Below are 57671 nucleotides of genomic sequence, written 5' to 3' on the forward strand. Positions count from 1 at the left end.
GTGTTGCTTTTGTATACACTTTTTACACTAAACTTTAGTCAAAAATAAAATAATTTCCTTATTTGGATTACGAGACACAAAATATTTTTCGTCAAATACCTTGATGAACTTGACAAATGGTAGAAAAAACGCATCAGCTTAGAATCTTAAAGGAAGAAGTCTGATGATGTGTTTATGGTATTATATTTCAGCTAATAAAAATTGGAGTGAATACCTTTGAATTATAGCTATTAAAATTAGGGAGGTTAGTCGATATTAGAAATAAAACGATTCTCCTTTCTAGACAATCTGTAACCGCAATGTTGACAACGATAATAAGTCCGATCAGCTTCATAGAGCATTGCAAACATAGCTTCCTCTATGCCATTGATTGCATGACCAATCATACCGGCTTTACGAGAATATCTTTTTTGTGTTGGAACGTAAGTTTGCAGTTTTATTGACTTACATTTTGGACATTTGAGCGCTTGTTTAGTGTCCATATTATTAGGATGGCATCTGCGATAGATGCTGTAAGAGATTATTAGTACTATGAGGATAATCGGACCGATATATTCTATTAAGGTATTCATAATCTTATTGTAAATCTTGTCCTTATTTTATTCAAGGAAAATGAATATTATTTTTCTAGAATAACTGATCCTATGGCTATAGTTGTTAACTATATATATATCTAATATTTAAGTATTAGTCAAGATGGTAAAAATGAGGTAGAATACAGAAAAAGACCAAAGGAGTACCTTTATGACTAGAGAATTTTCATTTGAAACCCTTCAACTCCATGCTGGACAGGAAGTTGATCCCGCGTCAAAATCACGTGCGGTACCTATCTATCAAACTACTTCCTATGTTTTTGAAGACGCTCAAGAAGCAGAAGATTTATTTGCCTTGCGTAAATCAGGGAATATCTATACTCGTATCACGAATCCCACGGTCTCTACTTTTGAAAATCGCGTAGCGGCTTTAGAAGGAGGGATTGGTGCCTTGGCCACTTCTTCAGGAATGGCAGCCATCACATACACTATTCTAGCATTAGCACATGCTGGCGATCACATTGTTGCAGCAACGACTCTCTATGGCGGGACTTTTAACCTATTCAAAGAAACCCTTCCTCGCTATGGTATTACAACAAGCTTTGTCGATATTGATGACTTTGAAGCAGTAGAAGCTGCCATTCAAGATAATACAAAACTTGTATTTATTGAAACCTTGGGAAATCCTGTTATCAATATTCCTGATCTTGAAAAATTGGCAGAAATTGCACACAACCATCACATCCCGCTTGTTTCAGATAATACCTTCGCAACTCCATATTTGATTAATGTATTTTCTCATGGTGTTGATATTGTAGTCCATTCAGCAACCAAGTTTATCGGTGGGCATGGTACGACCATTGGCGGTGTGATTGTCGATAGCGGTAAGTTTGATTGGGCGGCATCTGGTAAGTTTCCGCAATTTGTTGAAGAAGATCCAAGCTATCATAACATTAGTTATACTCGTGATATTGGTGCAGCTGCATTTATTGTAGCAGTTCGTGTACAATTACTTCGTGATACAGGTGCTGCCCTTTCTCCATTCAACGCCTTCTTGCTTTTGCAAGGGTTAGAAACCTTGTCTCTCCGTGTAGAGCGTCATGTGTCAAATGCTGAAAAAATTGTTGACTTTTTACTTAGTCATCCTCAGGTAGAGTCGGTCAATTATCCATCACTTCCAGCTAGTCCTTATAAGCCTTTGGCGGATAAATACCTGCCTAAGGGAGTTGGCTCTATTTTCTCTTTCCAAGTAAAAGGCGGAGCAGAAGAAGCGCGTAAGGTTATTGATAGTTTAGAAATCTTTTCCAATTTAGCAAACGTTGCCGATGCTAAATCACTAGTAGTTCATCCAGCTACAACCACGCATGCTCAGTTAGCTCCAGAAGATTTACTTGCTGCTGGGGTCACACCAAATCAAATCCGCCTATCTGTTGGTCTTGAAAATATCAATGATTTGATTGAGGACTTACAGCTTGCTCTTGATAAATTATAGGTTGTGAATCGAATAGCATGACTTCATTCTTTATTAATAAATAAAAGGAAATTTGGCGTGTGTGCCATTTTCCTTTTTTATATCTGTTCCAGTTCTTCCAGTCCATTCTCAGTTAGTCGGTAGATTCTTTGACAAACTTCTTTCAAAAAACGTCTGTCGTGTGATACACATACCAAGCCACCTGGATAATTGGCAAATAGTTGACGAATATATGGCTGAGAAGTAGGAGAGAAGTTTCGACTGGGTTCATCTAATAAGAGAAAATTGGCTTGATCAAGAACCATTTTTAACAAGAGTAACTTGGCTTTTTGTCCCCCCGAAAGTTCACAGATCTTGTGATGAACTTCTTGTCGTGTAAACTGCAGACTGGCTAGATGTGTTAAGATAAGTTGTTCCTGCTCACAATTGCCATTTTCTAATAAAATATCAAGTGGAGTTTTAGACTCATCAAGGACTTCTGAATAGTGCTGGGGCATGTAGCCCAAGTTTATGTCCGCTCGTTGCCTGAGTTCTTGATAGATTAACTTTAGAAAACTGGATTTACCAATCCCATTTTGTCCAATGATGCCAACTTTCTCTTGTCCATTTAAATTGAAATGGATATTTTGAACTAATTGTCGCCCTCTAATGTTCAATTGGAAGTTTTCTAAGTGAAGCACTTGTTTTCTAGCTGGTAGTGGTGAAATGTCTGAGAAGAAGAGGGAAATGGCATCTTCATGAAAAGGAACTTGTGTGAGATTTTCCTTCATTTTTTCATAGCGTTTTTCACGTGATAAGACATTCTTCATTTTCTTGGCTATGAGCCGTCCCAATGTAGCATCATGGGTGCTGAGCAAGGTATGACGAACCTGTGATTTTTGACGTAGGTGCTTGTTCATAGCCTTGTCAAATTCTTTTTTGTCGTTCCGAGCTTGTTGGACTTGCTTCTGATAGGCTTGTTGGCGTCCCAATGCGTAATCCTGGTAGTCCAGTTCTTCAACCTTGGTTTGAGCAAGTGTTTTCTTCTTTACTGATTCTAGGTGAATGATTTTTGTAGCTGTTCTGCTAAGGAAGTCTTCATCGTGAGAAACGAATAAAATGGTTTTAGGACTAGTAATGATATAGTTTTCAAGCCACAGTAAGGTATCTAAATCCAGGTCATTGGACGGCTCATCTAGAAAAATAATATCAGATGGAGTTGCTAGAGATTTGATTAACTGAATTTTTAATTTTTCGCCACCTGACAGGCTTCCAATCAATTGTTGACTGGCAAATCGCTCACTGTCAAACTGGAGCTGGTCAGCATAGAGGTAGAGTAGACCGTAATCAATATTGCTCTCTATATCTCCGAAGAAGTAGTCATTCAAAGTTAGCTCTGCCATTTCCAGTGAAAGACTTTGGGGAATGTAGACTGGCGAGTGAAAATATCGGTGAATGCTGCCTGATATGAGCAGGTAGTCGGCGACAAGAGTTGAATCCATCAAGGTGAGTAATAGACTGGATTTTCCATTTCCTTCTTCGCCGATGATTGCTATTTTATCGCCAGGGTTAACAATGAGGTTTAGGTCATGAACCAGATTTCGCAAATCTTTTTGATGGTCGAGGGTTAGGTGTTGAGTGGTTAGTAGCATAAGGCCTCCTTTACAAGAAAAAACACACTACCTATTTAGTAGTGTGTCGAAATCTGCTCAAAAAGACCCTATTCAAGGAATAGAGGGAACAGAAAAATGGACGCAAGAAAACTACTAAATAAGTATAGAACTTAAATTGAGTTTACTTGTTATTGTCCATTTCTCCTTACCTCGCATACTTTATTTGTTTTAATATAGCATATCGATAGAAGCTTGTCAATCGCGTGCTATAATATTCATAGATTTTGATAGAGATATATGTTAAAATGAACTTATTGTAAATGAGAGAGGAACCGAAATGGCAATCACTGGAATTGAGCAAGCAGATATTTTAGAAATAGACAAACAAGTCCGTTTACGTCGGTATGATGGTCAGCATGATTTTGCTTTTGAATGGCACCAAGATCTAGAATTAGTATGGCTGATTGATGGAAATAAGGAATCTTATACTTTGGATCGGCTCGATCGTATGTATGATTATTTGTCTAAAAATGGCGAATGTTACTTTATTGAAATTTTTGAAGACGATCAGTTTATCCCAATTGGTGATGTGACGCTGTTTGCAGATGATTTTGCCATTGCCATTGGAGATAAGCGGTATTGGAACAAAGGAATTGGAACCAAGGTATTGCAGCGAATGGTAGAACGTGCAAGGGAGCTTGGCTTTGTGGAAATACTTGTCGAAGAAATTTACGATTGGAATCTTGGTTCACGAAAGCTGTTTGAGAAATGTGGTTTTGAAGTTGTAGAGAAGACTAAGAAAGGGTGTTCTTACAAAAAGATGTTATAGGTATTAATTGTGAGATGTTAAAAAGCCTCTGACACACTTGGTCAAAGGCTTTTTGTATTTTTACACGTTCAATACCTTATCTAGGAAGTCTTGTAAACGTGGATGTTGTGGGTTGTCAAAGATTTGCTCTGGTGTACCATCTTCAAGGAACTCACCGCCATCAGTGAAGATAACGCGGTTAGCAACCTTGCGGGCGAAGCCCATCTCGTGTGTGACGATCAACATGGTCATACCTTGCTCAGCCAAGTCTTTCATAACGTTGAGTACGTCCCCAACCATTTCAGGGTCAAGGGCGGAAGTTGGTTCGTCAAAGAGCATGATGTCTGGGTTCATAGCGAGGGCACGAGCGATGGCAACACGTTGCTTCTGACCTCCTGAAAGGCTGTCTGGCATAGCGTCGCGTTTGTCTGCCAATCCAACTTTTTCCAATAATTCCATGCCGACTTTTTCAGCTTCAGATTTGTCCATCAATTTGTGTTCGATTGGCGCAAATGTGATGTTATCAAGTACAGACATATGTGGGAAGAGGTTAAAGTGTTGGAATACCATTCCGACATTTGAACGGAAGGCGTCAACATCTGTCTTAGGATCGGTTAAGTCATATCCATCGACTGTTACTTGACCACTTGTAATGGTTTCAAGTAAGTTCATTGTACGAAGGAAGGTCGATTTACCTGAACCAGAAGGACCGATGATACAAACAACATCGCCTTCATAGAACTTAGCAGTAATACCTTTGAGGACCTCGTTTTTACCATAAGACTTGTGTAAGTCATGGACGTTGATTTTTAATTGAGCCATTATTTGCCTCCTTTTTCGAGTTTGCGTGCTAAGCGAGTCAAAAGTGTGATAACTACCAAGTAAATGATGGCAAGAATTGCATACATACGGAAGGATTGGTAGTTACGTGCAATAATGATTTTACCTGCTTGGAAGAGTTCGACCAAACCAATCGCAGAAATGATAGTAGTATCTTTCAGAGTAATAACAAACTGGTTGATAAAGTTAGGCAACATAATTTTACCAGCCTGTGGCAAGATAATCTTACGCATGGTTGTTCCGTATGAGATACCCAAACTACGAGATGCTTCCATTTGACCCGCAGGAACTGCCTGAATACCACCACGAACAATCTCGGCAATATAGGCACCAGAGTTGAGGGATAGGGCAATGGTACCAGCGACAAAGTCATTGATCGGTGACTGTTGGCCAGTAATTGATTCAATCAAGTTTGGAATCCCCCAGAAGATGAATGCAGCGACAATCATGAGCGGAATACCACGAACAACATCTACAAAAACAGATGAAGTAACACGGAGTGCTTTAACAGGGCTGACAGCAAACATACCGAAGATAATACCGATGACAATTGCAATAGCAAATGATAGAAGGGCAAGTCCAATTGTGATACCAAGACCTGAGAGCAATTGACCGTAGTTGTTTTTCAAAAGACCAACAATTGTTGTCTCATCAACGGTTGAAGTTGTTGTACTTGCTTCTTCAGTTGAGTTGAAATACTTATTAAGGATTTCATCATACTTGCCTGATTCAACTAGGGCAGCTAAGCCGTTGTTAAACATTTCAATTAATTCTGGGTTGGCACCTTTTTTAACGGCAAATCCGTACTCACCTGATTTTTCGCCAGGAATTGGTGTTGCAAAGTTGCGACCTTGTTGGATGGCATATAGAAGAACGGCTTCGTCATCCATAAGAGCATCGATAGAACCAGAGTTTAAACTGTCATACATACTTGAAGCTCCGTCGAAGGCTTTTAGGGTGTAACCATATTTTGCCTTGTTTTCTTCTAAGAAACTATATGAAGCAGTACCATTTTTAGCTCCAACAGTTTTCCCTTTTAAGTCTTCGTAAGAAGCGATGTCACTACCATTTTTAACAGCTAATAGGATGTTTGAAGTATAGTAGGCGTTTGAGAAGTCGAAGATTTCCTTACGAGCATCTGTGATAGACATACCTGCAATAACTGCATCAGCTTGTCCAGCTTGAACAGCATTTAGTGCAGCGTCGAAACCAGGGTTTTGAATGGTAATAGTAAATCCTTGTTGTTCAGCGATTGCCTTGATTAATTCCATGTCAATCCCGACATAGTTACCTGATTCATCTTGGTATTCAAATGGAGCAAAAGAAGAATCTGCCACAATTGTATAGCTTGATTTGACAGGTGTTGCTTTAGCTGATGCGTTTCCTGTTAAGCTTAAACGAGATGAGTAGTCGGCACTTTCGGTAGAAGTGGTAGAAGCTCCCAACCATTTGTTCATGATTGTTTCGTAGGTACCATCCTTTTTCATCTCAGCTAAAGCTTTGTTAAAGTCTTCAACAAGATATTCATATTGGCTACCTTTTTTGACAGAGAAACCGAATGAACCGATGGCTTCGCCGTCAATATCAATGCTTAGATCTTGACCTTGTTGAATAGCGTACTGAATAACCGCTTCGTCGTCCATTACAGCATCAACAGCACCAGCAGAAAGGCTATTATACATCAAATCGCCAGTATCAAAAGTTTTTACGTTGTATCCGTACTTGTCTTTGTTTTCTTCTAGGAAGTTTTGGGCTGCGGTACCGTTTTTGACACCGACAGTCTTGCCTTTAAGGTCCTTATATGAAGAGATGGTATTTGCCTTTGTGGTAGCGATAACGATTTTGGTGTCGAAGTAAGGGTCTGAGAAAGTAAATACTTTCTTACGCGCTTCGGTGATAGTTGTACCTGCCATCAGGGCGTCCGCAGATCCAGCCTGTACAGCGTTGACAGCTGCATCAAATCCTGGGAAGCTTTGATTCATGGTCCAACCTGAGCGCTTGGCTACTTCGTTGATGATGTCAACATCTAATCCTTTATAAATTTGATCTGAGTCTTTAAACTCGAATGGGGCGTAAGCATTGTCAAATACGACATCAATAGTATCGTCAGCTTTAACGCTAGTAAAAATAAAGAATACCGGCAGAATGCTTGCCAATAACATGAGTAGTTTTTTCTTCATTTCCATACTCCTTCTATTATAAAATAACTGTCCTAGTATATCATATTCTGAAAATTAATGCAAAATTGAGGTTTTTGCAATGTTAGAATTTCTGACATACAAAGTCATTAAAATGTGAGAAAATTTAATATTTTGGACATGGTCGTGAATGGTTTAGAATGTTTCTCCATTAGTCGAACTTATGATAAAATAGGAGTATGATCAATCGAAATACTGAAAACCAATTTAAACTTGTGTCAAAATATGCACCGTCTGGTGACCAGCCTCAAGCCATTGAAACCTTGGTTGATAACATCGAGGGGGGCGAAAAAGCCCAGATTCTCATGGGAGCAACAGGTACTGGTAAGACCTACACCATGAGTCAGGTCATTGCCCGTGTCAATAAGCCTACCTTGGTTATCGCCCACAACAAGACCCTGGCTGGTCAGCTCTACAGCGAGTTCAAGGAATTCTTCCCAGAAAACGCGGTCGAATACTTCGTGTCTTACTATGATTACTACCAGCCAGAAGCCTATGTACCGTCTAGCGATACCTATATTGAGAAGGACAGTTCGGTCAATGATGAGATTGACAAACTCCGTCACTCAGCGACGTCAGCTTTGCTAGAACGCAACGATGTCATCGTCGTGGCCTCCGTTTCCTGTATCTACGGTTTGGGATCGCCCAAGGAATATTCAGATAGCGTGGTCAGCCTCCGCCCAGGACAGGAGATTTCCCGTGACCAGTTGCTTAATTCTCTGGTAGATATCCAGTTTGAGCGCAACGACATCGACTTTCAACGGGGACGCTTCCGTGTGCGTGGCGATGTGGTGGAGATTTTCCCAGCTTCTCGTGATGAACACGCCTTCCGTGTGGAGTTTTTCGGGGATGAAATCGACCGCATTCGTGAGATTGAGAGCCTGACAGGTAAGGTCTTGGGGGATGTGGATCACTTGGCGATTTTCCCTGCCACCCACTTCGTGACCAACGATGACCACATGGAAACGGCCATTGCCAAGATTCAGGCGGAACTGGAAGAGCAGCTCAAGGTCTTTGAAGCAGAAGGAAAACTCTTAGAAGCTCAGCGATTGAAACAACGAACCGACTACGACATTGAGATGCTTCGGGAAATGGGTTACACCAACGGAGTTGAGAACTATTCACGACACATGGATGGGCGAAACGAGGGCGAGCCTCCATATACTCTGCTGGACTTTTTCCCTGAGGACTACCTGATTATGATTGACGAGAGCCACATGACCATGGGGCAGATTAAGGGGATGTACAATGGTGACCGCTCACGCAAGGAGATGTTGGTCAATTATGGTTTCCGCCTCCCAAGTGCACTGGACAACCGTCCGCTGCGCAGGGAAGAATTTGAGAGTCATGTCCACCAGATTGTCTATGTATCTGCGACGCCGGGTAACTATGAAATGGAGCAGACTGATACCGTTGTCGAGCAGATTATTCGGCCGACTGGGCTTTTAGATCCAGAAGTGGAAGTCCGTCCAACCATGGGTCAAATGGATGACCTTTTAGGTGAAATCAATGCCCGTGTTGAGAAAGGTGAGCGGACCTTTATCACTACCCTGACTAAGAAAATGGCAGAGGACTTGACCGACTACCTGAAAGAAATGGGCGTCAAGGTCAAGTATATGCACTCGGACATCAAGACCTTGGAGCGTACGGAGATTATCCGTGATTTGCGCCTGGGTGTCTTTGATGTCCTGATAGGGATTAACCTCTTGCGTGAGGGGATTGACGTGCCAGAAGTCAGTCTGGTGGCTATTCTAGATGCTGACAAGGAAGGCTTCCTCCGTAATGAACGAGGGCTCATCCAGACAATTGGTCGGGCGGCTCGTAACTCTGAGGGCCATGTGATTATGTATGCGGACAAGGTCACCGAATCTATGCGCAAGGCCATGGAGGAAACAGCCCGCCGCCGTCAAATCCAAATGGCTTATAATGAAGAACATGGTATCATTCCACAGACTATTAAGAAGGAAATCCGTGACCTGATTAGCGTGACCAAGGCTGTCACTCAGGATAAGGAAGAAGTGGTGGACTTCAATGCCCTCAACAAAGACGAACGCAAGGCCATGATCAAGAAACTGGAAGGTCAAATGCAGGAAGCAGCAGAAGTGCTTGACTTTGAACTGGCAGCCCAGATTCGTGATATGGTCATCGAGTTGAAGAATATGTAGTAAGAGTTGCTAAGTTCAGTGATTTAAGTAGAATGAAATTACAAGAGGCGGCAGGTAGAAATTGACCTGCCACCTTTTATAATACTTAAAATTTTTAATTGGGGACTTAGGGACAAAAAAATTGTCCCTATCCCTATAAAAGGTTATAATGGTTTCTATACTATTTAGGGAATAGGGGAGTTTTTATGAAAAATATTTTTGGTGAAAAACGACAGCGGTTCGGTTTTCGGAAACTGTCAATTGGACTTGTCTCGGCAGCTGTAGCAAGTTTGTTTTTTGCATCGTCGGTCGCAGCAGCACCGTCAGCTAGTGCTCAGTCTATCAATTATTCCTATGTGACAGAGCAAGAATTAACAAATGCAGAAAAGGAGTTGATTATTCGTGACTTGCCTGGCTTAGCTCAGGAAACGGATGCAAATTATTACTTGATTTATCGTCCAGCTACTGGCACAGCATCTACTCCATCGACAAGCACATCTCAAGTTTTGCCAAATACTGGCTCCGTAGAAACTGGACTATTGGTGGCGGGCGGAGTGTCTCTCCTATTATTGGCTGTTAGATTTGGTAAAAAAGGTAAGAAAGAGTTGGCGGGCGTCATCCTTTTGACAGCTACAGGAGCAAGCTTCTTGGGTCCAACTAGCTCAGCATTGACGAGTCAAATTTTGGCTCAATATAACCATGCTATCGAAATATCTGCCGGACAAGCGTTACCGACCCCAGCTGAGATTGATGGCTACGTTTATGTAGGATATTTGAAGGATAGCAAAGCTATTGAACAACCTACTTCGGAAGAGGAAAAAACAGCGGAATTCCCAGATTCAGAAGGAATCCGTACAGAAACCATTGTCAACAAGACAGAGGCCATTCCATTTGAAATTCAAACCGTAGAAAATCCCCAATTATCTGCGGGGACAGAGCGAGTGGTACAAGAAGGACAGGATGGGGAGCATACTGTAACGATTAAACAAGTCCATTCAAAAGGTCAAATTATTTCGGAAGAAGAGATTTCCTCGACGGTTACAAAAACTGCTGTTCCAAAGATTGTTGAAGTTGGTACAAAACAAGCAACCGATGATATTGTTGCAGAAGTACCAGATACAGAACCAAGTTATGAAAACTCGACGAGTTCTTTAACAGAAGAAACAGTTACTCATACCGAAGTCTTTGCCTTTGATGTGCAAGAAATCTATGATGTAAACTTGGTGGAAGGTAGTCGTGAAGTTGAACAGAAGGGACAAGATGGTGTTCGGACAATCGAGACTAAGAATTATTATGCCGATGGTGTACTAATCAAATCCGAACAAGTTTCAGATGTAGTGACAAAAGAACCAGTAACAGAAGTTGTAAGAGTAGGCACGAAAACAACAGATGTTATTGGATCTGAAACCGTTGTAACAACAGAAGAGCTTCCGTTTGAAACGACAGTCACAGAAACAGAAGAACTTTATGTTGGAGAAGAAAAAGTTGTTAATGAAGGTAAGGTTGGTTCTAAGGAAGTTACCACTACTTATCAGACAATCAACGGAGTCCGTCAACCAAACCCAACAGTGACTGAGAAAGTCCTTGAAGAGCCAACAACCAAAGAAGTTCTTAAGGGCACCAAGCCAATCGAGGGTACTGAATCAGAGACAGAAACAGTTGATATCGCCTTTGAAACAGAGTATGTTGATGACCCGACACTGCTAGAAGGTAAGACCAAAGTTGTAACGGCGGGTGTAAATGGCTCTAAGACAGTTACAACAACTTACCAGACTATCAAGGGGGTTCGTCAGGAAAATCCTACTGTAACAGAAGAAATCACCAAACAACCAGTCAAGCAAGTGATTGCGCGTGGTACAAAAGTTGAAAAAGTCCCACAAGTGATTATCACAGACTTGGTTGAAAATGACGATGCCAAGTCAGCGACAATTAGCTACAAGTTGACAGATGAAACTGCCAACTTCCAACGAGCTGTTGCTCTCCTCTATGATAATACAGGTGCCTTGGTACAGGAACAGGCCATTACAGATCCAAATGGCCAGTTGACACTTGAAAATCTTGATTTCTACACAGACTACACTGTTAAGACTAAGATTTTCTACACAATGGCAGAGCAGGAACAAAGCTCAGAACAAGAAGCTATTCTTGAAAGCATGCGCAAATTTGATTTGGTCTACAAGAAGATTGAAATCAAGGATATTGATGCGGTGACTGTTTACCGTCGTAAGAATGGTAGCTACATCGGTCAAGAATTCTTGGAAGAATTGCCAACATCTACAGATGAATTGTTTATCAAGGTGACTTCAGACCGCTTCAAGGAAGTATACCTACCAGTATCAAGCATTGAAGAAACTACCTTGAATGGCAAGGCAGTCTTCAAACTAGTTTCATCCTTTGATGAATTGGTGCAAGATAAGGATGCCCAATACGTTGCCAACCGTGAATTCTACATTCCGAAGATGGCGACTGATGCAAATACCTACACATCCTTCAAAGCTTTGATTGATGCTATAAAGGCAAATCCAAGTGGTACCTTCAAACTAGGAGCGCATTTGGACGCAAGTGAAGTTCCTGTTGGTGACATTCCTTCTTATGTGAATGGATTTAGTGGTACCTTGGATGGATTAAATGACGGCTATGCCTTTTCTATCAGCAACTTGAAAGCACCATTGTTCTTTAACTTGAGTGGTAAAGTTCAAAACTTGGATATTAAAAATGCAAGCTTGAATACAACCTCTAAGAACCCACTTGCGACTATTGCTATCAATGCCAATGGAGCAACCATTACAAACGTAGCAGTAGAAGCTAGCCTTAAAGGTCCGCAAAACGTTTCTGGTCTAGTACATTCAGCAACCAACTCTACTATCAAGGATGTATCCTTCAAGGGTAGTATTGAAGTAACTGGAACCGATGCCAGCCTAACTGGTGGTATCTTGGGTAATGGTACGATGGCAAGTGTTGGAAATGCCAAGGTTGATGCGACCATAACCCTCCCAGGTACAGCAAATCAAGTAGCTGGTGGTATTGTCGGTCGTACCATGCTTGTCTATGATGTACCAGGAAGTGTCTATAATGCATACGCAACTGGTTCCATTGTAACGATGGGAACTGGAGCGATTATCGGCGGAATTGCTGGTGCCAACCAAGTAACAGGTACCTATGCTCCACATAGCGGTAATATCAACAATGTTATCAGCGATATGACTGGTGCGAAAAGCATTATCGGTCAACCAGCAAATCCAACCGGTAAGATTAAGGACGGTTTCACTACAACATCTGATAGCTTGAGTAATGTTACTGTTATCACCGATGAAGAAGCGCAAGCAAAAGTGGAAGCTATGGCTATTCAAGCGACAATTGATGATACTGTTTCGCTTAACTTAAACAATTATTCAGTAGACTACTTGACCCTGAAGCAAGCTCAGGCTGACCACGCAACTGCCTACTACAACATGGAGAAAATCTTGCCATTCTACAACAAGGAACTTCTTGTCTATTATGGAAACAAGATTGCGACAGATGATAAGCTCAACAAGGTTCGTTTGCTGGATGTTGTTCCAATGAAGGATAACGATGTTGTGGCTGATGTCTACGTTGAGAAGGCAAATATCAATAAGATTATGCTTCACTATGCAGATGGCACTGTGGATTACAAGACAGTTTCTTATCTAGAAGATTTCAAGAATAATCATGTGGTCGAGTACACTATTTCAGGTACGGACTTGATTTACACGCCAGAATCATTCTTGAATGACAGAAGTGCCCTTGTCAATGACTTGGTAAGCAGCTTATCTACGGTTGCCCTTGACTCGGATGCTATGAAGGCCATTATCAATTATCCTACAAAATTAAATGCAGATACTCAGACTGGCACAGCTAAAGACTTCTACTTTGGTGAGAGCTATGACCAAGTGATGGCCAACCTAGAGAGCAATGTTCGTAAGATTTTGGTTGCTAGTCTAAATGGTCAAGGTCAGGCTTCTGAAGACTACATCAAAGAGAAAATCACCAATAACAAAGAAGCCTTTGTGCTTGGTTTGACCTATTTGAATCGTTGGTATGACATCAACTTCGGAGAGATGAATACCAAAGACTTGACCATCTTTGAACCTGACTTCTTTGGAAATGATGCAGCATCTGCCCTTGATATGATTCTTGCAATTGGTAATGGTGGCTATGATGTTCTTCGTGCCCACAATAACGTGACCACTTTTGCATCTATCATTGGTAAACAAAACAAGCAGACCAAGCTTTTTGATATGCTGGAAGACTATCGTCAGCTCTTCTTGCCAGAAATGACCAACAATGAATGGTTCAAACAAACCACTAAAGCCTATGTGGTTGAAGGTAAGTCCTTGATTCCAGAAGTGGCTGCTAAGCAGGAAACGACAGATACTTACAGCAAGTACAATGTCGGTGCCTACAGCAAGATTGTGAATGATACGGTGTCTAACCCAACTTGGAAGTACAACCACATGCTCTTGCCACTCTTGACCCTGCCACAAGAAAATATCTTTATCATCACCAACATGAATACCATCGCGATTGGTTCATATGAGCACTATGTAGATGATTATTCAACAGTGGAAAATCGTGATAAGGTTCGTCAGATGATTGATTTGGCGGCAGAACGCCAACGTGACAATGCGGACTTCTGGTATAAGATGTTGGACGAAACCAATCGTGACAAGCTCTTCAGATCTGTCCTCAATAACGAAGGTTACGTCATGTACGGTAAAGATGGTACGAAGTCATATCGCAACTTGACAGCCGATGTTGATGCTATCCAAGATTTCTACGGCCCTATCAACAAGTGGTACCGAGAGCATCCGTCTATTAAGACTGCCTTTGCGGATGGAAGTGAAACCTACTATATCACTTACGATATGCTGACAGATTATGGTACAGCCCTTTATACCCACGAAATGGTCCACAACCAAGATGGCGATATTTATCTGAAAGGCTATGGCCGCCGTATTGGTCAAGGTATGGAAGTTTACGCCCAAGGTCTTCTGCAAAATGTCTTCAATGTCACTGAGATGAACCTTGGATTCAACGCAGTCTATAATAGCGATGAAGCCAACCGTGTCCATGTCGGAGCCCCAGTTGCACGTTTCAACAGCGAGGCTGATTTCAATGAGTATTACCATAACCAGTTCGATGTGCTTTACTTGCTGGATTACCTAGAAGGTACAAATATTTTGGCTCAATCAGATGCTAACAAGAAAGCTTGGTTGCGTAAGATTGAAAACTACTATGTCCAAAATAATGGTGTTGATACCCATGCTGGAAACTCTGCGCGTGCATTGACAGATGACGAAGTTGCAAGCTTGAAGTCCTTCAATGATTTGATTGATCAGAGTATTATCGTTCAGCGCCAATATGTCAACAATCCAACTAACACAAGCAAGAAGTGGGATCGAAACAGTTATGTCAGCGTTCCAATGTTTGCAGCTAACTTCTCAGCCCTTTCAAACTCAAACGGTTCACCAGGTGACATCATGTTCCGCCGTATGGCCTTTGAATTGATTGCAGCTAAAGGCTACACAGATGGTTTTGTGCCGTATGCTTCTGGGCAGTTGTCTGACCTAGCTATGGAAAAAGGTTCTAAGATTTACGATACATGGACTAAAAAAGATGTTGGTTTGATTACAGACAATCTTGTCTTAGACTATGTATTCCAAGGTCAATATACTTCATGGGCTGATTTCAAGAAAGCCATGTTTACTGAGCGTTTGGAAAAAGCAGCAGCGGGCCAACTCAAACCGTTTACCATGCAGTATGAACTTGGTGTAGCTAATTCAACCAAGGAAGTAACCATCACAAGCTTTGAACAGTTGCAAAACTTGATGAAAGAGGCAATGGAAGCAGACATCCAAGCAAATAGTTTAAACTTGAACAACAGTCGTGTTCATGCACTCAAAGTGAAAGTTTATCAAGCCCTGATGAACTCTACAAATGATTTCAGAACATCGATTTTTAATTAAATAATCAAAAACAAGTTGGTCTTGTGCCAACTTGTTTTTTAATGTATACTAGAGGAAAAAATTCGGAGGTACATTAGATGATGATTAAACCACTGGAAACGGAAAGTGAAATGCTAGGCAAGGCCTATGTACATTGGAAGGCTTGGCAGGAAGCCTATGCTGACTTGTTACCTCAGGAATTTTTAAAGAATACTTACACCTTAGAACGCTGTCAAGACTGGGCGGTTCGGTATCCACAGAATATCCTGATTGCTGTGATGGATGATAAGGTGGTTGGTTTTGCCTGTTACGGCTCGACTAGTCAGGAGGATTTGCAAGGGGCAGGGGAGCTCTACGCCCTTTATGTCTTGGCGGACTATTATGATCAGAAGATAGGCTACCAGCTCATGCAGGTGGCTTTGGAAAAATTGCAGAGCTACGAAACAGTTACTCTCTGGGTATTGGAGGGGAATGCGCGTGCCATTGCCTTCTATGAAAAAGTAGGTTTCCGATTTGATGGTGTCAAAAAAACGGTCAATTTAGGTGCAGAACGTACAGAATATAGAATGATTTTAAAACAGAAAGAGAGAGAAAATGGCTAGAAAAGAAATGGTCACTTTGACCAACATGTGTCTAATCGAAGACAAGGAAGGGAAGGTCGTCGTGCAAATTAGGGAGCCTGAACGCTATCGTTGGTCTGGTGTTGCCTTTCCAGGTGGACATATTGAAGAAGGCGAGAATTTCCATGATTCGGTTGTTCGTGAGGTCTTTGAGGAGACTGGTTTGACGATTGCAAATGCACGATTAGTCGGAATAAAGCATTGGCCGGACAAGGAAGGGCATCGTTACATCGTATTTCTCTATAAGGCAACGGAGTTTACAGGAACTATCCGATCAACCGAAGAAGGTGAGGTATGTTGGGTCAAGAAGTCGGACCTGCCTCAGATGGATTTGGCCTATGATTTGCTAGAAATACTGAAAGTCATGGATGAGCCAGATTTGTCCGAGTTCTTTTATACTAGAAAAAATGAAGATGGAGAGTGGGATAAGAATTTTAGGTAGAAGCTAGAAATAGCTTCTTTTTTACGTTGTTTGAATAAAAATACAATAAATAAGTTGGCAAATGTATAAAAACGACATAAAATGTTTTTATCTTTCAAAAAAGGAGAAAAAATATGCATTTTACTACAATGAAAGTCCGATGTTTTATATAAAAATGGTATAAGTATGCACAGGATTGTTTTAAAGGAGAATATGATGATGAAAAAATATATTATGACAGGCTTGGTTTTACTGGCAACGATGCCCCTAAGCGCTTGTAGTGGAAATGCTACTCAAGAAGATACTTCTTTGAAAGATGTTCAGGAAAAGGGAAAATTAATTGTTGCATTGAATCCAGAATTTCCACCATTTGAGTTTAGAACACTGGTTGATGGCAAAGATACAATCGTTGGAGCTGACATTGAGCTTGCAAAAGCCATTGGTCAAGAATTGGGTGTAGAAGTCGAATTTTCAGCGATGAGTTTTGATAATGTTTTGAACAATGTCCAGTCAGAGCAATCGGATATTGCTATTTCAGCCACTGAAGAGCGTGCAAAAGTGTATGATTTTTCCATTCCTTACTACACCTCAACCAATAAAGTTATTATAAATAAAGAGGATCTTGCACAATATACATCGCTTGATTCTCTAGCTGAGGCAAATATAGGAGCACAAAAAGGTTCTATTCAAGAACAAATCGTTAAAGAACAGCTTCCGTCTTCCACGGTTATTGCTCTGGCTTCGAACGGAGAGCTGATTAATCAATTAAAATCACAGAAGGTAGAAGCAGTTATTTTTGAAGAGCCGATTGCGAAAGCCTATGTTGCCAAAAATGATGATTTGGTTATTTTAGATACTGAGATAAAAAGTAGCTATTCAGATGCCTATGCTATTGCCTTGCCAAAAGGAAGTACAGCCTTAAAGGAAAAAGTTGACTCTGTCATTACAAAACTAGTGGAATCTGGACAGATGGATCAATTTGTTCAAGAAGCCTATGAATTATCCATTGCCAACAATTAAATTTTATACAATTAAAGTGAATAAAAATAACAATTTCTTGACAAATGTATAAAAATGAATTAAAATGAGAATACATTCTGAAAAACCGCAAGAAAATACAATGAAAATCAAAAAGCTTGTGTTTTTTAGAATAAGTATTTTATTAAAATAAAGAGAAGGTATTTAGGAAATATGAAAAAAATCTTGGCATTAGTAGCAACAGTTTTAGCAGGACTGACATTGGCAGCTTGTTCTTCGACGTCATCACAATCCGCATTAGATAAAATTAAAGAAAAAGGTACATTGGTAGTGGCAACTAGTCCAGACTATGCTCCATTCGAGTTTCAGGCACTAGTTGATGGAAAGAATGAAGTTGTTGGTGCAGATATTATGTTGGCTCAAAAAATAGCCGACGAACTTGGGGTCAAGCTTGAAGTTTCAGCAATGAGTTTTGACAATGTATTGTCTAGCGTTCAAAATGGCAAAGCTGATATTGCAATTGCTGGTCTATCGTATTCGGAAGAGCGTGCAAAAGTTTTTGATTTCTCTGAAAGTTACTATCAAATTTCTGATGTCTTACTTATCAAAAAAGATAGCGCCAATTCACTCACTTCAATTGATGCTATGAGCGGGAAGACTCTTGCGGTACAAAAGGGGTCAACACAGGAAGCCTACGCACAGGAAAATATTAGTCAAGCTAACCTAATTTCTTTAACCTTGATGGGTGAAGCTGTAAATGAGCTCAAATCAGGAAAAGTTGATGCTATTTTAATGGATTCTCCAGTTGCTGCTGGTTATGTTTCACAGAATTCAGATTTAGCCGTTGCATCCGTTGAATTTCCAACGATTGATGAAAATTCGAAAGTCATTGCTTTGCCAAAAGGTAGTACAGAACTAAAAACTGCGATAGACAAGGTTATCGCAGAAGTAAAAGCAAGTGGTGAGTTTGATACTTTCCTTGAGAAAGCTGCAACATATACAAGTGTTGAATAAGAGAAAGGAACAATCATCGGAAACGGTGGTTGTTTTTTCATGCAAAAAGAATGGAATAAGTGAGCCACACCCCAAAAGTTAGACAGAAAATTGGGGTCGGTTCAATACTCCATTCTTTATAGATAATTATTTCACACGCTCTAGATAAAAACTGGTCAAACGTGGTACAGTAATTCTAGCTCCATTTTCATCGGGATAGAGGCTAAATGTGTTCATTGGAATAGCATTAGATGAGAAGACAAGTTTATATTCGCTGTCAGCTGGCAAATCCAAGTGTACATCAAATAGTTCTTGATCATTAAAGTTATGAATGGTCAAGATTTCTTGCTCATCGCTAGTGCGAGAAAAAGCATACAGGCTTGCTTCTTCATCTATTTTTACCCAATTAAATCCTTTTTCATAGGCTTGATAGTCATATTTCCAGAAAGCATCATGTTCTTTATAGAAAGTAGATAATGTTTTCATCATTTGATAGAAAGAATGGTGGATTGGAAATTGTAGCAGTCCCCAGTCCATTTCTGTATATTCGTGCCATTCACGGATATGCCCCCATTCATTTCCCATGAAGAGTAATTTCTTTCCAGGATGGGCAAAGTAAAAGCTGTAGTAGACTCGAGCCAGATGGAACTTATCTTCGTAGTCGCCATTCATCTTCTCGATAATGGAGTGCTTCCCATGAACAACTTCGTCGTGCGAAAGTGGTAGTAAGAATTGCTCGTTTTGGTTATAGTACATACCAAAAGTGATTTCATTTGAGTGATATTTTCGATAAATAGCAGGGCGTTCCACGAATTTTAGTGTATCATTCATCCAGCCCAGATCCCATTTCATGTCAAATCCAATACCGCCATCTTCTAGAGAATGTGTGACTTTAGGGAAGCTTGAAGAATCTTCAGCAATCATCAAGACTCCCTTATAGTCGGTATGGACCATGGCGTTGACACGTTTGATAAAGTCAATAGCGGCATGATTTATCTTATCTTCATCTGTTTCACCACGCCAATAGAGGAGATAAGATAGTGCATCAACACGGATGCCATCAAAATGGAAATATTCCAACCAATATTTTAAATTAGAAAGAAGGAAAGAACGAGTCAGTCCTTTTCCAAGGTCAAAATTAGCAGTCCCCCACTGGTGGTTTTCACGGTCTTGTTCGTAGGAGTATTCGTATAGCCAACTACCATCAAATTGGTAGAGCCCATGAGCATCTTTACAGAAATGAAGTGGTACCCAGTCAAGAATCACTCCGATTCCTACTTGGTGACATTGGTCAATTAAATACTTAAGTTCATCTGGCTTGCCATAGCGACTAGTTGGACTGTAGTAGCCTGTTACCTGATAGCCCCAAGACGCATCGAGAGGATGCTCGGTAATTGGCAATAATTCAATATGTGTGTAGTTATTTTCCCTGATATGTTCGATGAGAAGTGGAGTAATTTTCTTATAACTATTGAAAGCTTCTACAGGAGCTCCTCCTTCATTCTTATTAGCAAATTTTTGCTTCCACGAACCTAAGTGCACCTCGTAGATGGATACTGGCTGTTCTTTAAAATCATAGTTAACACGATTATACATCCAGAGGTCATCTTTGAATTTATAACGCGAATTGTAGGTTGTAGAGGCAGTGTCTGGACGAACTTGGCTGAAAAATGCATAAGGGTCAGCCTTATATATTTCACGTCCATCGTGTGTGATAATCAGGTATTTATAATCTTCAAGGGATTTTAATCCGTCTACATAAAGTTGAAACACTCCATCAATTTCACGCTCCATAGAGTGACTGCGTTGCCACTCATTAAAGTTGCCAACTAAGAATACTTCTCTGGCATTTGGGGCATAGACACGAAATTGGGTTCCGATAATTTTGTTTCCTTCTTTTATAATATGAGCACCCATTTTTTCGTAAAGAGTGGTATGCTCACCAGCATTCATATAATATAAATCTAGGTCAGTAAATTCTGTCATAGCAATCTCCATCGCCGAAAAGGAGTGGACTAGGATCACACTCCGATTCAGTTTATTTTTTCATCTTATTTCCTAACCACTAATTTCACGGTAGAGCCAGATGTATTTCTCTGCCGAAGCTGTCCAACTAAAATCACGCTTCATAGCTTGTTCAACCATGGCATGCCAGTCATCGGGACGATCATAGTAGGTTTGAAGGGCTAAATCATAGACTTGTCGCATATTGTAAGCGTCACGCCCTCCAAAGCTAAAACCAGTTCCTTCCTTGGTAGACATATTGTATGGTGCTACAGTATCAACCAATCCACCTGTTTCACGCACTAGAGGGAGCGTTCCGTAATGCATTGAAATCAACTGGCTAATGCCGCATGGTTCAAACATAGAAGGCATGAGGAAGAGATCGCTTGCTGCATAAATTTGGTGGGCAAGTGGTTCATTGTAACCACGGTAGAATGCAAATTTATCAGGATAAGCGTGTTTAAAGTGATTAAAGGCATTTTCAATGTCTTCCTCACCATTGCCTAAGATAACAAATTGGACATGGGCTTGAAGAAGATGGCCAAGTACCTCGGTCAAGAGATAGAACCCTTTTTGCCATGTCAAACGAGAGACGATACCTATCAATAGGACATTCTCATCTTGTGGAAGGGCAAATTGTGCTTGCAGGGCCAGTTTATTAGCCTTTTTACTTTCAATCGTTTCAAGACTATAATTTCTCACAAGGTACTGGTCTGTTTGACTATCCCAACTATCATAGTCGATACCATTGACAATGCCAACCAAGTCATATTTGCGTAACTCTAGTACATGTTGCATGTTTTCGCCGAATTCTTCCGTTAGGATTTCGCGAGCATAAGTTTCAGAAACTGTAGTAACCTTGTCAGCATATAGGATACCAAGCTTCATGAAGCTGATACATTCATCATGAAAACGTGCAATACCATCCAAATAGTAGCTATAGTCCATGCCAAGCGCTGACCAAAGCGCTTGTTTATGGAAAATTCCCTGAAAAGCCAAGTTATGAATAGTGAATACATGCTTGATATTGCGGAATTCTTCGCGGTAGCTATAGAAAGTACGGCAAAGAAATGGAAGGGCAGCAGTGTGCCAGTCATGTGTGTGCATGACATCCGGGAAGAAATGAAGTGCTTCCAACAGACGACATGTAGCATGTTGGAAATAGCCAAAACGCATGGCATCATCGTCATATCCATATAGTTCATCGCGTTCAAAGAAATCGCGGTGCTCAATAAAATAGAATGTTACTCCATCAACAACCTGACTGTAAACATTTGCCATAGATTGGATGTCGCCAGCCCGCACATCAAAACTTGATACGTAATCGAAATCAGAGTGATTGTTTACTGCAATTTTTTTGTAGAGTGGTAGAACGACTCGGACATCTAAACCCTGTTTTACCAATTCTTTTGGCAAAGAGCCAATAACATCAGCCAATCCGCCAGTCTTGATGAACGGAAGCCCCTCGGATGCTACAAAGAGAACAGATTTTTTTGTCATGTTAGCTCCTAAATGATTTGGTGTGGTTTCAAGTATGAAGGCGAAGTTTCGCTTCCCTTGATGTCAATTGGGTGAATAATTTTAGTTGCTTTATCGATAATTGCATTTTCAATATTTGCTCCACTCTTGATTGTCACGCCGTTGAGAATGATTGAGTTTTTGATAACAACGCCTTCTTCGATGATAACATCGCGGTCAATGACTGAATTTTCGACTTGACCATTGATGTTCGCCCCGTTTGAAATTAGGCTACGTTTGACCTCTGCCAATGGACCATACAAACATGGTGAGCTATCACTTGTTTGGGTATGGATTGGCCAATCATGTTTGAAGAGGAGTTTGCGGGTATCTTGGTCGATCAATTCAATTTGAGTATTGAAGTAGGAAGCAGTCGTATTGATACATGCGACATAATCACGATGTGCATAGCCCATAATCTTATACTGGTCAACTGTATCACGTAAAATATCTTTTAACCAGTAGAGAGATGACACTTTGTTAGCGCGTTTAATCAAGTCGATAAATGTAGTCCGTTTCATAATGTAGGCTTCAAGGGAAACGGGACGGTTTTTATATTTACCATGGTTTTCCTCAAAAGCTACGATACGACGGTCTTCACCAAATTTGAGAGTTTGGCAGCCGATGAAATTTTCTTTAGCATCTGAAACGTTTTTATAAAGAACGGTAATATCAGCATCCGTTGCGATATGGTCATCCATGACTTTTGAAAAATCCTGGCTATAGATGAAGTAAGATGGAGCAACTAGCACATAATCTTTTGTAGAATTTTCGATGTAGTGGATGTTCTCTGTGAAGGCATTAATATCATGACGATAGACGCTATTTGGGTCTGTTGCACTATTGAGCAAGCGAAGGGTACCGCGTTTGCTGTTGATATTATAGTGTTTTCCTGTACCAACGTGCTGAATTGTTGAACGCATTTCGGCAGGCATGTACACTTGGAATTCTGTAATTCCAGAGTTTGACATATTGGATAGAGCAAAGTCAATTAGGCGATAACGACCTAAGAAACCGAAAGCTTGTACGCCACGGTGCTTCATCACGTCACCAAAATGTACGTTGTTTCCTTCAATATTTACAATTCCGAGAGTATTTCTTAGCATAGCAGTCCTTTCTTACTTGGTTACATTCTTGTCAATCAAGAGGATATGATCGATGTCTCCTGTGAGTTTAACTCCGTCAGCAATTTTAATATTTTCAGCGACGATGACGTAGTCAAGCTCAACACCTTCGCCGATAATAGCACCAGGCAGGACGACAGAATTTTTTACGACGGCATTTTGGTTGACCTGTACATCTGTTGAAATAACAGAATGTTCTACTGTACCATCAATAACTGCTCCTTTATCAATATAGGCAGATTTAACAGTTGCAGTCGCACCAATGACTTGGGCAGGAGATCCCTTATCCTCTGAATAGATTCTCCATGAGCGATCAGAAAGGTCCAAATCTCCAGCGTGATCAATCAAGTCCATATTGGATTCCCAGAGGCTGTTAACGGTTCCTACGTCTTTCCAATAACCACGGAATGGATGGGCAATGAGAGTGCGGCCATCTTCTAAGTATTTTGGAATGATGTCGTGCCCAAAATCGTGAGATGAAGTGTCCAATTTGTCATCTTCTTGAAGGTACTTTTTCAAGGTCTTCCAAGTGAAGATATAGATACCCATTGATGCCAAATTGCTCTTAGGATTTTCTGGTTTTTCTTCAAATTCTTCAATACGGTAATCTTCGTCCGTATTCATGATACCAAAACGTGAAGCTTCTTTGATTGGAACTTCGATAACCGCAATCGTGGCATCTGCTTTTTTCTGAATATGTGTATCAAGGAGTTTGTCGTAGTTCATCTTATAGATGTGGTCACCAGACAAAATCAATACGTACTCTGGATCGTGAAGATCAATGAAATCAATGTTCTGTGTAATAGCGTCGGCTGTACCTTTGTAAAGTCCGAAACCTTCGATTTTTTCACTCGGTGGCAATACAAAGACACCAGATCCTTGTACATCAAGCCCCCAACGTTGAGATTGAGCAACGTATGAGTTCAAGAGAACAGGCTCATACTGAGTCAAAACTCCGACAATATCAATACCTGAGTTGGCACAGTTACTGAGGGGAAAGTCAATAATGCGGTACTTTCCGCCAAATGCGACCGCTGGTTTGGCGACTTTTTTTGTCAACCCTTCTAGACGTGTTCCACGTCCACCAGCAAGAATCATAGCTAACATTTTATTTTGAGCCATCTAACCACTCCTTAATATATATGATACATGTATTATAGCATAGAGTATAAAAAAATGAAAGCGTTTCCTTAAAGAAAAATGAATTATTTTCATTTTTCTTTTCAACGTCTTTCATAAATGTATCATAACATATTGTATTTTGCTTGTATATATAAAATGGTATTTATTTTTGGTCGAATTTTACCTCTTCAAGTAGGTAATTGATAAATTTTTCTCCCATGTCGGACAGCAATGCCTTTTCGTGTTGGATATAGACCAATTCGATTTCATCGTCAAATTCCAGAGGAATGGATACAATATTATCTCCGTTAAGATTTGAATTGAGGATACCTGTTGCGATTGTATAGCCATCCAGACCGATTAAGAGATTGAAGAGAGTGGCACGGTCAGATACGACAATCGATTTTTTATGGTGTTCCTGGGCTAGAATTTCTTCTGCAAAGTAGAAGGAGTTGTGAATACCTTGCTCGTAGCTGAGATAGGGGAAATCTACCAAATCATCGAGAGTGATTGACTTTCTTTGTGCCAAAGGATTGGTTTTGCTGACAAATACATGTGGTTTGGCAGTGAAGAGAGTTGTATAGGATAGTCGATTGTCATCCAAAAGTTTCAGCAGGACATCACGGTTGAAATGGTTGAGGAAAAGCACTCCGATTTCTGAGCGGAAATTCTTAACGTCATCAATGATTTCCCAGGTCCGTGTTTCACGTAGGAAGAGTTCATAATCTTCCATTTCAGTTTCTTTCAAAAGCGAGACAAAGGCGTTGACGACAAAGGCATAGTGTTGAGAAGAGACGCTAAATAGTTGACGTTTTGCATTCGGATTTTTATAGCGGTCTTCCAATAGTTCGGTCTGCTCAACAATTTGACGAGCGTAGGAAAGAAACTCCATGCCATCCTTTGTCAGGGTAATGCCCTTAGAATTACGGAAAAAGATTTTAATTTTCATTTCTTTTTCCAAGTCTCGTACAGCGTTGGAAAGGCTGGGTTGGGTAATGAAAAGTTGCTTGGCAGCCTCATTCATACTGCCTGTTTCTGCAATTTTGATAATATAGTATAATTGTTGGATTCTCATACCTCTATTGTAACATGATTTGACAAATTATTCTAAAAAATGTATAATGCTGAGAATATATCCTTTAACTGAGTCCAGAGAGGCGAAGAAGGGAACGTGATAAATAGGGCAAATGCTGCCTTCTTTTCGTGTAACCTTGCTAGCCAGCAAGGTTTTTTTCTCTATATCGACTTTCTTGTTTTCTGTGTCATTGTTATATAGAATAGGAGAAAAGATGATTTTAAAAGAACGGGTGTTACTGGTGGACCAAGTCCAACTAGCGCCGCGAATTTTTGCTATGACCTTGCAGGGGGATATGGTCCAAGATATGAAAATGGGGCAGTTTATCCATATTCGTGTCCCAGATGATTCCATGCTCTTGCGGAGACCAATATCTATTTCCGAGATTGATAGGAATAAGGCTCAATGTCGGATTATTTACCGAGTGGAAGGTCAAGGGACGGAAGTCTTTTCGAAAATGACTGTTGGGCAGTATTTGGATGTTATGGGACCGCTTGGGAAAGGGTTTGAAATAGGCTTTCTCAAGGAAGGAGACCAGATTCTCATCATTGGTGGAGGTATCGGAGTTCCTCCTTTAGTTGAGGTTGCCAAACAGGCTGCGGAACGTGGTGTCAAGGTCACGTCAGTCATTGGCTTTGCCAATAAAGAGGCTGTCATTTTGGAAGAAGAATTATCAAATTATGGCCAAGTCCAAGTCACAACGGACGATGGTTCCTATGGGCAGAAAGGCACGGTTGCACGTGTGGTGGAAGAGCTAACAGACGAGTTTGCGGCTATCTACTCATGTGGGGCGCCTGCTATGATGAACTATGTTGACCAACGATTTCAGGACCATCCTCATGCCTACATCTCGCTGGAAGCCCGTATGGCCTGTGGCATGGGAGCATGCTACGCCTGTGTGGTCAAACCTAAAGAGGGCCAGGAGCATGAAAACAAGCGTGTCTGTAAAGAAGGACCTGTTTTCGCGACAGGCAGCTTGATTTTGTAGGAGGTTAAAATGACAAAACGATTAGCGATTTCTCTGCCTGGTTTGGACTTGAAAAATCCGATTATTCCAGCCTCAGGTTGCTTTGGTTTTGGTCAGGAGTATGCAGACTACTATGACCTTAACCAGCTTGGTTCCATTATGATTAAGGCGACTACTCGGCATCCTCGTTATGGCAATGCGACTCCCCGTGTGGCCGAAACGCCAGCAGGTATGCTCAATGCCATTGGACTTCAAAATCCAGGTGTTGACGCCGTCTTATCCGAAAAATTACCCTGGCTAGCGCAACATTTTCCAGACCTGCCAATCATTGCCAATGTAGCAGGTTTTTCCGATGAAGAATATGCTTATGTGTCAGGGAAAATTTCAAAGGCTCCAAACGTGAAAGCCATTGAGCTGAATATTTCCTGTCCCAATGTGGACCATGGCAATAATGGTCTTTTGATTGGACAGGTGCCAGAATTGGCTTACCAAGCAGTAAAAGCAGCGGTAGAAGCTTCATCTGTACCTGTTTATGTTAAGCTGACACCAAGTGTGGCAGACATAACCCTGTTGGCCAAGGCTGCTGAGGATGCTGGAGCGACTGGCTTGACGATGATAAATACCTTGGTTGGTATGCGATTCAATCTCAAAACTCGACAACCAATCTTGGCAAATGGTACAGGAGGAATGTCAGGCCCAGCAGTTTTTCCGGTTGCTCTCAAACTCATTCGTCAGGTTGCTCAGATGACTGATTTACCGATTATTGGTATGGGTGGTGTGGATACGGCGGACAAGGCTATAGAGATGATGGTTGCAGGAGCTTCAGCTGTAGGGGTAGGAACAGCCAACTTTACAGACCCATTTGCTTGTCCAAAGATTATTCAAGACTTACCAAAACGCATGGAAGTTTATGGTATTGATAGTTTGGAAGGTTTACGCCGAGAAATCAGACATAGCTTGGGTAAGCGTTGACAAAGGTAAAATAAAAGAGTAATATAAAGAAAATATCTCCTTTAACTAAGTCCAGAGAGGCTAGGAAGGTGTCATGTAATAGGCTTGAAAGGTGATTTTCAAGCTGAATTCGTGCACATCCCTGACCGATTTGGCAGGGATTTTTGTGTAAATGAAAGGATTTTATGAAAGAAACAAGACCAATTATTGCCCTTGACTTTGCAGGTAAAGAAGAAGTTCAGTCTTTTCTGGAACAGTTCCCACCAGATGAGAAACTCTATGTAAAGGTTGGAATGGAGTTGTATTATGCGGAGGGACCAGGTATTATCAATTATTTGAAAGGCTGCGGTCACAGTATTTTTCTAGATTTGAAACTGCATGATATTCCTAATACCGTCGAGTCTGCTATGAAAGTCTTGGCAAAACTCGGTGTGGATATGACTAACGTTCACGCTGCTGGTGGTGTTGAGATGATGCGGGCAGCACGAAGGGGATTGGGTAAGGATGCTGTTTTAATAGCGGTCACTCAGTTGACCTCTACCTCAGAGGAGCAGATGAGAACAGACCAGAATATACAGACTAGTTTGCAGGAAGCGGTTGTTCATTATGCTCAAAGAGCACAAGAAGCTGGTCTTGATGGGGTGGTTTGTTCAGCGCATGAGGTGGCTTTGATTAAAGATGCCACAAGTTCTGATTTTGTGTGCCTGACGCCAGGGATTCGTCCGACTGGCGGTGAAGTAGGCGATCAGAAACGAGTTATGACACCAGCAGATGCTGCTCAAATCGGTAGTGATTACATCGTAGTAGGTCGCCCGATTACAAAATCAGAACAACCTTACCAGACCTATTTGTCTATTAAAGAGGAATGGAATCGTGGATAAGGTTTATCAGGTTGTCATCGATAGACCTATCGGGTATATTGATAAATTTGGCAACCAGTACCCCATCAATTACGGCTACATTCCAAATCTATTGGCTGGAGATGGTGAAGAGCAAGATGTTTACATCATTTCCAAAGCTGTTCGGCAGCCTTTGACAGCTTTCGAGGGGAAATTGGTCGCGATTATCCATCGCAGAGATGATGTTGAGGATAAATGGGTTCTGACAGGTCTTGATGAAAAACTTACCGTGACAGAAATAAAAGAGAAAACCAATTTCATTGAACAGTATTTTAATTCATGGATTGAAATGGTGGACTAGGAGAAATCTGTAAGAATTCAACAGGGATAAATATAGTTTTTTGTAGGGTTCATAGATTGAACCAATACTTTAGGAGTGACAGGCTATTCGGCGGGATGGTCATGTTGGAATGGTACGCATTTAGAAGGAGGTCTATTATGACACTAGCAACAGAAATCGCATCACACTTATTGGATATTAAGGCAGTTCATCTGCGCCCTGAAAAGCCGTTTACATGGGCATCAGGTATCAAATCCCCTATCTATACAGATAATCGTATTACACTATCTTATCCTGAAACTCGAAATTTGATTGAAGATGGCTTTGTCCAACGTATTGAAGAAGAATTTCCTGAGGTTGAGGTGATTGCCGGAACGGCCACAGCAGGTATTCCCCATGGTGCTATCATTGCAGATCGGATGAATTTGCCATTTGCTTACATCCGTAGCAAACCCAAAGACCATGGTGCAGGGAATCAGTTAGAGGGGCGCATCGTCAAGGGACAAAAAATGATTGTCGTTGAAGACTTGATTTCTACTGGAGGGTCTGTTCTAGATGCCGTAGCAGCAGCTGAGCGCGAAGGCGCTGACGTTATTGGTGTTGTGGCAATCTTTACTTATGAATTGCCGAAGGCAGATCGTAATTTTGACAATGCTGGCGTGAAATTGGTGACGCTCAGTAATTATTCAGAGTTAATCAAAGTCGCAAAAGTACAGGGATATATCAATGCAGATGGTTTGAATCTGCTTAAAAAGTTCCGTCAAAATCAAGAAACTTGGCAGGAAGACTAGATTTAAAACGAGCCCACGCACGATTTCTGGGAACTTATCCTGTAAAATGGTATAATAGTCTCTAACGTATTTTGAGAATACAATAATTGACCGTATGAGGAGAAGAACATGATTTCAGTTATCGTGCCTTGTTTTAATGAAGAAGAGGCAATTCCCTATTTTTACGATGCTATGGAGAAAGTTCGTAAGGAGATGGGGGAACAATTTGAGTATATTTTTGTCAATGATGGTTCAAAGGATAGGACATTAACGGTTTTACGCCAATTGTCTGGTCAAGACCGAGCTGTTCGCTATCTTTCCTTTTCAAGGAATTTCGGGAAAGAAGCTGCTCTCTATGCAGGTCTACAAGCTGCGCAAGGTGAGCTAGTGACTGTCATGGATGTTGATTTGCAAGATCCACCTGAAATGTTGATGGAAATGAAGGCTATGTTGGATGGAAATCCAGATTTAGATTGCGTTGGAACTCGTCGTGTCAGTCGTGATGGTGAGCCACCGATTCGTAGCTTTTTTGCGAAATTATTCTACAAATTGATGAATAAAATCAGCCAGGTCGAGGTAGTAGACGGTGCCCGTGATTTCCGTCTCATGCGTCGTCACATGGTAGATGCTATTCTATCTGTGTCTGAATACAATCGCTTTTCAAAAGGCATTTTTGCTTGGGTTGGATTCGAGACAGAATACTTGCCATATGAAAATGTCGAGAGGGTCGCTGGTGAAACTAGTTGGTCTTTCTGGAAATTGCTTTCTTATTCTATTGAAGGAATCATCAATTTTTCAGATACACCTTTGAATATTGCCTCCTATACAGGTTTCTTTACCTTCCTGTTGTCGCTAGTTCTAATGGTTTTTGTGGTTTTCAAAACCTTGGTGTTCGGAGATCCTACAATTGGCTGGCCGTCGACTATTTGTATCATCCTATTTTTGGGAGGTCTGCAGTTGATGACCATTGGTATTCTCGGTAAATATTTGGCAAAAGTTTTCTTGGAAACGAAGAAACGTCCGATTTATATTGTTAAAGAGAAAAGTTCAAACTAGGAGCAGTTTATGGAACATTCAGCTTGGCACGAATTGATAAAGGCGCAGTTGCCAGAACATTATTTTGGTAAGATCAATCAATTTTTGGACCATGTTTATGCAAGTGGAACAGTTTATCCGCCTCGGGAAAAGGTATTTGCTGCCATTCAAACAACGGATTTGGAAGAGGTTAAAGTAGTTATTTTGGGACAGGATCCCTATCACGGACCTGGTCAGGCACAGGGCTTGTCATTTTCTGTTCCGAACTCGGTACCAGCTCCGCCATCTCTTCAAAACATCTTAAAAGAATTGACGGATGATATTGGCGTCAAACAAGATCATGATTTGACAGCATGGGCGGAACAAGGTGTGCTTTTGCTCAATGCTTGTTTAACTGTTCCAGCAGGTCAGGCAAATGGACATGCAGGGCAAATCTGGGAGCCTTTTACGGACGCTGTTATTAAGGTGGTCAATAGCTTAGACCAGCCTGTCGTCTATATTCTTTGGGGTGCTTATGCTCGCAAGAAAAAGGCGTTGATAACCAATCCAAAACATTTGGTTATCGAATCTGCTCATCCAAGTCCTCTTTCAGCCTATCGAGGTTTCTTTGGAAGCAAGCCCTTCTCACAAGCAAATGCTTACTTGACTTCACAAGGCAGAACAGGAATTGATTGGCTTCGATAGTAGATAGTAATGGCTTTGGTACTACAAAGGAGAATAGGAATGTTATTAGTGAAAAATGGTCGAGTATTGGATCCGCAATCTGGTTTAGACAAGGTTTGCGACATCTTGATGGACGGAAGTAAGATTGTTAAGATTGCGGAGTCGATTTCTGCTGACGTTGAACAGGTGATTGATGCGACAGGATTAGTCGTTTCTCCTGGTTTGGTCGATGTTCATGTGCATTTTCGGGAGCCTGGTCAGACCCATAAAGAAGATATTCATACAGGAGCTCTTTCTGCGGCAGCGGGTGGTTTTACTTCTGTTGTCATGATGGCTAATACTAGTCCGACGATTTCAAATGTTGAAACCTTAAAAGAAGTATTGGATTCCGCTAAAAAAGAAGCTATTCATATTTATAGTGTGGCAACCATTACAGATCATTTCGATGGGCAAAATCTGACCGATTTTCCTACTTTGCTAGAAGCTGGAGCGGTGGCCTTTTCGGACGACGGTATTCCTTTGACAAATGCTGGCGTGGTTAGACAAGCTATGAAACTAGCCAAAGAGCAGGGCTGTCTCATCAGCCTGCATGAAGAAGACCCTGACCTGAATGGTGTCTTGGGATTAAACGAGCAAGTAGCTGAAAAACATTTTCATGTTTGTGGAGCAACTGGCGTAGCAGAATACAGCATGGTCGCTCGCGATGTCATGATTGCCTATGAAACGGGTGCGCGTGTTCATATCCAGCATCTATCCAAAGCCGAGTCGGTCAAGGTGGTTGAATTTGTTCAAGGTCTCGGAGCAAACGTCACGGCAGAAGTAGCCCCCCAACATTTTTCACGAACTGAGGACTTACTTCTAACAAAAGGTGCCAATGCTAAGATGAACCCTCCGCTACGATTAGAAAGTGATCGCTTGGCTGTGATTGATGGGTTGAAATCTGGTGTTATCTCTGTCATTGCGACGGATCATGCTCCTCATCACGCAGATGAGAAAAATGTAGAAGATCTCACAAAGGCCCCATCAGGAATGACAGGCTTGGAAACCTCGCTTTCACTTGGTTTGACGCATCTGGTGGAAGAAGGGCATCTGACACTCGTGCAATTGCTGGAGAAAATGACGATTAATCCAGCCAAGCTCTATGGTCTTGATGCTGGCTATCTTGCTGAAAATGGCCCAGCTGATCTTGTTATTTTTGACCCAAATGCAAATCGGTTGGTTACAGCGGATTTTGCCTCGAAGTCTGCTAATTCTCCGTTTGTTGGTGATAGTCTGAAAGGACAGGTCCTTTACACCATTGCAAATGGACAAATAGTATTTGGTAAATAGGAAATGAGCGGATTAGATAGCTAATTTGCTTATTTCGAACCTTTTTGATATGTAAGCGTTTTTAATGTTTTTTGTTTTTCTGTAAAAAGTGTATAATAGTACTATAAGTAATACCAAAGGAAGGTTAATTTATGAAAAAGAAAAAAATCTTGTTGCCTGTAATGTCCACACTCTTGTTGGCTCCATTTGTTTTAGCTCAACAAGTACAAGCTGCTGAGACAACAACTGCAGCTACCACAACCAATCAACCAGCAACGACTGATGCAACTGCTACGGTACCAGCAACGTCCGTTAAAAACGTAGCAACGGAGGAAACTGTTGTCCCTGCTGCGGAAGAAACAGTAGAGGCAGTCATTATCCACACAAACGACGTTCACGGTCGCATTCTTGAAGAAAAGAATGTCATCGGTGACGCTAAGGCTGCGGCAGTCATTGAAGAAGAACGTGCCAAAGTAGAGAATACAATTGTAGTAGATGCTGGTGATGCCTTCCAAGGACTTCCAATTTCCAACTCTACAAAAGGTGAAGACCGCGCCAATATCATGAACCAAGTCGGCTATGATGCAATGGCTGTTGGTAACCATGAATTTGACTTTGGGATGGATCAAGCAATCAAGTACAAGGAAACCTTGAACTTCCCGCTATTGAGTGCTAACACTTACGTTAATGGCGCTCGTGTTTTTGAAGCTTCAACTATCGTCGATAAAACTCCAACTGTTGTAGGTGATGAATTTGTAGTTATCGGTGTAACAACACCTGAAACTGCTACAAAAACCCATCCGAAAAATGTTGAGGGAGTAACATTTACCGACCCAGTCACAGAAGTCAATAAAGTGATTGACGAAGTGGAAGCACGTGCTCTAGCAGATAACCGTGTTTACAAGAACTATATCATTCTAGCTCACCTAGGTGTCGATTCTACAACGCCTGTTGAATGGAGAGGCTCAACTCTTGCTGAAGCACTTTCTAAAAATAGTAAATTAGCTGGTAAACGTGTTATTGTTATCGACGGTCATTCCCACACGGTAGAAGCGACTACCTATGGAGATAACGTTACTTATAATCAAACAGGCTCTTACTTGAACAATATCGGTAAAGTAACCTTGAAATCCGATAAATTATTGGGTGAAGCTAGTTTGATTTCTGCCGCGGATACTAAAAATGTGTCGCCAAATGCTAAAATTGCAGCCTTAGTTGATGAAATTAAAGCAAAATATGAAGCTGAAAATGCTCAAGTAGTTATTGAAAATAACCCCGTGGAATTAAACGGAGACCGCTCAAACGTGCGTGTTCGTGAAACCAACTTGGGGAATGCAGTGACGGATGCAATCTATGCCTATGGTCAAACAGGATTTTCAAACAAAACTAGCCTTGCTGTGACTAACGGTGGTGGTCTACGTGCAACAATTGCTAAAGATCAGCCTGTTACAAAAGGTGATATTATTGCAGTCTTGCCATTTGGTAACATTGTTTCTCAAATCACTGTGACTGGTCAGCAAATTTATGATATGTTTACCAAGTCTTTATCATCTACCTTGCAAGTGAATCCAGAAACTGGCGAGATGCTTTTAGATGAAAATGGCATGCCACTCTTTGAAGCTAGTGGTGGATTTCTACACATTTCAGGAGCAAATGTATTCTACGATCCAACTCTTCCTGTAGAAGAACGTGTTCTTCTTATCGGTATTCTTAATCCAGAGACTGGCGAATATGACGCCTTGGATCTTGAAAAAACGTACTATTTAGCAACAAATGACTTCCTTGCTGCTGGTGGTGACGGCTACACAATGCTTGGAGGAGCACGAGAAGAAGGTCCTTCAATGGACAGTGTCTTTGCTGAATACCTAAAGACAGCTGACTTATCAGCTTATGAGGTTGTCAACCCATATTCACGTATCATTCCTGTAAATTCAAGCATTGATACGGATGAAGATGGCTACCCAGACTTTATCGAGATTTTATTGGATACTGATCCAGAAAATCCAGCCTCAAATCCAGAAACTGTTCCAGCCGAAAATACAGATTCACCATCTAATCAAGTACAAAATACTTCGGCAACTGACAAGAAGGTCCCAGTTGATTCTCCAAAAGTAGGAGATAAAAAATCAGAAGTAGCAAGTCCAGTAAAAACTACAAAAGCAGGAGTCTTGCCAAATACTGGTGACCAGATGAATCTGACGCTCAGCCTGTTTGGTTTAGGTCTTGCAGGACTGGCCATGGCAGTAGGTCGTAGAAAAGAAAATTAATCAATCATCTGAAAACAGGGTCTTCGGACTCTGTTTTTGACTGGAGGAAACATGCAAACTGTATTTCAATATCAAAAAGAGGGGGATCGTGAGCAGATTAGTTCTTACGTTCTGCTTAGCAACTCCCCACGTCGTAAACAATTATTGGGATTTTTACAACCACAAATCGCATCAGTTGAAGTGGATGAGCGTAGTATCGAAGAACATTTTATGAAACAATTCGCTACAGATGATTTTCTCACTCGAGCTGCAAAAACCTGTTGTGAAATTTCCAAAGCCAAATCGGACATGGATTTGGTAACTGGCCATCTCTACATTTCTGCGGATACAATCGTCGTGTCAGATGGGAAAATTTTTAACAAACCTCAAGATTTGACAGAAGCTGAAACCATGTTACGTTCCTATTTTGGAAAGAGCCATCACGTTGTAACATCTGTCTGCCTACGGACAAGTCACTCACTGGATGTTTTTTATACGGTTGCACAGATTGATTTTGTGGACTATTATCCAGCCCTTGAAGAGGTTATTCAGTCGTATATCCGTGAAAAGCAGCCACTGGATAAGGCCGGTGCCTACGGTATTCAGGAGCTTGACCCACGCTTTGTGGCAGGTATTTCTGGGGATGTTCACACCATTATTGGTCTACCTGTAGCCGAAGTTTCCCGCAGGATTTTTGGGAGTGGGAAAGAACTCTACTAATCGAAAAAGAGTTCGTCTTCCCACCCCCGCACAGCTCAAACTGTCTGGGAGACAGTTTGAGGTTGGAGATAGAGCGAACTTTGTTCGCAACAGTCGTAACGGTCAGATTTGGAGTGTGAAACGCGAACAAATCTGCCAATCAACCACTGCGCTGAGATGTTGACACTAACCTTATTAAGTGATGCTATAATTTAGCTCAGCATTTTGAAAAATAGCAGAGCTCAATAGCTAGTTTGTGGTATAATAGTGGTCGAAAAGGAGAGTTTATGACCGTCGACATTGAAAGATACAAGCAATTGGCCCAGCAGAAGCAAGGAGAACATCGAAAATTTCTAGCAAATTTGAAGAAAAAAGCACCTAAAAATTTGGATAGAATTGTTCAAGATATTCATGCCGAAGTATTTTCTGAAATCGACTGTACAGAGTGTGCCAACTGTTGTAAAACGTTGGGACCGCTCTTTACAGAAGCAGATATTACCCGAATTGCCAAGCATTTGCGTATGAAACTTCCAGTTTTTGAGGACATGTACTTGCGTGTGGATGAGGATGGAGATAAGGTATTTCAATCCATGCCCTGTCCCTTCCTTGGAGGCGATAATCTATGTAGTATCTATGACGCTCGTCCCAAAGCCTGTCGAGAATTTCCGCATACTGACCGCAAGAAGATTTATCAAATCAACAATTTAACAATAAAAAATACTCTGATTTGTCCCGCAGCCTATCTCTTTGTCGAAAAGTTACGGGAGAGAATTTAAGAGGAACAAGTAAGACAAAATATTGATTTTCTGCTATAATAATAAAAAAACAAGCCGTTTTTACGGCTTTTTTCAATGAATCATATTTAGGAGGACCCCATGGCAACAATTCAATGGTTTCCGGGCCACATGTCAAAAGCTCGCAGGCAGGTGCAGGAGAACATCAAGCACGTTGATTTCGTGACTATTTTGGTCGATGCCCGCCTGCCCCTATCCAGCAAAAACCCTATGTTGACCAAGATTGTTGGCGACAAGCCCAAGCTCATGATTCTCAATAAGGTCGATTTGGCTGACCCTATTCGTACCAAAGAATGGCAGAGCTACTTTGAAGGTCAGGGTATTCGCACCCTGGCTATCAACTCAAAAGAGCAAGCGACGGTGAAAAAAGTGACCGACGCAGCCAAGAGTCTGATGAAAGACAAGATTGAACGTCTCCGCGAAAGAGGGATTCAAAAGGAGACCTTGCGAACCATGATTATCGGTATTCCAAACGCTGGAAAATCCACCCTCATGAACCGTCTGGCTGGTAAGAAAATCGCCGTTGTCGGCAACAAACCAGGTGTGACCAAAGGTCAACAGTGGCTCAAGTCAAACAAGGATCTTGAAATCCTTGATACACCAGGTATTCTCTGGCCTAAGTTTGAGGACCAGGAAGTTGGACTGAAGTTGGCTCTGACTGGTGCGATTAAGGACCAGCTCTTGCCTATGGACGAAGTCACTATTTTTGGTTTGGACTATTTCAAGGCCAACTACCCAGAACGCCTGCAAGAGCGGTTCAAGGGCATGGATTTGGAGCAGGAAACGCCTGAACTCATCATGGATTGGGCCAAGAAATTGGGCTTCCGTGATGATTATGACCGTTTTTACAACCTCTTTGTCAAGGATGTTCGAGACGGGCGTTTGGGCACCTATACATTAGACAGGGTGAGTGACTTAGATGGCAACGATTAAGGAAGTGACTGCTCTGCTGGCTCAGGTGGACAGTCTAGACAGCCCTGCCTGGTTGGAACTAGCTCAGGATGATCGAGCAGGGGTCCAGGCTGCTATCAAGAAACGCCGTAAGGTGCTGGAAAAAGAAGCAGCAGAAGACGCTCGCTTAGAAGCTATGCTATGTTACGAAAAAGCCCTTTATGAAAATGGGGTGGAGTTAATCGCTGGTATCGACGAAGTCGGCCGGGGGCCTCTAGCAGGTCCTGTGGTGGCTGCGGCGGTTATCTTGCCCAAAGGGTGCAAAATCCGCTACCTCAACGACTCCAAGAAAATCCCCAAGTCCAAGCACGAGGCCATTTACCAAGAGATCATGGAACGAGCGGTGGTAGTCGGTGTGGGAATAAAAGATGCAGCTGTCATCGATCAGGTCAACATCTACGAGGCGACCAAGTTAGCCATGCTGGAGGCTTTAGGGCAGTTGAGCCAAGAGCCTGACCACTTGCTCATAGACGCCATGAAGTTGGATACACCTCTGCCGCAAACCTCTATCATCAAGGGGGATGCCAACAGTCTCTCTATCGCAGCGGCCTCTATCGTGGCCAAGGTGACGCGGGACAAGATGATGGCGGATTATGACAAGGAGTTCTCAGGCTACGGCTTCGCCAAGAATGCAGGCTATGGAACGGCAGAGCACTTGGAAGGCTTGAACAAGCTAGGCATCACGCCAATTCACCGTAAGACCTTTGAGCCCATTAAGTCTATGGTAGCAGGGGGAAACTAGTCTTGACAGTCTTTTTCTGCTTATTTTTAGCGGCTATCGGTCTGTTTGCTATCGTCTATTTCTGGGAACGGCGGTCGATTTTTATCTCACTGTTTGCCTTGAACATCCTCGTCTGGGCCTTGGCATGGATTATCTCAACAGGCATTCTCGAAAATAATGAAATCTTGCGCTTGCTGGCTATAGCCGTGGCGATGGTGCTTTTTTTAGCCTTGTTAAGTGGTCCATTTGTCTTGCTTTTCACGCTTTATCTAAATGGTTTTCAGATTTTGAAGAGAGAAGGGGTTCGCTTCCATAATTTCCTATCCATAGGACTGGCGGTTGCTCTGACTTTTTATCTCTTCATCGCTCCCTTTGTGGTTCAATCCCTTTCAGGCATCAGCTTTTTCAACATGCTGTTCGTCTACGTTGGTTTTTTGGTGTCATATGCTATTATCATCAGCATGCTCTATACCACGTCTAGCTTTGTCAATTTGGTCAATCTCTTCCCAGGCAAGCTTGATTATGTAGTGGTCTTAGGTGCTGGCCTGATTGGTGACAAGGTAACACCACTTTTGGCTTCGCGGATTGAAAAAGGCATAGCGCTCTACCAGAAACATCCTGGCAGCAAGCTCATCATGTCAGGCGGACAGGGGCCTGATGAACTCCTGGCAGAGGGGCAGGCCATGGCTAACTATGCCTTGGAACAGGGGATTCCTGCGGAAGATATTGTGATAGAAAACCAATCAACCAATACCGAGGAAAACTTGAAATTTTCCTATGCCCTGATGAAACCTGGTGGTCGCTTTGCCCTTGTAACCAATTACTATCACGTTTTCAGAGCTCTGCTATTGGCACGACAATTGAAAATCAAATGTATCGGCTATGGGGCAAAAACCAGATTTTACTTTAGCCTTAATGCCTTCATTCGGGAATTTGTTGGCTATGTGGTCATGAGCCGAAAGGCGCATTTGGTATTTTTGAGCATCGTGTCAGCCCTTTATCTGATTGGAGTGATCATCAGTTTAATGCATTAAAAAACAGCCTCTAGGTTTCTAGAAGCTGTTTTCTTATAGCATAAAGTAGACAATGGCGATATATTGCAGTGCTGAAGCCAGTAGGATAAAGAGATGCCAAATCATATGGAAATAGGGCTTTTTCTTAGCGTAGAAGAGGGCGCCAATGGTATAAGATAATCCACCAGCCAGCATCAAAATTCCGAAAACAAGTCCAGTCTTTTGAAGAATGGCTGGCAAGATAAAGACAACCAACCAGCCCATAAAGAGATAGAGAAAAAGGCTAAATTTTTCATTGATTTTTTTGGCGAAAATTTTATAGAGAATGCCAAAAATAGTTAATCCCCATTGTAAACCAACAATTAGATACCCCAACCAACCACCGACTAAGGATAGGGCAACAGGTGTGTAGCTTCCAGCGATAGCGATGTAAATCATGCTGTGGTCGATAATCCTTAGGATGTATTTGTGAGTAGAAGCGTAGGGCATGGAGTGGTAGATGGAAGAGGATAGGAACATGAGAAATAGGCTGATGACAAAGATAGTCATGCCGACCACAGCGGTCAGGTTATAATCTTGAAAAGAATGGATTGCAGTAATGGGGAGCAAGACTAACATAAGCAAGGCACCGACTGCATGGGTGACACTATTTGCGACTTCTTCGCCAAAAGACAATTTCAGACTTAATTTTAAACTAGGATTCATAGTGACTCCTTTCTAACTCCATAGTGAGTTGACGGGTTTTGTAATATAGTTTAACAGACTGGCAGGCATAACGAATGATTTCAGGCGTTTCGTTGCTTTCTTCATTTCGCATGCAGTCAACAAAATGATTGTATAAGGTTTCAGAGTTGTTCGAGTGGAGAAGAAGATTTAAGGTCTGACTGATTTCTTGAATAGAAAAGACATTTTTTAAGATGGTCAATGCTATCAAGCGGGCAACTTGCTGTTTTTGATATTTTTTCTTAACAGGTTTTTCAATCTGTTTGTGTTTGACGTAATTATTGATCATGGCAGCAGTTAATATTCTTCGAACATCAACATTTTCTGTTGTCAACTTGCCTTGATGAGCCCCAGTTTTATCATCGGCTTCATTTCCTAGGCTACTGTTGATTTTCATTGGGTATAAACTCTTTTGTTCAAGGCTTTCCTGAGAATTGACTACTTGATTAACATACAGCAGAACTTGGTCCAAATACAAATCTAAATCAGGTAATTCATTCCAGTAGGGGAGGGTTTGATTCATGATTGTCCACCTTCTTTCATCTAGTATCGGTAACTAGATTGTATAATATTCTGTATTTTATGTCAAACAAAATACCTTCTGTAACAAGTAAATACAGAAGGTCTGGTTATTATGGAAGGATAAGATTTTCAGGTAGTGCCATCTTGTAAAGGGAGTAAGCCCCGTCTAGATTTTTAACCTTAAAGCCCTTTTCTTTTAAGATACGTTCGGCAATGTACGAGCGAAGGCCACTATGGCAACTGACGATGTATTCTTTTGAAGTGTCTAGTTCTCCTAGCCGCTCACGGAGTTGGTCCAGAGGAATATGGATGAATTCTTTGAATTGCCCATTTGCGACCTCACCAGGATTGCGGACGTCTAACAAGATTTTTCCGTTTGCTAGCTCCTCGTCTAGTTGGTGCCATTGGACATTTTGACTGATGCCTTCTGCGATGTTCATGGCAGCATATCCAATCATATTGACAGGATCTTTGGCTGAACCAAATGGTGGGGCGTAGGTCAATTCTAGTTCTGGCAAATCTTCAATCGTAAGTCCAGCCTTGATGGCAGTGGCAAGGACATCAATCCGCTTATCAATACCTTTTTGACCGACTGTCTGTGCACCAAAGATTTTTCCGTCAATAGGAGAAAAAATCAGTTTCAGAACAATATCAGTCGCACCTGGATAGTAGCTTGCATGATCTTTTCCAGTTGTATGAACGACGGCATATTCATGGTCGAGTGATTGAACGGTACGTTCGATTAAACCAGTTGATGCTGCCACTAAATCAAAGACTTTGACGATAGCAGTACCGATTGAGCCTCTGTTAGTGCGAGCCAATCCAGCAATGACATCAGCTACCTGTCTTCCCTGACGGTTAGCAGGAGAGGCCAATGAAATCAAGGCATCCTGTCCTGTTATTTCTTGTTTAACTACAATGGCATCACCAACGGCGTAGATATTATCTTGATTGGTCTGATAGTTTTGGTCTACGAGTATTCCACCTCGAAGTCCTAGCTTGATTCCAGCATTTTTAGCCAGTTGACTATCGGGAGCAACACCAACTGATAAAATAGTTACATCAGATGATAGGGTCTGTCCATTAGAAAGTTCGACTACTTGACCCTTTTCACGAAAAGCAGTGACAGACTGCCCTGTGATTACTTTGACACCTTTACTTGTTAGCTCGGCTTCAACAAAATGTGCCATTTCCAAGTCAAAAGTAGGTAATACATGAGGAGCCTGTTCGACAAGAGTGACTTTTAAGCCTTTTAAGGCAAGATTTTCAGTCATTTCTAGACCGATAAATCCTGCACCGATAACAACTGCGTGACCAGACTTGATTTGGTCTAGCTTGGTCATTATCTTGTCTAAATCAGGTACGTTCCGAAGTGTGAAGAGATTTTCAGCTTCTTCAATTCCCTTTAAATTTGGGATGACAGGTTTGGCACCTGGTGATAGGATTAGTTTGTCGTAGCTTTCAATGATGTCACCGTTTGGAGTATTCACTGTAACAGTCTGCTTGTCAGCATTGATACTAATGACTTCATGGAAAGGGCGGACATCTAGATTAAAGCGTTTTTTCAAACTTTCTGGCGTTTGGAGTAATAAGCTATCATGCTCTGCTATTTCCCCAGAAATATGATAAGGTAAACCGCAGTTGGCAAAGGAAACGTATGGTCCTTTTTCAAACACAATGATTTCAGCATCTTCCATGAGACGACGCAGACGAGTAGCAGCAGACATACCGCCAGCAACCCCACCGACAATAACAATTTTCATTTAAACCTCCTAAATAATATCTCCAGTCCAGGCATTCATACCGCCTTGAACATTGACCGCTTGATAGCCTTGAGATGTTAAGTAATCTGTCGCCCGTTGGCTACGCATACCTGATTGACAGATGATCAGATAGTGTTTGTTTTTATCACCTTTAAATTGGTCGATTTGACTTAATGGCTGGTTGATAGCTTCTGGAATGTGACCACTGGCAAATTCATCAACTTCACGGACGTCCAACAATTTGGTGTTTTTATCTTCCAATACTTTTGGCAAATCTTGTAAAGATAAACTTTCTTTTTGCTTTAAAATTGTAGATAATATCTGTTTCAACATAAATACCTCTTTCATACCCCTAGGGGTATTTTAAATATAGCAGATGATAACGCTGATTGTCAAGTTTTAGAATTGACATTTTATGAAACAAGCAGTACCATATAGGGTATGAATACAGAGAAGAAAAAGATGATAAATCGTTTGAAACGTGCAGAAGGTCAGCTCCGTGGCATTCAAAACATGATTGAAGAAGAGCAAGAGTGTATCGATATTGTGATGCAGCTGAGTGCAGTTCGTTCCAGTATCAACAGTATGATGGGAATGGTCATTGCTCAAAAAGTTCAAGATTGCATTAAACACCCTTCCGATAATCCCGAGGAACAAGAGGCACGGCTAGCAGAAGCTATTAATTTGATTATAAAAAAATAGGAGTAGGGCTATGTTAACAGAAAAAGAAAAGATGATAGCTGGGCAATTATATATAGCTGCCGATCCAGAACTTAGACAAATGAGAACGCTGGCTCGCCAAAAGATGCGGGACTTCAATAATGAATTAGATGGCTCTATACGTTCTCAAATCTTGAAAAACTGGTTTGGAGCTACAGGAGAGCAGATTTACATGGAGCCAAATTTCTACTGTGATTACGGAAGTAACATTCATGTCGGAGAGGATTTTTATGCTAATTTCAACTGTACTATGCTCGATGTCTGTCCGATACGAATCGGGAAAAATGCTATGCTTGGTCCCAATGTGCAATTGTTGACTCCATTACATCCTTTAGATCCCGATGAAAGAAATTCAGGAAAAGAATATGGCGCACCTATTACCATTGGTGATAATTTCTGGGCTGGTGGTGGTGTGACAATCTTACCAGGCGTGACCTTGGGGGACAATGTCGTTGTTGGTGCTGGTGCTGTTGTAACCAAGTCTTTTGGTGATAATGTCGTTTTAGCAGGAAATCCTGCGCGTGTGATTAAAGAAATACCTCAAAAATAATTCTCCTATTTGGGAGAATTTTTTCTTTCCATTACGAACAATAAGAATGAGGTGAAGTAAATGAATAATTTTGAATTGTTTAAATGGAAAAAAGCTGGTTTGACCAATCTTAATATTAATAAAGTTTTGGCCTATCAAGAAAAACATGGTAAAAAATTGACCTTACGTAATGTCGCTGTAGTGTCTGAATGTAAAAATCCAGTGCTATTTATGGAAAATTATAAGAATCTAGATACAAAAGCCTGTCGCGAGGAATTTAATAAGTATCCATCATTTTCAATTTTAGATGACATCTATCCTTTGGCGCTCAAACAGATTTACAATCCACCTGTACTTTTGTTTTATCAAGGGGATTTAGAATTGCTAGAAAAATCAAAGCTGGCAGTTGTTGGTACACGAAATGCCAGTAAAAACGGTATCCAATCTGTTCAGAAAATTATCAAGGAATTGAGCAATCGTTTTGTCATTGTTAGCGGTTTGGCAAGAGGAATTGATACGGCTGCCCACATCGCCAGTTTGAAAAATGGAGGCCAAACCATTGCCGTAATCGGAACAGGTTTAGATAATATTTATCCAAAAGAAAATAAAGATTTGCAGACCTATATTGGCAAACACCATTTGGTGCTGACAGAGTATGAAGCTGGTGCTCAGCCACTCAAATACCATTTCCCAGAACGTAACCGCATCATTGCTGGGTTGGTAGAAGGTCTGGTGGTCTGTGAGGCAAAAATGCGGTCTGGTAGCTTGATTACCTGCGAACGTGCCTTGGAAGAAGGAAGGGAAGTCTATGCTATTCCAGGTTCCATTATGGACGGAAAATCAGATGGTTGTCATCATCTGATTCAAGAGGGGGCAAAGTGCATTACATCAGGCTTGGACATCATTTCTGAGTATAAATTTTAAAACAAGTCTTCCTATAGGAAAATAAATATCTTGACACTGACTGAAAAATAGTATATTCTTTGTGAGGTTAAAAATATTTGTAAGGTATAAGAATGGCTACAAAAACAGTTAGTAAGAAAAAAACAACAACCAAGAAAAATCTCGTTATTGTAGAGTCGCCTGCTAAGGCAAAAACAATCGAAAAATATCTTGGTAAAAATTATAAGGTCGTTGCTTCAGTCGGGCATATTCGAGATTTGAAGAAATCTAGTATGTCTATTGACTTTGATAACAACTATGCACCTGAGTACATCAACATCCGTGGAAAAGGACCACTCATCAATTCTTTGAAAAAAGAAGCAAAAAATGCTAAGCAAGTCTTTCTTGCGAGTGACCCGGACCGCGAAGGAGAAGCAATTTCTTGGCATTTGGCTCACATTTTGGGATTGGACGCAAACGATAAAAACCGTGTTGTCTTTAATGAAATTACAAAAGATGCAGTAAAAAATGCCTTTCAGGAGCCACGTGCTATTAACCTAGACTTGGTAGATGCCCAACAAGCTCGACGCGTCTTAGACCGTATTGTAGGGTACTCCATATCACCTATTTTATGGAAGAAAGTCAAAAAAGGTCTGTCAGCCGGACGTGTTCAATCGGTTGCTCTCAAATTAATAATCGACCGTGAAAATGAAATCAGCAATTTCAAACCAGAAGAATATTGGACAATTGATGCAACCTTCAAAAAGGGGAGCAAGAAATTCCAGGCTTCATTCTACGGTATAGATGGAAAGAAAACTAAAATTGAAAACAATGAGCAGGTTAAAGAAATTCTCGCCCGACTTGATGGGGACGATTTCTTAGTAGAACAGGTTGAGCGTAAGGAACGCAAACGAAATGCACCTCTGCCTTACACAACTTCTACTATGCAGATGGATGCGGCTAATAAAATCAATTTCCGTACTCGTAAAACCATGATGGTTGCCCAACAACTTTATGAGGGTGTCAGTCTTGGCACAGGTGGTACCCAAGGTTTGATTACCTATATGCGTACGGATTCAACACGTATTAGCCCTGTTGCACAAGCACAAGCTGCTGACTTTATCACGGAGCGTTTTGGTGCTACCTATTCAAAGCATGGTAATAAAGTAAAAAATGCCAGTGGTGCACAAGATGCCCACGAAGCCATTCGTCCATCAAATGTTAACTTAACACCTGAATCAATTGCGAAATATCTGGACAAGGACCAATTGCGACTATATACACTGATTTGGAATCGTTTTGTCGCAAGTCAGATGGCTGCAGCAGTTTTTGATACCATGAGTGTTCGTTTGGGTCAAAATGGTATTGTCTTTGCTGCTAATGGTAGCCAAGTAAAATTCGATGGTTATATGGCTGTCTATAACGACGCTGATAAAAATAAGATGTTGCCAGATATGGAACAAGGTGACACGGTGGTACGCGCGTCAACAAATCCAGAACAACACTTTACTCAGCCGCCAGCTCGCTACTCTGAAGCAACCTTAATTAAAACATTAGAAGAGAATGGTGTAGGTCGCCCGTCAACCTATGCACCAACAATTGAAACCATTCAAAAACGTTACTATGTTAAGCTTGCGGCTAAGCGATTTGAACCGACTGAACTCGGAGAAATCGTTAATAAGCTGATTGTTGAGTTCTTCCCAGATATTGTCAATGTCAAATTTACAGCCGATATGGAACAAAAATTGGATGATGTAGAAATCGGGAAAGAGCAGTGGCAGAAGGTCATTGACGGTTTCTATCAGCCGTTCAAGGTAGAATTATCTAAGGCAGAAGAACAGATGGAAAAAATCCAAATTAAGGATGAACCAGCTGGCTTTGACTGTGATGTTTGTGGACATGAAATGGTTATTAAATTAGGTCGCTTTGGAAAATTCTATGCATGTAGCAATTTCCCAGACTGTCGCAATACCAAGCAAATCACTAAAGAAATCGGTGTGACTTGTCCGGTTTGCCAAAAAGGGCAAGTGATTGAACGCAAGAGTAAACGCAATCGTCTTTTCTATGGTTGCGATCGCTACCCAGAGTGTGAATTTACTTCTTGGGACAAGCCAGTCGGGCGTTCTTGTCCGAAATGCGACCACTATCTCGTTGAGAAAAAAGTTCGCGGTGGTGGTAAACAAGTTGTCTGTCCAAATGGTGACTACGAAGAAGACAAGATTAAATAAGATTAAACTGCTATTCTCAAGGGAATGGCAGTTGTTTTTTATAGTCATGTTAGTTTATCTTAGCTAACTTCGACGAGCGAGAGGCTGGGCAAAAAGCCCAGCACCGCTTCTCAAAGTTAGTGTCAATATCTCAGCGCAGTGGTTGATTGGGTTTAACAGGCCAGTGGAGTAAAACTGTTCAGTGAACTGTGTCAGCCTGAGCTTAGAAATGAAAAAATCGAGCTAAAAAGGTTGGAGATAGGATTTGCGAAGCAAATCACAGCAGTTCGTGTTTCACATTCCAAGTCTGACCTCTACAACTAAAGTGAACTAAACGGCAATACCAGTTTGAAAAAATGTTTGAAAAAATGTTTAAAAAAATAGGATAAAAGTCTTGCATTATTGAAAATACTGTGTTATGATAATTGAGGTTTGAAAAAACTGACCTAAGACAGTAGGGGAGCTGGACTCATAAACATCCTACCGAGGCACAAAACGATTATTGAGATAAACGTATTTGTACTTTCGTGTCTAGGTTTAGGTGCGATTTTTTTGTGCCTAGCCCAAAATAAAAACGGAGGTAAAAAAATGAGTGAAGCTATTATCGCTAAAAAAGCGGAATTAGTAAATGCCGTTGCTGAGCAAATGAAAGCTGCAACATCTATCGTTGTTGTAGACGCTCGTGGTTTGACAGTAGAACAAGATACAGTTCTTCGTCGTAACTTGCGTGGTGCAGAAGTTGAGTACAAAGTTATCAAAAACTCAATCTTGCGTCGTGCTGCTGAGCAAGCTGGTCTTGAAGGTCTTGCAGAATTGTTTGTAGGTCCATCTGCAGTTGCATTCTCAAACGATGCAGTTGCTCCAGCTAAAACAATTTACGATTTCGCGAAAACTGCTGATGCTCTTGAAATCAAAGGTGGAGCTGTAGAAGGTAAAGTTTCTTCTAAAGAAGAAATCGAAGCACTTGCTACATTGCCAAACCGCGAAGGCATGCTTTCTATGTTGCTTTCTGTACTTCAAGCGCCAGTTCGCAACGTTGCATATGCTGTCAAAGCTGTTGCAGAAAAAGAAGACGCAGCTTAATGCGTCAGAGCGTAGCTGCTTAGTGCTACAAACTATTTAAAAACCTAAATTGGAGGAAAATCACAATGGCATTGAACATTGAAAACATTATTGCTGAAATTAAAGAAGCTACTATCCTTGAGCTTAACGACCTTGTTAAAGCTATCGAAGAAGAATTTGGTGTAACTGCAGCTGCTCCTGTAGCTGTTGCTGCAGCTGGTGGTGCTGCTGAAGAAGCTAAAGATTCATTCGACGTTGAATTGACATCTGCTGGCGACAAAAAAGTTGGCGTTATCAAAGTTGTACGTGAAATCACTGGTCTTGGTCTTAAAGAAGCTAAAGAGCTTGTTGACGGTGCACCAGCTATGGTTAAAGAAGGCGTTGCAACTGCAGAAGCTGAAGAAATCAAAGCTAAATTGGAAGAAGCAGGCGCTTCAGTTACTCTTAAATAATAGAGTTTCCAATCAAAATAAAAACCTATCACTTAATGTGGTAGGTTTTTTCGTTCTATTGTTGCAAACGCTTTCGTTGTGGGGTATAATATAAAAAATGCTGTCTAAAGATTAGGAGAAAGACATGAAAAGTTACAAAAACTATATCTTCGATTTTTATGGTACATTGGTTGATATTCGTACAGATGAGAATAAACTAGAGGTCTGGAATCAGCTAACACAGATTTACACTGCTTTTGGTTGTTTCTATCGGCCGCGCCAGTTGAAAAATGCCTATCATCGTTTTGTAGAAGAGGCAGAGAGATCTCTCGCGGAAACGGTGAGTTATCAGTATGTCGAAATTGATTTAGAAACAATCTTCATTCGTCTATTAACGGATGCACCAAATGAAAACCAAAGTACCAATAAGCAGACTGATTTAGAGACTTTTGGACAAGTAGTAGCTACGATTTTCCGCGTGCTTTCACGTGAAAAGTTAGAGGCTTATGAAAATACTCTAACTAGTCTACAGACATTAAAGGATAGAGAAGCGCGATTATTTATTCTCTCCAATGCTCAACGAATTTTTACTCAGGCAGAAATTGAACAGACAGGTTGTGCTGATTTGATGGAAAAAATTTATATCTCTTCTGACTTTAAGATGAAGAAGCCTGAACCAGCATTTCTTCAACTGGTTTTAGAGGAAAATAATCTTGATGTTGAGGAAACTGTTATGATTGGTAATGATTTGACATCCGATATAGCTATTGCTCATGAATTGGGAATGGATTCCATTTTGCTGAATACTTTCCCGTATAGTCAGGAAGAAATCGATTCTTATAGGAGACTTGGTTGGAACTTTGAGGTTGTTGGAGATATAGCGGAGCTATTGTAAATAAGCGATAGAACAGCAAAGAATAGACATAAAATATATTATGTAAAAAAGCGAAGCTGCTTTCATTTCAATGAAGGTAGTTTTGTCTTTTCTAACCATTTTCTGGTATACTAGATAGGTATAAAATTTAGAAAGGTTCTGTTTTTGGGTATTCCCAAACAGTAGTCAGATATTCTGGCTAGAGGTATTAGTTTCATGTCTCAAACCCACATTAATGTTATCGGAGCTGGCCTGGCTGGCTCAGAAGCTGCTTATCAGATTGCCAAACGCGGCATTCCTGTCAAACTCTACGAGATGCGTGGTGTCAAGCCGACTCCTCAGCACAAGACGGACAAGTTTGCTGAGTTGGTTTGTTCCAACTCTTTCCGTGGTGATAGTTTGACCAACGCTGTCGGTCTGCTCAAGGAAGAAATGCGTCGTTTGGATTCCATTATCATGCGAGCTGGCGAGGCCCACCGTGTGCCTGCTGGCGGTGCTATGGCCATGGACCGTGAAAATTTTTCTCAAGCGGTCACAGATGAAATTCACAACCACCCGCTAATTGAGGTCATTCGTGGCGAGATTACTGAGATTCCCGAAGATGCGATTACAGTTATCGCGACGGGACCATTGACATCTGACGCCTTGGCGGAGAAGATTCACGCCCTCAACGGTGGCGACGGTTTTTACTTCTACGATGCGGCAGCACCGATTGTCGACAGCTCGACCATTAACATGGACTTGGTTTATCTTAAGTCCCGTTACGACAAGGGAGAGGCTGCCTATCTCAATGCTCCGATGAACAAGGAGCAGTTCACCGCTTTCTATGAGGCTTTGATTTCAGCTGAGGAAGCACCGCTTAACTCCTTTGAAAAAGAAAAATACTTTGAAGGCTGTATGCCTATCGAGGTCATGGCCAAACGTGGCATCAAAACCATGCTCTATGGCCCAATGAAGCCAGTTGGTCTGGAATACCCAGAAGACTACAAGGGACCTCGTGACGGCGAATACAAGACACCGTACGCAGTTGTCCAGCTCCGTCAGGACAACGCAGCAGGTAGCCTTTACAATATTGTTGGCTTCCAAACTCATCTCAAATGGGGTGAGCAGAAGCGTGTCTTCCAGATGATTCCAGGACTTGAAAATGCGGAGTTTGTCCGCTACGGCGTTATGCACCGCAATTCCTACATGGATTCACCAAACTTATTGGAACAGACCTTTGCGACCAAGAAAAATCCTAATCTTTTCTTTGCAGGTCAAATGACAGGAGTAGAAGGCTATGTCGAGTCTGCCGCCTCTGGCTTAGTGGCTGGTATCAATGCTGTTCGCCGTTTCCGTGGCGAAGACCCAGTCATCTTCCCGCAGACCACAGCCATCGGAGCTCTGCCATTCTACATCACCCACACCGAAAGCAAGCACTTCCAGCCCATGAATGTCAACTTTGGTATCATCAAGGAGCTGGATGGACCGCGTATCCGCGACAAGAAGGAGCGTTACGAGGTAATCGCAGAGCGTTCCCTCAAGGACTTGGAAGAGTTTTTGGCTTATTGATGTATAGAAAGTTGCCGTAATGGAAGAAACGATTTTCATGTTAGAAGGGCATAATGGAGATTATTTTTCCTTAGAGGGATGCCCCTTATCAATGGGCTCCTCTTCTGACGGGGGAATCTCCATTGAAGCCAGTCTTTATGTATCCGTTGGAGTTTTTCAAATTAATAAAGCTAAAGTTTATCTTTCAACCGCTTTGCTAGAAAAGCTTTTTAAAGATTTGTACTTGATGCATGGCAGTTTATCAGGACAGGCTGGTTATAAACCTCAGTTTGATGATGAATTGCAATTTGACATTAGCATGCTAAAAGGCGGAAAGTTGCAACTAAAAGGGGTTTATCAAGAATACTCTTATGACTTTTCGCTGATGAAATTTGAAATGGAAAGTGACCAGACTTTTCTGGCACAACCATTACTGGATTTGAAAAAATTTCTTGGTCATAATTTTTGACTTGCTAAGGATATCACCTATCCCCAGACACCTTCGGGTGTCTTTTGTGTTATACTGGGATTAGAAAAGCGGAGGAGAAATACGATGCACCACGATACTTGGAAGGGAATTATTCTGCAGAAACAAGGTCTGCTGAAACCCCAATCTGTCCAGCAAATCTGCCAAAATCTCAACGGTTTGCAGGCTCAGTTTCAGCCCTATGTTCATATTGGATTTCACAACCGTATGACAGCGGAGGATTTCCATGAGGGAAGCTGGCAGGAGGAGCTGACACGCCAGTGGTCCATTCGGCGAACGGTCCATGCCTATCTCAAGTCGGAAATTCCCCTCTATATCCACGAGGGGCGGCTAGCCAGCACCGAATACTTAAAGACAGAAGGACGGGACGGGTTTAGTCCTCAGACCAAGCAGAAATATCACCATCTGATTTTAGAAGCCCTTGAACAAGGTCCCATGATCCGTGAGGATCTCAAGGTCCTTTGCCGCGGGGAAAAGATGACACAAGAAGAGGAGAAGCTGGTCTTTAACGCCTGGGGTGGCCTCTTTCGCTACATGGTCGAGCGTGGAGAAGTCTATCAAGAATACGGTGCCAAGCGTTTTCATCGTCTGACAGACTTTCAGCCACTTTCTCGGGAAAAAGCAGAGCTGGAAATCGCTTGACGGTATTTTTCAGGTTTTGGACCTGTCAGCCTAGCTGATGCCCGTTACTATTTCAAGGAAAATAAATCTACGGTCCTAAAATGGATGAAGCAATTAGATCTGAAAACTCTTGAAGTAGCAGGAGAAGAACGCTTTTATCTTGGAGAATTAGAAGAAGCAGAACTGCCTGACTGCCTCTTCGTTGCAGGATTTGACCAACTTTTGCTAGGTTATGAAAAGAAAGCTAATCCCTTTTTTAATCCTAAATACATCCGTAATATCTATACTTTGACGGGTATTGTCAAACCTGTTGTATTTTATAAAGGACGATTTATGGCAACCTGGAAACGAGATAAAGGTACCATTTTGCTAGATATTTTTGAAGACATCACACAACAAGAAGAAAAAGAATTGGATTATTACCGCCAAATGTATGAGAAAATTCTGTGACATTAACTAACTATGTTCGGAAAAACCGAAAATTGCAAATAAATGACTAAATTTTCTGAATATTCCAGAAAAACTATGATATAATACTTAAAATACGTAAGGAAGAGATAGATATGAATAAGTCTTACTTTTATTTGGACATGAGAACTCATGAATTAGATGTACCATTTACAGGAAGAAAACGTCGAGTCCGTGTTTTATTGCCGAAAGGATATGCTGAAAATACAGAAGAGACCTATCCCGTTGTCTATTTCCACGATGGGCAGAATGTACTCTACAGTAAGGAAGCTTTTTCAGGTCATTCATGGAAAGTCATCCCAACTATTAAGCGTAATCCAGACATTGCAAAAATGATCGTAGTGGCTATTGATAATGATGGTGCTGATCGCATGCATGAATACGCTGCATGGAAGTTTAGTGAGATGGGGATTCCTGGGGTGCAGTTCGGTGGTAAGGGAACCTTGTATGCCGAATTTGTGATGGATGTCGTCAAACCATTTATTGATCAAGAATACCGGACAAAATCTGATAAAGTTCACACTGCAATGATTGGCTCATCGTTGGGAGGCAATATCACCCAGTTTATGGGATTGGCTTATCAGAACCAGATTGGCTGTCTGGGTGTCTTTTCATCTGCCAACTGGCTTCATCAAGATGCTTTCGACCGTTATATTGAACGTCAACAATTAGACTCAGATCAACGTGTCTACATCTATGTTGGGACAGAGGAAGCAGATGATACAGATAAAACGCTGATGGCTGGCAATATCAAACAAGCCTATATTAATTCGTCTTTAAGCTATTATCGTCAGTTGATTGCTGGCGGTGTTAAATTGGACAACATAACCTTAGAAGTCGTTTCGGGAGCTGTTCACAATGAGGAGGCTTGGGCGCTCTATTTGCCAGCTTGCCTACGATTCCTAAGCGAACATTGGTCATAAAACAAAAATATTTAAATAGGAGGCTTTACTATGCACGTTGAATTTTTAAGTCATTGGTCTGGAAATCTTGGCCGAGAAATGAATCTAAATCGTTATGGTCACGCAGGGATTCCTGTTGTTGTCTTTGCCTCATCTGGCGGTTCTTATAATGAATATGCTGATTTTGGTATGATTGAAGCTTGCCGCGGGTCTATCGAAGCAGGTCATGTACAATTTTTCACCCTTACCAGCTTTGATAATGAAAGTTGGTTGGCCGATTGGAAGTCCATTCATGATAAGGCAGAGGCTCACCGTGCCTATGAACGCTATGTGATTGAAGAAGCGATTCCATTTATTAAACATAAAACTGGCTGGTTTGATGGTATGATGGCAACAGGTTGCTCAATGGGAGCTTATCATGCACTGAATTTCTTCTTACAACATCCAGATGTTTTTACAAAAGTCATTGCACTTTCTGGGATTTACGATGCACGATATTTCAATCATCATCAAGATTATGGAAATGATGAAGTTGTTTATCAAAACTCTCCAGCAGACTATATTTGGAATCAACATGATGGCTGGTTTATTGATAAATACCGCCAAGCGGACATTATTGTATGTACCGGTCTAGGCGATTGGGAACAAGATGGTCTGGATTCATTCTACAACCTAAAACGTGCATTTGAAGAAAAAAATATTCCTGCTTGGTTTGATACATGGGGTACAGATGTAGCCCATGACTGGGTATGGTGGAGAAAACAAATGCCATTTTTCCTTCACTCGATTGGATTATAAGCTAGAAAGGACCTTTTATGAATTATCTCGTCATTTCCCCTTTTTATCCTGAAAATTTCCAGCCATTTACTATTGAATTGGCAAAAAAAGAAGGTGTTACAGTTCTTGGTATTGGACAAGAGCCTTATGATCAGCTCCCTGAAGAACTGCGAAATGCTCTTACAGAGTATTTTCGAGTTGAAAACCTTGAAAACTTGGATGAAGTCAAGCGTGCAACAGCCTTTCTTATTTACAAGCATGGTCCAATCGACCGAGTGGAATCACACAACGAGCACTGGTTGGAAAATGATGCCGCACTCCGTGAACAATTTAATATTTTTGGAGCTAAGCCAAGCAATCTTAAAAAGACAAAATTCAAGTCTGAAATGAAGAAATACTTTACAAAAGCAGGTGTTCCTGTTGTGCCAGGTATGGTCGTCAAATCGGAGAAAGACATTGATAAGGCTGTTAAGACAATTGGCTTCCCAATGATTGCCAAGCCTGACAATGGTGTTGGAGCATCAGGTACCTTTAAACTCACAAAGAAAGCTGACTTGGAAACCTTTAAAGAAGCCTGGGATGGTCAAACAGCTTATTTCTTTGAGAAATTTGTCAATTCAAGCATTATTACAACCTATGATGGATTGGTGGACAGCAAGGGAAATGTTGCTTTCGAAACAGGTTTGACCTATGTTCACACTCCGCTGGAACTGATGTTGTCTAGAAAGGACAATGCTTACTTCATCGAGAAAGAACTGGATCCAAAGCTAGTAAAATATGGTCGCGCGATTATCAAAGCTTTTGGTATGAAAGAGCGTTTCTTCCATATTGAATTTTTCAAGAACGGCAAAGATTACATCGCGATTGAATACAACAATCGTATGGCAGGTGGCTTCACTGTAGAAGCTTACAACTATGCGCATTCGATTGACCTTTTCTGTGATTATGCCAATGTAGTGACAGGTGGAACAGTTGAGGAACGTCGATTTGAGCCTCAATACTGCTTGGTAGCAACTCGCCGAGATACGACCGAATATGTTCATTCAGCAGATGACATTCATCAGAAATTTGCTGGTAAGATTAAAACCGTCAAACGCATGCCAGATGCCTTTGCAGAGCTACAAGGGAATGATGCTTATCTCCTTGTGACGGAAAGCAAGGAAGAATTAGACAACATGATTGCCTTTATTGGGGAGACAAACTAGAATAGATTGAAAGACGCCAGAAATGGTGTCTTTTTTTCTTTCCTTACAAAGCTGTAAGTTTTTTAATCAGAACTGTAAGAGAGTGCAGGAGGAATATTTTCTATAATAGACTCATAAGAAATAGAAAGAAGGAAAACACATGTCATTCAAATTTTTACAAGCCAAGCAAATGTTTGATAAATCACAAGAAAGCAACCATTTAGAAGAGCAAGAAAAACAAGCTGAATTTTTATTTGAACTGGAACATGAATTGTTGCACCGCAACTGGATGTATTAGGAGGAGATTATTTTGAAAACTTACAATGCTTATCAACTGAAACTGGCTATGGCTGGCTTGATGGTTCTGGATCATCTGGATATCATTCCAGGTTTTATCCCAAATCAACTTGGCTTGGTCTTTCACATGATGACTCGCTGTGTCGCAGTTTTCTTTGCCTACATGTTGGTTGAAGGCTATCTTCATACGAGTAATGTCGAAGCCTATTTGTTACGGCTGTATGGGGCAGCAGGAATCATGGCTCTTGGCAATACTCTGCTAAACAATTTTTACCAGTCAAAAGAGATTGACATGAGCAACAATATCTTTATGACCCTAGCAGTCGGATTAACTTTACTGGTTTGTCTTAGAAATTTTGCTGAACATAGTAGAAAGCAACAAATCGTTCAGGTCGTGCTGGCAGGTTTATTGACAATCTTAGGAGCTTTGTTCACAGAAGGGGGTTCGGTGGTCTTGCCCTTCATCCTCATTACATATATGGGACGCAAATCATTAGTTAAACGTAACATCGCTTATGGAATATTGGCCCTATTGTTACTATTTTTGTCCTATCAACCTTATGAAACTATTGAGGTGACCGTTCAGATGATGCTCTACAATGCTGACTGGTTATTTATCTTGGTCTTGCCAATTCTTAGTCTTTATAATGGACAAGCAGGGCCCCGCACAGCATTTTCACGCTATTTCTTTTACATTTTCTATCCGCTACACTTGTGGCTACTGGCAACCATTGCCTATTTTATCTAACCTTACAATCTTGTAAGTTTTTAGGTCAGAATTGTAAGAGAAGGCAGATAGAATATTTTCTATAATAGACTCATAAGAAAGAGAAAGAAGGAAAATACATGTCATTCAAATTTTTACAAGCCAAGAAAATGGAAGAAAAGGTATTCTCAGAAAAAAAGAAAGCTGAACTCTTGGAACAAGCCTTATTCTTAGAAGAGCTCGCCCATGATTTGCAAAGTATAAGATTTATGGCATACTAGAGGGAGGAAACTATGAAAAAGAAAGTATTTGGCTTGCTAGCTTTGGGCAGTATAATGCTAACCGCTTGTTCTTCTTCTTCAGCAGGCCTTAGCTTTGATGAGGGCTATCAAACTTTCCATTACAAGGGAAAAGACTATGCCGTTAGCAAACAGGAAGTTGCCAAAGATAGTATTCGAGGAACAGAAGTTAAGTTTATGGAATGGCCTGTTGTCAAAGAAGAGGGTTTAGTGAAAAAAACAGTGTCCTTGAATAATCTCTTTATAACTACTGGCAAGGAATGGGCCATCGGTGTCCAGGATGGTTATTATAAGGTGGATTTAGAAGATAATATTGCTGAATCAGACCGAATCGACTATCAAGCATTACTTGATACAGTTGATTTATCCAAAGAAAACAATTAGGAGTTTGTATGTTATTAGAAATCAATCATTTAGAAAAAGTTTACCGCACGCGCTTTTCAAAAGAGGAAACTCGTGCCTTGCAAGATGTGGATTTTAAGGTAGAAGAGGGCGAGTTTATCGCTATCATGGGGGAAAGTGGTTCTGGTAAGACGACTTTGCTCAACATTCTAGCAACCCTGGATAAGCCGACGAGGGGCTCTGTTATCTTAAACAATCAGGATATTACGAAAATCAAGGAAAGCAAGCTGGCAGATTTCCGTTTGCGTAACCTAGGTTTTGTCTTCCAAGATTTTAATCTCTTGGATACCTTGTCCATCCAAGACAATATCTTTTTACCTCTGGTATTGGCCCGTACCAGCCATGAGGAAATGGAAAAACGGTTGAAGGTTTTAGCACCAAAACTGCGGATTCAAGATTTGCTGAAAAAACGTCCTTTTGAACTGTCTGGTGGACAAAAGCAGCGCGTGGCCATTGCCCGTAGTTTGATTACCCAGCCACAAATTGTCCTAGCGGACGAACCGACAGCTGCCCTAGATTACCGCAATTCGGAAGACTTGCTGAATTTGTTTGAAGACATCAACTTAGATGGACAAACCATTCTCATGGTGACCCACTCAGCCAACGCAGCCAGCCATGCCAAACGCGTTCTCTTTATCAAAGATGGTCGGATTTTCCATCAGTTATACAAGGCAGGTAAGAGCAATCAGGACTTTGCCAAGGAAATTTCGCTCAATATGTCTGCACTTTTAGGGGGTGAGTAGATGTTTTACCTCAAACTTGCTGGACAAAATATCCGAAAATCCATGGGTGTGTTTGCTCCTTTTGTTTTAGCCAGTCTGGTCCTCTTTACCTTGATTTGTTCTATGTTCTTGCTCATGCTCAGTCCAGTCATGAAAACCATGGGAACAGGTGCCGTGTCTATCGGGCTGGGTGTCGTTGTATTGACCATTTTCTCGCTGATTATGGAAATATATAGCTTTAATTTCCTCATGCAACAACGGACTAGAGAGTTCGGTCTCTACAATATGCTGGGGATGAACAAGAAGAAGGTGGCCTTGGTTGCCAGCATTGAGTTGTTTTTCATCTTCCTTTTGGTCATTTTGCTGGGATCTGCATTAGCAGGTGTATTTGCCAATGTTCTCTACTTGATTTTTGTGAATCTGACCAATTATAGTGACTTACACTTTAGTATTTCACCTCTGGCATTTGCCATGACTGCCTTTCTCTTTGCAGGCATCTTCTTCATCTTGGAATTACTGGCCATTCGGACTATTGGCAAGACCAGTCCGCTGATTTTGTTCCGAGCTAGTGAAAAGGGTGAGAAGGAGCCACGTGGGAATCTCCTCTTGGCAGCACTTGCTGTCCTTAGCCTAGGTGTTGGATACTACCTGTCACTTTCGTCTCAATCGGCAGGTCTGGCTGTTATCTATCGTTTCTTTATCGCTGTGCTCTTTGTCATTGCGGGGACCTACTTGTTCTACATCAGCTTTATGACTTGGTATTTGAAGGCTCGGCGGAAAAACAAACGCTATTTCTACACGCCAGAGCATTTTATTACTACATCGCAGATGATTTTTCGGATGAAACAGCACGCAACAG

The 57671-nt window shown here is 41.3% G+C and carries 53 protein-coding genes, 1 pseudogene and 1 other annotated feature (1 of these 55 running past the window's edge); of the genes and pseudogenes, 41 read left to right on the forward strand and 13 right to left on the reverse strand.

Annotated features, from left to right (window positions below; translation table 11 throughout):
- Window positions 1-245: 245 nt before the first annotated feature.
- Complete coding sequence (locus K5Q29_RS05820; protein WP_205032616.1) at window positions 246-482, reverse strand: hypothetical protein; 237 nt, start codon at window positions 480-482, stop codon at window positions 246-248.
- 262 nt (window positions 483-744) lie between these two features.
- On the opposite strand from K5Q29_RS05820, the gene K5Q29_RS05825 reads away from it, so the two are divergent.
- Window positions 745-2025, forward strand: coding sequence for an O-acetylhomoserine aminocarboxypropyltransferase/cysteine synthase family protein (locus K5Q29_RS05825; RefSeq protein ID WP_105139003.1), 1281 nt, complete (start codon window positions 745-747; stop codon window positions 2023-2025).
- 77 nt (window positions 2026-2102) lie between these two features.
- Here the strand turns inward: K5Q29_RS05825 and K5Q29_RS05830 are convergent, their stop codons facing one another.
- Entirely contained in the window at window positions 2103-3635 is a 1533-nt protein-coding gene (locus tag K5Q29_RS05830) for an ATP-binding cassette domain-containing protein (RefSeq protein ID WP_105139004.1), read from the reverse strand.
- Window positions 3636-3933: 298 nt separating this feature from the next.
- Between K5Q29_RS05830 and K5Q29_RS05835 the strand changes: the two genes are divergently transcribed.
- Window positions 3934-4425, forward strand: coding sequence for a GNAT family N-acetyltransferase (locus tag K5Q29_RS05835; RefSeq protein ID WP_105139005.1), 492 nt, complete (start codon window positions 3934-3936; stop codon window positions 4423-4425).
- Window positions 4426-4485: 60 nt separating this feature from the next.
- Here K5Q29_RS05835 and K5Q29_RS05840 read toward each other — a convergent pair whose 3' ends face one another.
- Both K5Q29_RS05840 and K5Q29_RS05845 read right to left on the reverse strand, forming a co-directional pair.
- Window positions 4486-5226 carry an amino acid ABC transporter ATP-binding protein gene (locus K5Q29_RS05840; protein WP_002940438.1) on the reverse strand — a complete coding sequence of 247 codons (741 nt, stop codon included), beginning with the start codon at window positions 5224-5226 and terminating at the stop codon, window positions 4486-4488.
- A complete protein-coding gene (locus K5Q29_RS05845) occupies window positions 5226-7424 on the reverse strand; it encodes an ABC transporter substrate-binding protein/permease (protein ID WP_205032615.1) in 2199 nt (732 codons plus the stop codon). The genes K5Q29_RS05840 and K5Q29_RS05845 overlap by 1 nt, the downstream gene beginning before the upstream one ends.
- A 197-nt stretch (window positions 7425-7621) precedes the next feature.
- On the opposite strand from K5Q29_RS05845, the gene uvrB reads away from it, so the two are divergent.
- The 6 genes from uvrB (at window position 7622) to K5Q29_RS05875 (ending at window position 18585) form a co-directional block, all read left to right on the forward strand.
- A complete protein-coding gene (gene uvrB, locus K5Q29_RS05850) occupies window positions 7622-9607 on the forward strand; it encodes an excinuclease ABC subunit UvrB (protein WP_105139007.1) in 1986 nt (661 codons plus the stop codon).
- A 185-nt stretch (window positions 9608-9792) separates the two neighbouring features.
- Window positions 9793-15573, forward strand: coding sequence for a ZmpA/ZmpB/ZmpC family metallo-endopeptidase (locus tag K5Q29_RS05855; RefSeq protein ID WP_105139008.1), 5781 nt, complete (start codon window positions 9793-9795; stop codon window positions 15571-15573).
- Window positions 15574-15650: 77 nt separating this feature from the next.
- Entirely contained in the window at window positions 15651-16154 is a 504-nt protein-coding gene (locus K5Q29_RS05860; RefSeq protein WP_172699610.1) for a GNAT family N-acetyltransferase, read from the forward strand.
- Entirely contained in the window at window positions 16147-16614 is a 468-nt protein-coding gene (locus K5Q29_RS05865; protein WP_105139009.1) for an 8-oxo-dGTP diphosphatase, read from the forward strand. The genes K5Q29_RS05860 and K5Q29_RS05865 overlap by 8 nt, the downstream gene beginning before the upstream one ends.
- Window positions 16615-16812: 198 nt before the next feature.
- A complete protein-coding gene (locus tag K5Q29_RS05870) occupies window positions 16813-17613 on the forward strand; it encodes a transporter substrate-binding domain-containing protein (RefSeq protein ID WP_105139038.1) in 801 nt (266 codons plus the stop codon).
- A gap of 171 nt (window positions 17614-17784) precedes the next feature.
- On the forward strand, window positions 17785-18585 hold the full coding sequence (locus tag K5Q29_RS05875) for a transporter substrate-binding domain-containing protein (RefSeq protein ID WP_024385261.1): 801 nt from the start codon (window positions 17785-17787) through the stop codon (window positions 18583-18585).
- Between the two features lie 126 nt (window positions 18586-18711).
- On the opposite strand, the gene glgB is transcribed toward K5Q29_RS05875, so the two are convergent.
- The 5 genes from glgB to K5Q29_RS05900 form a co-directional block, all read right to left on the reverse strand.
- Window positions 18712-20550: a 1,4-alpha-glucan branching protein GlgB gene (glgB, locus tag K5Q29_RS05880; RefSeq protein WP_221877048.1), complete on the reverse strand. Its 1839-nt coding sequence runs from the start codon at window positions 20548-20550 to the stop codon at window positions 18712-18714.
- Between the two features lie 72 nt (window positions 20551-20622).
- The gene (gene glgA, locus K5Q29_RS05885) at window positions 20623-22068 is read right to left on the reverse strand and encodes a glycogen synthase GlgA (RefSeq protein WP_024385259.1); all 1446 of its coding nucleotides are present in this window, start codon (window positions 22066-22068) and stop codon (window positions 20623-20625) included.
- Window positions 22069-22076: 8 nt separating this feature from the next.
- Window positions 22077-23192 carry a glucose-1-phosphate adenylyltransferase subunit GlgD gene (glgD, locus tag K5Q29_RS05890; RefSeq protein WP_024385258.1) on the reverse strand — a complete coding sequence of 372 codons (1116 nt, stop codon included), beginning with the start codon at window positions 23190-23192 and terminating at the stop codon, window positions 22077-22079.
- Between the two features lie 12 nt (window positions 23193-23204).
- The gene (locus K5Q29_RS05895) at window positions 23205-24332 is read right to left on the reverse strand and encodes a glucose-1-phosphate adenylyltransferase (RefSeq protein WP_002935156.1); all 1128 of its coding nucleotides are present in this window, start codon (window positions 24330-24332) and stop codon (window positions 23205-23207) included.
- Between the two features lie 163 nt (window positions 24333-24495).
- A complete protein-coding gene (locus K5Q29_RS05900) occupies window positions 24496-25407 on the reverse strand; it encodes a LysR family transcriptional regulator (protein ID WP_012775137.1) in 912 nt (303 codons plus the stop codon).
- Between the two features lie 214 nt (window positions 25408-25621).
- Here K5Q29_RS05900 and K5Q29_RS05905 point away from each other — a divergent pair, with 214 nt between their 5' ends.
- The 14 genes from K5Q29_RS05905 (at window position 25622) to K5Q29_RS05970 (ending at window position 38725) form a co-directional block, all read left to right on the forward strand.
- Window positions 25622-26395: a dihydroorotate dehydrogenase electron transfer subunit gene (locus tag K5Q29_RS05905; RefSeq protein ID WP_239515190.1), complete on the forward strand. Its 774-nt coding sequence runs from the start codon at window positions 25622-25624 to the stop codon at window positions 26393-26395.
- A gap of 9 nt (window positions 26396-26404) precedes the next feature.
- A complete protein-coding gene (locus tag K5Q29_RS05910; RefSeq protein WP_105139011.1) occupies window positions 26405-27346 on the forward strand; it encodes a dihydroorotate dehydrogenase in 942 nt (313 codons plus the stop codon).
- Window positions 27347-27510: 164 nt separating this feature from the next.
- Window positions 27511-28206, forward strand: a complete 696-nt coding sequence (gene pyrF / locus K5Q29_RS05915; protein ID WP_105139012.1) for an orotidine-5'-phosphate decarboxylase — start codon at window positions 27511-27513, stop codon at window positions 28204-28206.
- Window positions 28199-28525, forward strand: a complete 327-nt coding sequence (locus tag K5Q29_RS05920) for an inorganic diphosphatase (RefSeq protein WP_105139013.1) — start codon at window positions 28199-28201, stop codon at window positions 28523-28525. Before pyrF ends, K5Q29_RS05920 begins: the two co-directional genes overlap by 8 nt.
- Before the next feature lie 137 nt (window positions 28526-28662).
- Complete coding sequence (pyrE, locus tag K5Q29_RS05925; RefSeq protein WP_105139014.1) at window positions 28663-29295, forward strand: orotate phosphoribosyltransferase; 633 nt, start codon at window positions 28663-28665, stop codon at window positions 29293-29295.
- Between the two features lie 108 nt (window positions 29296-29403).
- Entirely contained in the window at window positions 29404-30330 is a 927-nt protein-coding gene (locus K5Q29_RS05930; protein ID WP_013730366.1) for a glycosyltransferase family 2 protein, read from the forward strand.
- Window positions 30331-30339: 9 nt separating this feature from the next.
- On the forward strand, window positions 30340-30993 hold the full coding sequence (locus K5Q29_RS05935) for a uracil-DNA glycosylase (protein WP_105139015.1): 654 nt from the start codon (window positions 30340-30342) through the stop codon (window positions 30991-30993).
- A gap of 39 nt (window positions 30994-31032) precedes the next feature.
- A complete protein-coding gene (locus K5Q29_RS05940; RefSeq protein WP_105139016.1) occupies window positions 31033-32301 on the forward strand; it encodes a dihydroorotase in 1269 nt (422 codons plus the stop codon).
- Between the two features lie 131 nt (window positions 32302-32432).
- Complete coding sequence (gene nt5e / locus K5Q29_RS05945) at window positions 32433-34547, forward strand: cell surface ecto-5'-nucleotidase Nt5e (RefSeq protein WP_221877050.1); 2115 nt, start codon at window positions 32433-32435, stop codon at window positions 34545-34547.
- A gap of 51 nt (window positions 34548-34598) precedes the next feature.
- The gene (locus tag K5Q29_RS05950) at window positions 34599-35246 is read left to right on the forward strand and encodes a nucleoside triphosphate pyrophosphatase (protein WP_105139018.1); all 648 of its coding nucleotides are present in this window, start codon (window positions 34599-34601) and stop codon (window positions 35244-35246) included.
- A 266-nt stretch (window positions 35247-35512) separates the two neighbouring features.
- Window positions 35513-36001 (forward strand): YkgJ family cysteine cluster protein, encoded by a 489-nt coding sequence (locus K5Q29_RS05955; RefSeq protein WP_002936504.1) that lies wholly within the window; start codon window positions 35513-35515, stop codon window positions 35999-36001.
- Window positions 36002-36100: 99 nt separating this feature from the next.
- Window positions 36101-36952 carry a ribosome biogenesis GTPase YlqF gene (gene ylqF, locus K5Q29_RS05960; protein WP_105139020.1) on the forward strand — a complete coding sequence of 284 codons (852 nt, stop codon included), beginning with the start codon at window positions 36101-36103 and terminating at the stop codon, window positions 36950-36952.
- Window positions 36939-37712: a ribonuclease HII gene (locus tag K5Q29_RS05965; protein WP_105139021.1), complete on the forward strand. Its 774-nt coding sequence runs from the start codon at window positions 36939-36941 to the stop codon at window positions 37710-37712. Before ylqF ends, K5Q29_RS05965 begins: the two co-directional genes overlap by 14 nt.
- Before the next feature lie 2 nt (window positions 37713-37714).
- Window positions 37715-38725 (forward strand): YdcF family protein, encoded by a 1011-nt coding sequence (locus K5Q29_RS05970; RefSeq protein WP_105139022.1) that lies wholly within the window; start codon window positions 37715-37717, stop codon window positions 38723-38725.
- Between the two features lie 33 nt (window positions 38726-38758).
- On the opposite strand, the gene K5Q29_RS05975 is transcribed toward K5Q29_RS05970, so the two are convergent.
- The 4 genes from K5Q29_RS05975 to K5Q29_RS05990 form a co-directional block, all read right to left on the reverse strand.
- Window positions 38759-39409, reverse strand: a complete 651-nt coding sequence (locus K5Q29_RS05975) for a hemolysin III family protein (protein WP_105139023.1) — start codon at window positions 39407-39409, stop codon at window positions 38759-38761.
- Complete coding sequence (locus tag K5Q29_RS05980; protein ID WP_105139024.1) at window positions 39399-39950, reverse strand: DUF1836 domain-containing protein; 552 nt, start codon at window positions 39948-39950, stop codon at window positions 39399-39401. The genes K5Q29_RS05975 and K5Q29_RS05980 overlap by 11 nt, the downstream gene beginning before the upstream one ends.
- A gap of 109 nt (window positions 39951-40059) precedes the next feature.
- Complete coding sequence (locus K5Q29_RS05985; RefSeq protein WP_105139025.1) at window positions 40060-41712, reverse strand: FAD-dependent oxidoreductase; 1653 nt, start codon at window positions 41710-41712, stop codon at window positions 40060-40062.
- A 9-nt stretch (window positions 41713-41721) separates the two neighbouring features.
- Window positions 41722-42045: a rhodanese-like domain-containing protein gene (locus K5Q29_RS05990; RefSeq protein ID WP_105120912.1), complete on the reverse strand. Its 324-nt coding sequence runs from the start codon at window positions 42043-42045 to the stop codon at window positions 41722-41724.
- A gap of 108 nt (window positions 42046-42153) precedes the next feature.
- On the opposite strand from K5Q29_RS05990, the gene K5Q29_RS05995 reads away from it, so the two are divergent.
- The 19 genes and pseudogenes from K5Q29_RS05995 to K5Q29_RS06085 form a co-directional block, all read left to right on the forward strand.
- The gene (locus tag K5Q29_RS05995; protein ID WP_105139026.1) at window positions 42154-42414 is read left to right on the forward strand and encodes a metal-sensitive transcriptional regulator; all 261 of its coding nucleotides are present in this window, start codon (window positions 42154-42156) and stop codon (window positions 42412-42414) included.
- Between the two features lie 10 nt (window positions 42415-42424).
- On the forward strand, window positions 42425-42982 hold the full coding sequence (locus K5Q29_RS06000; protein ID WP_105139027.1) for a sugar O-acetyltransferase: 558 nt from the start codon (window positions 42425-42427) through the stop codon (window positions 42980-42982).
- Between the two features lie 60 nt (window positions 42983-43042).
- Window positions 43043-43885 (forward strand): DNA-processing protein DprA, encoded by an 843-nt coding sequence (dprA, locus tag K5Q29_RS06005; RefSeq protein WP_105139028.1) that lies wholly within the window; start codon window positions 43043-43045, stop codon window positions 43883-43885.
- Between the two features lie 92 nt (window positions 43886-43977).
- Window positions 43978-46071: a type I DNA topoisomerase gene (gene topA, locus K5Q29_RS06010; RefSeq protein WP_004195696.1), complete on the forward strand. Its 2094-nt coding sequence runs from the start codon at window positions 43978-43980 to the stop codon at window positions 46069-46071.
- Between the two features lie 406 nt (window positions 46072-46477).
- Window positions 46478-46612 (forward strand) — a sequence feature (ribosomal protein L10 leader region).
- A 26-nt stretch (window positions 46613-46638) separates the two neighbouring features.
- On the forward strand, window positions 46639-47133 hold the full coding sequence (gene rplJ / locus K5Q29_RS06015) for a 50S ribosomal protein L10 (protein WP_002936486.1): 495 nt from the start codon (window positions 46639-46641) through the stop codon (window positions 47131-47133).
- A gap of 65 nt (window positions 47134-47198) precedes the next feature.
- On the forward strand, window positions 47199-47564 hold the full coding sequence (rplL, locus tag K5Q29_RS06020; RefSeq protein ID WP_002936483.1) for a 50S ribosomal protein L7/L12: 366 nt from the start codon (window positions 47199-47201) through the stop codon (window positions 47562-47564).
- A 124-nt stretch (window positions 47565-47688) separates the two neighbouring features.
- A complete protein-coding gene (locus K5Q29_RS06025; RefSeq protein ID WP_105139029.1) occupies window positions 47689-48438 on the forward strand; it encodes an HAD family hydrolase in 750 nt (249 codons plus the stop codon).
- Window positions 48439-48633: 195 nt separating this feature from the next.
- On the forward strand, window positions 48634-49968 hold the full coding sequence (gene trmFO, locus K5Q29_RS06030; RefSeq protein WP_105139030.1) for a methylenetetrahydrofolate--tRNA-(uracil(54)-C(5))-methyltransferase (FADH(2)-oxidizing) TrmFO: 1335 nt from the start codon (window positions 48634-48636) through the stop codon (window positions 49966-49968).
- 19 nt (window positions 49969-49987) lie between these two features.
- Window positions 49988-50416: a hypothetical protein gene (locus K5Q29_RS06035; protein ID WP_172699612.1), complete on the forward strand. Its 429-nt coding sequence runs from the start codon at window positions 49988-49990 to the stop codon at window positions 50414-50416.
- 225 nt (window positions 50417-50641) lie between these two features.
- Window positions 50642-51505, forward strand: a pseudogene (locus K5Q29_RS10905) (DNA glycosylase AlkZ-like family protein).
- Window positions 51506-51618: 113 nt separating this feature from the next.
- Entirely contained in the window at window positions 51619-52446 is an 828-nt protein-coding gene (locus K5Q29_RS06045; RefSeq protein ID WP_024385230.1) for an alpha/beta hydrolase, read from the forward strand.
- A gap of 30 nt (window positions 52447-52476) precedes the next feature.
- Entirely contained in the window at window positions 52477-53223 is a 747-nt protein-coding gene (locus K5Q29_RS06050) for an esterase family protein (RefSeq protein WP_044755142.1), read from the forward strand.
- A 17-nt stretch (window positions 53224-53240) separates the two neighbouring features.
- Entirely contained in the window at window positions 53241-54407 is a 1167-nt protein-coding gene (locus tag K5Q29_RS06055; protein ID WP_105139032.1) for an acetyl-CoA carboxylase biotin carboxylase subunit family protein, read from the forward strand.
- Window positions 54408-54546: 139 nt separating this feature from the next.
- Complete coding sequence (locus tag K5Q29_RS06060) at window positions 54547-54684, forward strand: hypothetical protein (RefSeq protein ID WP_162841163.1); 138 nt, start codon at window positions 54547-54549, stop codon at window positions 54682-54684.
- A gap of 12 nt (window positions 54685-54696) precedes the next feature.
- Window positions 54697-55431 carry a TraX family protein gene (locus K5Q29_RS06065; protein ID WP_105139033.1) on the forward strand — a complete coding sequence of 245 codons (735 nt, stop codon included), beginning with the start codon at window positions 54697-54699 and terminating at the stop codon, window positions 55429-55431.
- 98 nt (window positions 55432-55529) lie between these two features.
- The gene (locus tag K5Q29_RS06070; protein ID WP_105139034.1) at window positions 55530-55670 is read left to right on the forward strand and encodes a hypothetical protein; all 141 of its coding nucleotides are present in this window, start codon (window positions 55530-55532) and stop codon (window positions 55668-55670) included.
- A gap of 12 nt (window positions 55671-55682) precedes the next feature.
- On the forward strand, window positions 55683-56072 hold the full coding sequence (locus K5Q29_RS06075; RefSeq protein ID WP_105139035.1) for a NisI/SpaI family lantibiotic immunity lipoprotein: 390 nt from the start codon (window positions 55683-55685) through the stop codon (window positions 56070-56072).
- An 8-nt stretch (window positions 56073-56080) separates the two neighbouring features.
- Window positions 56081-56833: an ABC transporter ATP-binding protein gene (locus tag K5Q29_RS06080; protein ID WP_024407069.1), complete on the forward strand. Its 753-nt coding sequence runs from the start codon at window positions 56081-56083 to the stop codon at window positions 56831-56833.
- On the forward strand, window positions 56834-57671 hold the start of the coding sequence (locus K5Q29_RS06085; protein ID WP_105139036.1) for an FtsX-like permease family protein. It continues 1133 nt past the right edge of the window; 838 of the gene's 1971 nt are visible here — the first part of the coding sequence; the start codon lies at window positions 56834-56836; the stop codon falls past the right edge of the window.

The sequence above is a fragment of the Streptococcus sp. 2018037 genome (assembly GCF_019754195.1).
Lineage (GTDB): Bacteria > Bacillota > Bacilli > Lactobacillales > Streptococcaceae > Streptococcus > Streptococcus hashimotonensis.

Bases quoted from the DNA above. Each gene is read 5' to 3' on its own strand.
- K5Q29_RS05820 (WP_205032616.1), bottom strand. From the start codon at position 482: ATGGACACTAAACAAGCGCTCAAATGTCCAAAATGTAAGTCAATAAAA.
- K5Q29_RS05825 (WP_105139003.1), top strand. From the start codon at position 745: ATGACTAGAGAATTTTCATTTGAAACCCTTCAACTCCATGCTGGACAG.
- K5Q29_RS05830 (WP_105139004.1), bottom strand. From the start codon at position 3,635: ATGCTACTAACCACTCAACACCTAACCCTCGACCATCAAAAAGATTTG.
- K5Q29_RS05835 (WP_105139005.1), top strand. From the start codon at position 3,934: ATGGCAATCACTGGAATTGAGCAAGCAGATATTTTAGAAATAGACAAA.
- K5Q29_RS05840 (WP_002940438.1), bottom strand. From the start codon at position 5,226: ATGGCTCAATTAAAAATCAACGTCCATGACTTACACAAGTCTTATGGT.
- K5Q29_RS05845 (WP_205032615.1), bottom strand. From the start codon at position 7,424: ATGAAGAAAAAACTACTCATGTTATTGGCAAGCATTCTGCCGGTATTC.
- uvrB (WP_105139007.1), top strand. From the start codon at position 7,622: ATGATCAATCGAAATACTGAAAACCAATTTAAACTTGTGTCAAAATAT.
- K5Q29_RS05855 (WP_105139008.1), top strand. From the start codon at position 9,793: ATGAAAAATATTTTTGGTGAAAAACGACAGCGGTTCGGTTTTCGGAAA.
- K5Q29_RS05860 (WP_172699610.1), top strand. From the start codon at position 15,651: ATGATGATTAAACCACTGGAAACGGAAAGTGAAATGCTAGGCAAGGCC.
- K5Q29_RS05865 (WP_105139009.1), top strand. From the start codon at position 16,147: ATGGCTAGAAAAGAAATGGTCACTTTGACCAACATGTGTCTAATCGAA.
- K5Q29_RS05870 (WP_105139038.1), top strand. From the start codon at position 16,813: ATGAAAAAATATATTATGACAGGCTTGGTTTTACTGGCAACGATGCCC.
- K5Q29_RS05875 (WP_024385261.1), top strand. From the start codon at position 17,785: ATGAAAAAAATCTTGGCATTAGTAGCAACAGTTTTAGCAGGACTGACA.
- glgB (WP_221877048.1), bottom strand. From the start codon at position 20,550: ATGACAGAATTTACTGACCTAGATTTATATTATATGAATGCTGGTGAG.
- glgA (WP_024385259.1), bottom strand. From the start codon at position 22,068: ATGACAAAAAAATCTGTTCTCTTTGTAGCATCCGAGGGGCTTCCGTTC.
- glgD (WP_024385258.1), bottom strand. From the start codon at position 23,192: ATGCTAAGAAATACTCTCGGAATTGTAAATATTGAAGGAAACAACGTA.
- K5Q29_RS05895 (WP_002935156.1), bottom strand. From the start codon at position 24,332: ATGGCTCAAAATAAAATGTTAGCTATGATTCTTGCTGGTGGACGTGGA.
- K5Q29_RS05900 (WP_012775137.1), bottom strand. From the start codon at position 25,407: ATGAGAATCCAACAATTATACTATATTATCAAAATTGCAGAAACAGGC.
- K5Q29_RS05905 (WP_239515190.1), top strand. From the start codon at position 25,622: ATGATTTTAAAAGAACGGGTGTTACTGGTGGACCAAGTCCAACTAGCG.
- K5Q29_RS05910 (WP_105139011.1), top strand. From the start codon at position 26,405: ATGACAAAACGATTAGCGATTTCTCTGCCTGGTTTGGACTTGAAAAAT.
- pyrF (WP_105139012.1), top strand. From the start codon at position 27,511: ATGAAAGAAACAAGACCAATTATTGCCCTTGACTTTGCAGGTAAAGAA.
- pyrE (WP_105139014.1), top strand. From the start codon at position 28,663: ATGACACTAGCAACAGAAATCGCATCACACTTATTGGATATTAAGGCA.
- K5Q29_RS05930 (WP_013730366.1), top strand. From the start codon at position 29,404: ATGATTTCAGTTATCGTGCCTTGTTTTAATGAAGAAGAGGCAATTCCC.
- K5Q29_RS05935 (WP_105139015.1), top strand. From the start codon at position 30,340: ATGGAACATTCAGCTTGGCACGAATTGATAAAGGCGCAGTTGCCAGAA.
- K5Q29_RS05940 (WP_105139016.1), top strand. From the start codon at position 31,033: ATGTTATTAGTGAAAAATGGTCGAGTATTGGATCCGCAATCTGGTTTA.
- nt5e (WP_221877050.1), top strand. From the start codon at position 32,433: ATGAAAAAGAAAAAAATCTTGTTGCCTGTAATGTCCACACTCTTGTTG.
- K5Q29_RS05950 (WP_105139018.1), top strand. From the start codon at position 34,599: ATGCAAACTGTATTTCAATATCAAAAAGAGGGGGATCGTGAGCAGATT.
- K5Q29_RS05955 (WP_002936504.1), top strand. From the start codon at position 35,513: ATGACCGTCGACATTGAAAGATACAAGCAATTGGCCCAGCAGAAGCAA.
- ylqF (WP_105139020.1), top strand. From the start codon at position 36,101: ATGGCAACAATTCAATGGTTTCCGGGCCACATGTCAAAAGCTCGCAGG.
- K5Q29_RS05965 (WP_105139021.1), top strand. From the start codon at position 36,939: ATGGCAACGATTAAGGAAGTGACTGCTCTGCTGGCTCAGGTGGACAGT.
- K5Q29_RS05975 (WP_105139023.1), bottom strand. From the start codon at position 39,409: ATGAATCCTAGTTTAAAATTAAGTCTGAAATTGTCTTTTGGCGAAGAA.
- K5Q29_RS05980 (WP_105139024.1), bottom strand. From the start codon at position 39,950: ATGAATCAAACCCTCCCCTACTGGAATGAATTACCTGATTTAGATTTG.
- K5Q29_RS05985 (WP_105139025.1), bottom strand. From the start codon at position 41,712: ATGAAAATTGTTATTGTCGGTGGGGTTGCTGGCGGTATGTCTGCTGCT.
- K5Q29_RS05990 (WP_105120912.1), bottom strand. From the start codon at position 42,045: ATGTTGAAACAGATATTATCTACAATTTTAAAGCAAAAAGAAAGTTTA.
- K5Q29_RS05995 (WP_105139026.1), top strand. From the start codon at position 42,154: ATGAATACAGAGAAGAAAAAGATGATAAATCGTTTGAAACGTGCAGAA.
- K5Q29_RS06000 (WP_105139027.1), top strand. From the start codon at position 42,425: ATGTTAACAGAAAAAGAAAAGATGATAGCTGGGCAATTATATATAGCT.
- dprA (WP_105139028.1), top strand. From the start codon at position 43,043: ATGAATAATTTTGAATTGTTTAAATGGAAAAAAGCTGGTTTGACCAAT.
- topA (WP_004195696.1), top strand. From the start codon at position 43,978: ATGGCTACAAAAACAGTTAGTAAGAAAAAAACAACAACCAAGAAAAAT.
- rplJ (WP_002936486.1), top strand. From the start codon at position 46,639: ATGAGTGAAGCTATTATCGCTAAAAAAGCGGAATTAGTAAATGCCGTT.
- rplL (WP_002936483.1), top strand. From the start codon at position 47,199: ATGGCATTGAACATTGAAAACATTATTGCTGAAATTAAAGAAGCTACT.
- K5Q29_RS06025 (WP_105139029.1), top strand. From the start codon at position 47,689: ATGAAAAGTTACAAAAACTATATCTTCGATTTTTATGGTACATTGGTT.
- trmFO (WP_105139030.1), top strand. From the start codon at position 48,634: ATGTCTCAAACCCACATTAATGTTATCGGAGCTGGCCTGGCTGGCTCA.
- K5Q29_RS06035 (WP_172699612.1), top strand. From the start codon at position 49,988: ATGGAAGAAACGATTTTCATGTTAGAAGGGCATAATGGAGATTATTTT.
- K5Q29_RS06045 (WP_024385230.1), top strand. From the start codon at position 51,619: ATGAATAAGTCTTACTTTTATTTGGACATGAGAACTCATGAATTAGAT.
- K5Q29_RS06050 (WP_044755142.1), top strand. From the start codon at position 52,477: ATGCACGTTGAATTTTTAAGTCATTGGTCTGGAAATCTTGGCCGAGAA.
- K5Q29_RS06055 (WP_105139032.1), top strand. From the start codon at position 53,241: ATGAATTATCTCGTCATTTCCCCTTTTTATCCTGAAAATTTCCAGCCA.
- K5Q29_RS06060 (WP_162841163.1), top strand. From the start codon at position 54,547: ATGTCATTCAAATTTTTACAAGCCAAGCAAATGTTTGATAAATCACAA.
- K5Q29_RS06070 (WP_105139034.1), top strand. From the start codon at position 55,530: ATGTCATTCAAATTTTTACAAGCCAAGAAAATGGAAGAAAAGGTATTC.
- K5Q29_RS06075 (WP_105139035.1), top strand. From the start codon at position 55,683: ATGAAAAAGAAAGTATTTGGCTTGCTAGCTTTGGGCAGTATAATGCTA.
- K5Q29_RS06080 (WP_024407069.1), top strand. From the start codon at position 56,081: ATGTTATTAGAAATCAATCATTTAGAAAAAGTTTACCGCACGCGCTTT.